This window comes from Gimesia fumaroli (assembly GCF_007754425.1).
GTDB lineage: Bacteria > Planctomycetota > Planctomycetia > Planctomycetales > Planctomycetaceae > Gimesia > Gimesia fumaroli.
In genome coordinates this window covers 7,381,607-7,439,277 of the sequence record NZ_CP037452.1, presented here as the reverse complement: position 1 = coordinate 7,439,277, position 57,671 = coordinate 7,381,607, and the positions used below count along the sequence as shown (strand labels likewise).

Annotated in this window: 49 protein-coding genes, 1 tRNA gene and 1 other RNA gene (1 of these 51 cut by a window edge); 29 read left to right on the top strand and 22 right to left on the bottom strand. The window is 50.3% G+C overall.

Going from position 1 to position 57,671, the window contains the following annotated elements; genetic code table 11:
- Positions 1-417: the beginning of a DNA-processing protein DprA gene (dprA, locus tag Enr17x_RS28225; RefSeq protein ID WP_232100887.1), read on the bottom strand. It extends 750 nt beyond the left edge of the window; 417 of the gene's 1,167 nt are visible here — the first part of the coding sequence; the start codon lies at positions 415-417; its stop codon lies off the left edge, out of view.
- Positions 418-564: 147 nt separating this feature from the next.
- On the opposite strand from dprA, the gene Enr17x_RS29810 reads away from it, so the two are divergent.
- The 13 genes from Enr17x_RS29810 to Enr17x_RS28165 all read left to right on the top strand — a co-directional run bounded on the left by Enr17x_RS29810 (position 565) and on the right by Enr17x_RS28165 (position 10,438).
- A complete protein-coding gene (locus tag Enr17x_RS29810) occupies positions 565-711 on the top strand; it encodes a hypothetical protein (RefSeq protein WP_198000203.1) in 147 nt (48 codons plus the stop codon).
- A 12-nt stretch (positions 712-723) separates the two neighbouring features.
- Positions 724-1,602, top strand: a complete 879-nt coding sequence (locus Enr17x_RS28220; RefSeq protein WP_145313574.1) for a sulfite exporter TauE/SafE family protein — start codon at positions 724-726, stop codon at positions 1,600-1,602.
- Between the two features lie 26 nt (positions 1,603-1,628).
- A complete protein-coding gene (locus Enr17x_RS28215; protein ID WP_145313573.1) occupies positions 1,629-2,210 on the top strand; it encodes a DJ-1/PfpI family protein in 582 nt (193 codons plus the stop codon).
- 47 nt (positions 2,211-2,257) lie between these two features.
- On the top strand, positions 2,258-2,743 hold the full coding sequence (locus Enr17x_RS28210; RefSeq protein WP_145313572.1) for a DUF423 domain-containing protein: 486 nt from the start codon (positions 2,258-2,260) through the stop codon (positions 2,741-2,743).
- A 79-nt stretch (positions 2,744-2,822) separates the two neighbouring features.
- Positions 2,823-3,911: a dipeptidase gene (locus Enr17x_RS28205; protein ID WP_145313571.1), complete on the top strand. Its 1,089-nt coding sequence runs from the start codon at positions 2,823-2,825 to the stop codon at positions 3,909-3,911.
- 201 nt (positions 3,912-4,112) lie between these two features.
- Entirely contained in the window at positions 4,113-4,919 is an 807-nt protein-coding gene (locus Enr17x_RS28200) for a hypothetical protein (RefSeq protein ID WP_145313570.1), read from the top strand.
- Between the two features lie 225 nt (positions 4,920-5,144).
- A complete protein-coding gene (locus Enr17x_RS28195; RefSeq protein ID WP_145313569.1) occupies positions 5,145-5,816 on the top strand; it encodes an FHA domain-containing protein in 672 nt (223 codons plus the stop codon).
- 56 nt (positions 5,817-5,872) lie between these two features.
- The gene (locus Enr17x_RS28190; RefSeq protein WP_145313567.1) at positions 5,873-6,097 is read left to right on the top strand and encodes a PLDc N-terminal domain-containing protein; all 225 of its coding nucleotides are present in this window, start codon (positions 5,873-5,875) and stop codon (positions 6,095-6,097) included.
- Positions 6,098-6,196: 99 nt separating this feature from the next.
- Positions 6,197-6,421, top strand: coding sequence for a PLDc N-terminal domain-containing protein (locus Enr17x_RS28185; protein WP_145313565.1), 225 nt, complete (start codon positions 6,197-6,199; stop codon positions 6,419-6,421).
- 39 nt (positions 6,422-6,460) lie between these two features.
- Entirely contained in the window at positions 6,461-6,685 is a 225-nt protein-coding gene (locus Enr17x_RS28180; protein ID WP_145313563.1) for a PLDc N-terminal domain-containing protein, read from the top strand.
- A 153-nt stretch (positions 6,686-6,838) separates the two neighbouring features.
- Complete coding sequence (locus Enr17x_RS28175) at positions 6,839-8,839, top strand: serine/threonine protein kinase (protein WP_145313562.1); 2,001 nt, start codon at positions 6,839-6,841, stop codon at positions 8,837-8,839.
- Positions 8,839-9,759, top strand: a complete 921-nt coding sequence (locus Enr17x_RS28170) for a hypothetical protein (RefSeq protein ID WP_145313560.1) — start codon at positions 8,839-8,841, stop codon at positions 9,757-9,759. The genes Enr17x_RS28175 and Enr17x_RS28170 overlap by 1 nt, the downstream gene beginning before the upstream one ends.
- 34 nt (positions 9,760-9,793) lie before the next feature.
- On the top strand, positions 9,794-10,438 hold the full coding sequence (locus tag Enr17x_RS28165; RefSeq protein ID WP_145313558.1) for an RNA polymerase sigma factor: 645 nt from the start codon (positions 9,794-9,796) through the stop codon (positions 10,436-10,438).
- A 64-nt stretch (positions 10,439-10,502) separates the two neighbouring features.
- Here Enr17x_RS28165 and Enr17x_RS28160 read toward each other — a convergent pair whose 3' ends face one another.
- Both Enr17x_RS28160 and Enr17x_RS30425 read right to left on the bottom strand, forming a co-directional pair.
- Complete coding sequence (locus tag Enr17x_RS28160) at positions 10,503-10,859, bottom strand: hypothetical protein (protein ID WP_145313557.1); 357 nt, start codon at positions 10,857-10,859, stop codon at positions 10,503-10,505.
- Between the two features lie 226 nt (positions 10,860-11,085).
- Positions 11,086-11,184: a 50S ribosomal protein bL37 gene (locus Enr17x_RS30425; RefSeq protein ID WP_002645378.1), complete on the bottom strand. Its 99-nt coding sequence runs from the start codon at positions 11,182-11,184 to the stop codon at positions 11,086-11,088.
- 303 nt (positions 11,185-11,487) lie between these two features.
- Between Enr17x_RS30425 and Enr17x_RS28155 the strand changes: the two genes are divergently transcribed.
- Positions 11,488-13,023 (top strand): YifB family Mg chelatase-like AAA ATPase, encoded by a 1,536-nt coding sequence (locus tag Enr17x_RS28155; protein ID WP_145314250.1) that lies wholly within the window; start codon positions 11,488-11,490, stop codon positions 13,021-13,023.
- Positions 13,024-13,032: 9 nt separating this feature from the next.
- Here Enr17x_RS28155 and amt read toward each other — a convergent pair whose 3' ends face one another.
- The 3 genes from amt to Enr17x_RS28140 all read right to left on the bottom strand — a co-directional run bounded on the left by amt (position 13,033) and on the right by Enr17x_RS28140 (position 18,985).
- A complete protein-coding gene (gene amt, locus Enr17x_RS28150) occupies positions 13,033-16,017 on the bottom strand; it encodes an ammonium transporter (RefSeq protein ID WP_145313555.1) in 2,985 nt (994 codons plus the stop codon).
- A gap of 301 nt (positions 16,018-16,318) precedes the next feature.
- Positions 16,319-17,386: a tRNA dihydrouridine synthase gene (locus Enr17x_RS28145; RefSeq protein ID WP_145313553.1), complete on the bottom strand. Its 1,068-nt coding sequence runs from the start codon at positions 17,384-17,386 to the stop codon at positions 16,319-16,321.
- 36 nt (positions 17,387-17,422) lie between these two features.
- Positions 17,423-18,985 (bottom strand): thiamine phosphate synthase, encoded by a 1,563-nt coding sequence (locus Enr17x_RS28140; RefSeq protein ID WP_145313551.1) that lies wholly within the window; start codon positions 18,983-18,985, stop codon positions 17,423-17,425.
- 605 nt (positions 18,986-19,590) lie between these two features.
- Here Enr17x_RS28140 and Enr17x_RS28135 point away from each other — a divergent pair.
- Both Enr17x_RS28135 and Enr17x_RS28130 read left to right on the top strand, forming a co-directional pair.
- Positions 19,591-22,134 carry an ATP-dependent Clp protease ATP-binding subunit gene (locus Enr17x_RS28135; RefSeq protein WP_145313549.1) on the top strand — a complete coding sequence of 848 codons (2,544 nt, stop codon included), beginning with the start codon at positions 19,591-19,593 and terminating at the stop codon, positions 22,132-22,134.
- Positions 22,135-22,237: 103 nt separating this feature from the next.
- A complete protein-coding gene (locus Enr17x_RS28130; RefSeq protein ID WP_145313547.1) occupies positions 22,238-22,939 on the top strand; it encodes a class I SAM-dependent methyltransferase in 702 nt (233 codons plus the stop codon).
- Between the two features lie 111 nt (positions 22,940-23,050).
- Here the strand turns inward: Enr17x_RS28130 and csrA are convergent, their stop codons facing one another.
- The gene (gene csrA / locus Enr17x_RS28125) at positions 23,051-23,281 is read right to left on the bottom strand and encodes a carbon storage regulator CsrA (protein WP_145222645.1); all 231 of its coding nucleotides are present in this window, start codon (positions 23,279-23,281) and stop codon (positions 23,051-23,053) included.
- Positions 23,282-23,936: 655 nt separating this feature from the next.
- Here csrA and Enr17x_RS28120 point away from each other — a divergent pair.
- Positions 23,937-25,832, top strand: a complete 1,896-nt coding sequence (locus tag Enr17x_RS28120) for a carbon starvation CstA family protein (protein WP_145313545.1) — start codon at positions 23,937-23,939, stop codon at positions 25,830-25,832.
- Positions 25,833-26,977: 1,145 nt separating this feature from the next.
- On the opposite strand, the gene Enr17x_RS28115 is transcribed toward Enr17x_RS28120, so the two are convergent.
- The 4 genes from Enr17x_RS28115 to Enr17x_RS28100 all read right to left on the bottom strand — a co-directional run bounded on the left by Enr17x_RS28115 (position 26,978) and on the right by Enr17x_RS28100 (position 30,193).
- Positions 26,978-28,138: a hypothetical protein gene (locus Enr17x_RS28115; protein ID WP_145313543.1), complete on the bottom strand. Its 1,161-nt coding sequence runs from the start codon at positions 28,136-28,138 to the stop codon at positions 26,978-26,980.
- A gap of 162 nt (positions 28,139-28,300) precedes the next feature.
- A complete protein-coding gene (locus tag Enr17x_RS28110; RefSeq protein WP_145313541.1) occupies positions 28,301-28,618 on the bottom strand; it encodes a type II toxin-antitoxin system RelE/ParE family toxin in 318 nt (105 codons plus the stop codon).
- Entirely contained in the window at positions 28,615-28,863 is a 249-nt protein-coding gene (locus Enr17x_RS28105) for a hypothetical protein (protein WP_145313539.1), read from the bottom strand. Before Enr17x_RS28105 ends, Enr17x_RS28110 begins: the two co-directional genes overlap by 4 nt.
- An 88-nt stretch (positions 28,864-28,951) precedes the next feature.
- Positions 28,952-30,193 (bottom strand): hypothetical protein, encoded by a 1,242-nt coding sequence (locus Enr17x_RS28100; protein ID WP_145313537.1) that lies wholly within the window; start codon positions 30,191-30,193, stop codon positions 28,952-28,954.
- 127 nt (positions 30,194-30,320) lie between these two features.
- Here Enr17x_RS28100 and Enr17x_RS28095 point away from each other — a divergent pair, with 127 nt between their 5' ends.
- From Enr17x_RS28095 to Enr17x_RS28075, 5 genes are all read left to right on the top strand, one after another.
- Positions 30,321-30,923 carry a hypothetical protein gene (locus tag Enr17x_RS28095; protein ID WP_145313535.1) on the top strand — a complete coding sequence of 201 codons (603 nt, stop codon included), beginning with the start codon at positions 30,321-30,323 and terminating at the stop codon, positions 30,921-30,923.
- A gap of 12 nt (positions 30,924-30,935) precedes the next feature.
- A complete protein-coding gene (locus Enr17x_RS28090) occupies positions 30,936-31,193 on the top strand; it encodes a hypothetical protein (RefSeq protein ID WP_145313533.1) in 258 nt (85 codons plus the stop codon).
- A 40-nt stretch (positions 31,194-31,233) separates the two neighbouring features.
- Positions 31,234-31,722, top strand: coding sequence for a barstar family protein (locus tag Enr17x_RS28085; RefSeq protein WP_198000845.1), 489 nt, complete (start codon positions 31,234-31,236; stop codon positions 31,720-31,722).
- A 68-nt stretch (positions 31,723-31,790) separates the two neighbouring features.
- Positions 31,791-32,306, top strand: coding sequence for a protein-tyrosine phosphatase family protein (locus Enr17x_RS28080; protein WP_198000844.1), 516 nt, complete (start codon positions 31,791-31,793; stop codon positions 32,304-32,306).
- Complete coding sequence (locus tag Enr17x_RS28075; protein ID WP_198000843.1) at positions 32,303-33,016, top strand: DUF6891 domain-containing protein; 714 nt, start codon at positions 32,303-32,305, stop codon at positions 33,014-33,016. Before Enr17x_RS28080 ends, Enr17x_RS28075 begins: the two co-directional genes overlap by 4 nt.
- 44 nt (positions 33,017-33,060) lie before the next feature.
- Here the strand turns inward: Enr17x_RS28075 and Enr17x_RS28070 are convergent, their stop codons facing one another.
- Positions 33,061-34,488 (bottom strand): DcaP family trimeric outer membrane transporter, encoded by a 1,428-nt coding sequence (locus Enr17x_RS28070; protein ID WP_145313529.1) that lies wholly within the window; start codon positions 34,486-34,488, stop codon positions 33,061-33,063.
- Positions 34,489-34,765: 277 nt separating this feature from the next.
- Between Enr17x_RS28070 and Enr17x_RS28065 the strand changes: the two genes are divergently transcribed.
- Positions 34,766-34,850: transfer RNA gene (locus tag Enr17x_RS28065), tRNA-Leu, on the top strand.
- A 121-nt stretch (positions 34,851-34,971) separates the two neighbouring features.
- On the opposite strand, the gene Enr17x_RS28060 is transcribed toward Enr17x_RS28065, so the two are convergent.
- Together Enr17x_RS28060 and rnpB are read right to left on the bottom strand one after the other, a co-directional pair.
- Positions 34,972-35,418, bottom strand: a complete 447-nt coding sequence (locus tag Enr17x_RS28060) for a hypothetical protein (RefSeq protein WP_198000842.1) — start codon at positions 35,416-35,418, stop codon at positions 34,972-34,974.
- Positions 35,419-35,688: 270 nt separating this feature from the next.
- Positions 35,689-36,066, bottom strand: an RNA gene (gene rnpB / locus Enr17x_RS28055) — RNase P RNA component class A.
- 175 nt (positions 36,067-36,241) lie between these two features.
- Here rnpB and Enr17x_RS28050 point away from each other — a divergent pair.
- From Enr17x_RS28050 to ltrA, 5 genes are all read left to right on the top strand, one after another.
- On the top strand, positions 36,242-36,751 hold the full coding sequence (locus Enr17x_RS28050; protein ID WP_145313525.1) for an FHA domain-containing protein: 510 nt from the start codon (positions 36,242-36,244) through the stop codon (positions 36,749-36,751).
- A 34-nt stretch (positions 36,752-36,785) separates the two neighbouring features.
- Positions 36,786-37,943, top strand: a complete 1,158-nt coding sequence (rsgA, locus tag Enr17x_RS28045; protein WP_145313523.1) for a ribosome small subunit-dependent GTPase A — start codon at positions 36,786-36,788, stop codon at positions 37,941-37,943.
- A gap of 171 nt (positions 37,944-38,114) precedes the next feature.
- Positions 38,115-39,563: a right-handed parallel beta-helix repeat-containing protein gene (locus tag Enr17x_RS28040; protein WP_145314244.1), complete on the top strand. Its 1,449-nt coding sequence runs from the start codon at positions 38,115-38,117 to the stop codon at positions 39,561-39,563.
- 335 nt (positions 39,564-39,898) lie between these two features.
- Entirely contained in the window at positions 39,899-40,072 is a 174-nt protein-coding gene (locus Enr17x_RS29805; RefSeq protein WP_198000726.1) for a hypothetical protein, read from the top strand.
- 171 nt (positions 40,073-40,243) lie between these two features.
- Entirely contained in the window at positions 40,244-41,575 is a 1,332-nt protein-coding gene (ltrA, locus tag Enr17x_RS28035; protein ID WP_198000841.1) for a group II intron reverse transcriptase/maturase, read from the top strand.
- Between the two features lie 108 nt (positions 41,576-41,683).
- Here ltrA and Enr17x_RS28030 read toward each other — a convergent pair whose 3' ends face one another.
- The 4 genes from Enr17x_RS28030 to Enr17x_RS28015 form a co-directional block, all read right to left on the bottom strand.
- The gene (locus tag Enr17x_RS28030) at positions 41,684-42,877 is read right to left on the bottom strand and encodes an AI-2E family transporter (protein ID WP_145313521.1); all 1,194 of its coding nucleotides are present in this window, start codon (positions 42,875-42,877) and stop codon (positions 41,684-41,686) included.
- Positions 42,878-43,025: 148 nt separating this feature from the next.
- A complete protein-coding gene (locus Enr17x_RS28025; RefSeq protein ID WP_198000840.1) occupies positions 43,026-44,237 on the bottom strand; it encodes a DUF1570 domain-containing protein in 1,212 nt (403 codons plus the stop codon).
- Positions 44,238-44,321: 84 nt separating this feature from the next.
- Positions 44,322-46,505, bottom strand: a complete 2,184-nt coding sequence (locus Enr17x_RS28020; RefSeq protein ID WP_145313518.1) for a hypothetical protein — start codon at positions 46,503-46,505, stop codon at positions 44,322-44,324.
- Positions 46,506-46,615: 110 nt separating this feature from the next.
- A complete protein-coding gene (locus Enr17x_RS28015) occupies positions 46,616-47,962 on the bottom strand; it encodes a DUF1501 domain-containing protein (RefSeq protein WP_145313516.1) in 1,347 nt (448 codons plus the stop codon).
- Between the two features lie 529 nt (positions 47,963-48,491).
- Between Enr17x_RS28015 and Enr17x_RS28010 the strand changes: the two genes are divergently transcribed.
- Entirely contained in the window at positions 48,492-50,993 is a 2,502-nt protein-coding gene (locus tag Enr17x_RS28010; RefSeq protein WP_145313514.1) for a DUF1549 domain-containing protein, read from the top strand.
- A 298-nt stretch (positions 50,994-51,291) separates the two neighbouring features.
- On the opposite strand, the gene Enr17x_RS28005 is transcribed toward Enr17x_RS28010, so the two are convergent.
- From Enr17x_RS28005 to Enr17x_RS27990, 4 genes are all read right to left on the bottom strand, one after another.
- The gene (locus Enr17x_RS28005; protein WP_145313512.1) at positions 51,292-52,797 is read right to left on the bottom strand and encodes a sulfatase-like hydrolase/transferase; all 1,506 of its coding nucleotides are present in this window, start codon (positions 52,795-52,797) and stop codon (positions 51,292-51,294) included.
- A 233-nt stretch (positions 52,798-53,030) separates the two neighbouring features.
- On the bottom strand, positions 53,031-53,552 hold the full coding sequence (locus Enr17x_RS28000) for a type II secretion system protein (protein WP_145313510.1): 522 nt from the start codon (positions 53,550-53,552) through the stop codon (positions 53,031-53,033).
- Between the two features lie 528 nt (positions 53,553-54,080).
- The gene (gene metG, locus Enr17x_RS27995; protein WP_145313508.1) at positions 54,081-56,126 is read right to left on the bottom strand and encodes a methionine--tRNA ligase; all 2,046 of its coding nucleotides are present in this window, start codon (positions 56,124-56,126) and stop codon (positions 54,081-54,083) included.
- A 216-nt stretch (positions 56,127-56,342) separates the two neighbouring features.
- Positions 56,343-57,350: a CNNM domain-containing protein gene (locus tag Enr17x_RS27990; RefSeq protein WP_198000839.1), complete on the bottom strand. Its 1,008-nt coding sequence runs from the start codon at positions 57,348-57,350 to the stop codon at positions 56,343-56,345.
- Positions 57,351-57,671 lie beyond the last annotated feature (321 nt).

Genomic DNA, 57,671 nt, shown 5'->3' with positions numbered 1-57,671 from the left:
GCCGACGATGGCGACCGCCAGTTCATCTTCGGGGAGCAGTGTACCTTTACAGTAGAGCAGGGAGGGCGGATCTGGCATTTCTTTCAGGAGAGAGGGATACGCGTCTGCTTCTTCAGACAGAATCTGATAGCCGAACTCACGACAGCGTCTGAGTTCGTCTTCGGCAGTCGACTTGGCAGAGCGATAACAGATCGCGTCGGCCAGTTTCTTACCGATCCCGGGTACGTTTAAAAGTTCCTGTCGAGGCGTCTTTAAGATCTGGGAAGCGGTACCGAAATGTTCTAACAGTGTATGACGGATGCGCGGACCTACTCCGTGGATCAGATTGAGTTGAATCTGATCGAGGAGTGGCTGTTCTGATTCAGGGGGGCACTCATCCATATTTGGGAAGACCTCAGCAAAAACAGGTTGATTCACGAACGTACATGCTCTCATAAAAGATATGAAAAAACAACTAAGATCGGAGCGCAATCTGGGGGAAGCTGATGCTGACGCTTGACAGAGACCGCAGTTTGCCTCTAAACACGAGACACACGAAAGTAAACTCAGTCAAAGGTCAAGCTTATGCTGGACAAGTTATTTTTCATTTTTGCCTGCATCATCATTCCGGTTTTATGGGGAGTGATTGTGAATTGGATCTTCAACCAGTGGCAGGATCGCTCAAATAACAATTCTGACGATGACTATATTTTCCCCGACTATCAAATCTAAGGCGGCATCAGGATGGGCTTTGGATTGATCGATTTTTTACTGATTTCATCAGCCGGGGGGCTGATTGGCTTCCTGGCGGGGATGTTTGGGGTCGGGGGCGGTTTTCTTCTGGTACCCATACTGAATATTGTGCTGGGAATACCGATGGAACTGGCAGTCGGAGCGAGTGCCTGTCAGGTCTTGGGGCCGGCGACGACATCCTTATTAGCGCGAAAAATTAAACTACGCGATCTGTTTTTTCCGTTGGTAATTACCGGCGGACTGTTGCTGGGCGTCATTGCCGGAACAAGTATTCTGGAGCATGCCAAAGATTTGGCCGAATTCAGTATCAATGGAAAAAAGATCATCGTTGCGGAATTCGTAGTGTTGGTGATCTATTTTATGATGCTGCTGGGATTGGGGATACTTTCCTTGAGGAGTGCCCGTCGATCTGATGCGGAACTCAGCGGCGCTCTTCTGAAAGATCGATTACAGATTCCGCCTTTGGCACGATTTCCAGATTTATTTGAAGGCTCTCTTTCGATTCCTGTGATTGCCTGGTTTGGACTGGGGCTGGGTTTGATCTCTGGTCTGTTGGGAATTAGCGGGGGAATCCTGTTATTACCGATGCTGATTTTTGGTTTAGGAATTCCCACTCATCGGGCCATCTCCTGCAGTTTGGTGATTGTCTGGATTGTGGCGTTTCAGTCGACGGTGGCGCATGCCTGGCATGGAAATGTGAGCATCATCATTGTGATTGCGTTGCTTTTGGGAGGGACGGTGGGAGCCCGCCTGGGTTCTGATCTGAATGCTCGACTCAAAGGCCTGCAGTTAAGACAACAGTTTGGCTGGTTATTACTGTCAGTGGCTCTTATGATTGGAGTGCGTCTGGTATTTTTGCTGGCCGGATAAAAAATAGCACAAGAGGAGAGAACCCAATGGCAAACAAATCCATCCTGTTTTTAACGGGCGATTATGTCGAGGACTATGAAATCATGGTTCCGTTTCAGGCACTGCAAATGGTCGGCTATCAGGTCGATGTGGTCTGTCCCGATAAGAAAGCGGGCGACATCATTCGGACGTCGATTCATGATTTCGAAGGAGATCAGACCTATTCTGAAAAGCGAGGCCACAATTTTACGCTGAATGCGACCTTTGCGGATGTCAAACCCGCTGATTATACCGGGCTGTTGATTCCCGGCGGACGAGCACCGGAATACATTCGCCTGAATGAACACGTCCTGGAGATAACACGTGAGTTTGCCGAAGCGAATAAACCGATTGCCGCGATCTGTCATGGTTTACAGTTGCTGGCAGCCGCTGATGTGCTCAAAGGAAAAAGCTGTACGGCGTATCCAGCCTGTGCTCCGGAAGTGAATCTAGCGGGAGGCACTTATGTCGAGACACCCATTGATGGCGTGCACGTGGATGGGAATCTGGTTTCCGCGCCCGCCTGGCCCGCACATCCACAGTGGCTGGCGGCTTTTCTGAAAGTACTGGGAACGAAAATCGAGTTATAATATTGATGAGTCTTGACTCTGACTCTTTCTGAATCTGGAGAAATCTGATGTCTTGTTGTTCTCTTAACTGGTCTACGATTGGTGCCTCTTTGGGGGGCCTGGCTGTGATTTTAGGGGCATTCGGCGCGCATGGAATCGACGGATATTTCACGGAGAAATATGCAGGGCAGGTCAAAACGGTCGCTGGCGTGAAAGTACCGGCGTCGCAGAAATATCTAAATGATTTCAAAACCGGCGCACAATATCAGATGTATCATTCGCTGGCATTACTGATGGTCGGTTTTGCCGGCCTGACTTCACAGAAGAAAAAATTGTTGAATATTGCGGGCTGGTGTTTTCTGCTGGGGATCATTTTTTTCTCCGGCAGTCTTTACGTTTTGACTTTGAGCGGTCAGACTTTTTGGGGAGCGATTGCGCCGATTGGGGGCACGTTGCTCATTGTGGGCTGGTTTTCTCTGGCTGCAGGAGTCTGTTGCTGTGGTGGTTCTGCTTCCGATGTCGTGACCGCTCCCGAAACTCCTTCCTCAACATGATGCCACCGGCGCGTGGCTGATATTTAAATCAATGATTGGAAACGATCATTCCCACCTTTCTTTCAGGATTGTAGAACTCATGCTGATTTTTGATGCCCACCTTGATATGGCCTGGAACGCCTGTGAATGGAACCGTGATCTGGAACTACCTGTTACCGAAATCAGGAAATTCGAAAGGCAGTTCGAAAATATTATCCCTGGCGAAGCGACCGTTTCCTGGCATGCTTTACGCAAAGGGGGCGTGGGGATGACGATTTCTACGTTGTTGCCACGATTGCATCGCAAAGATGCCGCGCTGACGCATTATCAGTCTCGCGAAGCCGCCTATGGCGTGGCGATGGGGCAGTTGGCTTATTACCGGGCAATGGTTGCCAAAGGAGTGTTGAGAGAGATTCCAGACAGCGCCACTTTACAGAGTCATGTGGCGGAGTGGGAGGCCAACGAAGACGCTGCACGAGCAGACGGGAGTTCTATTCCGATTGGTTTTATCCTGAGTATGGAGGGCGCACCGCCGATTCTGTCTCCAGAACAAATTGGTGACTGGTTTGATGCGGGTTTACGGATTTTAGGACCCGCACACTATGGGCCAGGACCCTACTGTTTTGGAACAGGCAGTACCGGAGGACTCAAAGAGGAAGGTCCTGCTTTACTGAAAGAGATGGATCGGGTAGGGATGCTGTTGGATGTGACTCATCTGGCAGATCAATCGTTCTGGGAAGCACTTGAGATTTATCAGGGACCTGTGCTTGCCAGCCATCATAACTGCCGTTCGTTGGTAGACGCAGACCGACAATTGACGGATGAGCAAATCAAGGCGTTGATTGAACGGGGGGCGGTGATCGGTTGTGCTTTCGATAACTGGATGATCAAACCAGGTTGGACGATTGGTGTTTCTGATCCGGCGACAACATCAATGGAAGACATTGCCAACCATACCGATCATATTTGTCAGCTGGCAGGAAATGCGAAGCATTGTGGTATGGGGACGGACCTGGATGGTGGTTTCGGCAAAGAGCAGACGCCACATGATCTGGATACCATTGCTGACTTGGAGATGTACGCCGGGATTCTGGAGAAGCGGGGTTACAGCACGGAAGATATTAAGGGCATAATGTCTCAGAACTTCATCGACTTCTTTCTGAAAGCGTTACCGCAAACGTCTGCTTGATACGAGTTGTTTTTCAGAACACATACGCTGTATCTTATTGAATTTCAATAGGATACGGCGTTTTTTTGTTTTTGTGGGAAATCTTTTTGAAAATGTTTCAAGATTGGAGTGCGGCCGGCGAATAACTGAGAGTGACGTGGCCGATCGGTTTGGCCTACGGTTCCGAATCGAAGTTTGTTGTTGTGAGAGGGAGTCTGGACAATGGTATTTTTCTGTAAGAAATTTGTGATAGGTGCTGCAGTGCTGGCCACGCTGGGTACCTTCGTCTTTGGCCGTGATGTGGTGAGCTATGTGAAAACGGCGGGCAATTCCGTCAGGGATGCGGTCAAAGCCGAAGTTCCCGTTGATTTTGAAGTGGAACGTGCTCGCAAGATGGTAGAGGATCTGGTTCCGGATATCCGGCGCTGCATGCATGTGATTGCCGAGCAACAGGTTGACGTTGAATCGCTGCAGAACGAAATTCACGATTCAGAGCTGGCAATGAAACAGCAGAAAGAGGCGATGTTTACGCTACGTTCTGATCTGGAGTCGAGTGACACCGAGTTTGTGTATGCGAGTCGAACCTATTCCAAAGATGAAATTCGCAACGATCTGGCACAGCGATTTGATCGTTTCAAGGTCGCTACGGACACATTAAAACGAAATCAGCAGATTTTAAGAGCACGCGAAAAAGCGTTGGACGCCAACCGTGAGAAGCTCGAAAACATGCTGTCTGCCAAGATGGATATGGAAGTGCAGATCGAACAACTGGAAGCACGTTTGAAATCGGTCCAGGCAGCCGAGACGGTCAGTAACCTGGAAATTGACAACTCGCAGCTCACACGAGCCAAGGGGCTGATCAAAGATTTGAACAAGCAGCTGGATGTGAAAGAAAAGCTGCTGGATGCCGAAGGAAAATTCACCGGCCTGATTCCCGTCGATACGAAAGTAGAAGAAAAGCGGGATGTGGTGAAACAAATGGATGAGTACTTCAAACTGAAATCTGGCGATAAAGTTGCTGTTCAGTAATTTTCTGACTGAGAGATAAAGCATTGGCGCGAGTGGTGGCAGGTAGTTTTCGTCCCTGGACGAGGCTGCCTGCCCCGTGCCAATTTTACATAAGTCAGGAATCAGCCTGATGATTAGCGAAAAAATCGATTCCAATAGACCAATTTGGGGAATCATACGTTAAGATAAAGAGTCATACTATCTGTCACTTCGTCTAAAATCAGATCTGTTTTCAGGAGAACAACCTTGGGCTTCTTCACTTCGTCATCAAAAGATTCGCAGCAAGCTCCCGCGACCAAAACCGCCGCTGGTTCGAGCTATCTGTTGTGGATTGACGGAGTCGGAACCTATCTGGTGTATTTACAGGAAACAATGCGCATTGGTGGCCCGGGGGATCCGGGAACCATTGGTGGCTTGGGATCGGCTTGGGCCGATTTGTCTTTGCTGGCGAACTTGTCCCGGCATCATGCTTCAATCGTGCGTTCTGGCGAGAGCTATTATCTGGAAGCGAAGGCCCCTGTTTTTTGTAATCAGCGTGCTGTGAATGACCGCGTCTTGCTGACCGATCAGGCAGAGCTTAGACTGAATACAGATGCTGTGCTCACATTTCGTCAGCCAACTGTGCTGAGTGCGACTGCTTGTCTGGATCTGACTAGCTATCATCAGCCTCAGCAGCGACTGGATGGCATCATCTTGATGGCGGATACATGTTTGATGGGGCCCTCCTGTGAGAATCATGTTGTCTGTCACAATTGGTCGGGAACCGTCATTTTGTATCGACAAGGTGACCAGATTTTGTGTCGCTCAAAGCTGGAAATATTTAACAATGCAGAGCCTGCTTCTGAGGGAGCCGTGTTAACCCCGGGTTCTCTGGTAAGTGGACCTGAATTGCGTTTTCGCTGGGAGGTCGTTAGTTAAACGAACTGGGGTTTTACTTGCGCTAATCAGTTTGTGTTGTTAAGAAAGTGAAGTTCATGGATTCAATAATAGTTGGACTGATTATAATGGGAGTTGCTGCTTTCATTATCTTACAGTTGGTGATGTGGATCTGGATGCTAGTCGATTGCCTAAAAAATGAACCATCGGAAGGAAATGATAAAGTGATCTGGGTACTCTTGATGGTGTTTCTCGGGATTATCGGATCTTTGCTCTATTACTTCATACGTCGGCCCCAGCGAATAGAACAACTGGGACAATAGCTAAAGAGTCCATTGTATTTCTTCCAGGAGGTTCTTGGATAATCGATTCAAGGTTTTACTCGCGCTGATATAAAAAATAATCTTATGGAAATTGGAATTATGTTCTCAATCCTTGGTTTGATATTTGGATTACTGTCTTTTGTTATTGGTATTTTGGCGACTATTTTCTGGATCTGGATGCTGATTGATTGTCTGAAAAATGAACCGTCTGTTGGCAACGATAAGATCATCTGGGCGTTAGTCATAATCTTTCTAAATGGGATTGGTGCTTTGATCTATTACCTGGTCCGGCGGCCTGAACGAATCAAGCAGACGGGTCAGTAAATTTGGAGACTCATGGATTTTATTATTGGAATTTGAATTATGGGCTTATTAGTCGGCCTGGTGCTTACAGTCATCGGATTTTTTCTTTCGGTATTAGCGTTTGTGCTCTGGATCTGGATGTTGATTGATTGTCTGAAAAATGAACCGTCTGTTGGCAACGATAAAATCATCTGGGCGTTAGTGATAATCTTTCTAAATGGGATTGGTGCTTTGATCTATTATCTGGTCCGTCGTCCCGAGCGTATTAAACAGACAGGGCAATAGATTCAGAGAAATAAAATGATCCACCATGCCTTTTTGAACGTTATTAAAACAGTCAGTAATTCTCATGCGAGTGTGTGGAAGTACACACATTAATTCACAGTCGTAAATAGTTTGCCGTACAACAAATACGTTGTTTAACGGATGGAATGAACCATGAAATTCACCTTTGCACCAGAATCGAAGCCTTTAGCAGGATTTACGATCAAGCGCGCCATCGATCGGGGTGGATTTGGAGAGGTGTATTATGCACTGAGTGATTCGGGCAAAGAAGTGGCGCTCAAACTGCTGCAGCAGAACATGGATGTTGAATTGCGCGGCGTGACGCAATGTCTGAATCTAAAACATCCGAATCTGGTCACGATCTTTGATGTCAAAACGGACCGCGACGGCGACCACTGGGTGGTGATGGAATATGTGTCCGGTCAAGGGCTGGATAAAGCTTTGCATCAGTGCCCCAACGGGATGCCGATGGAACAGGTGCGGTATTGGCTGTCGGGGATTTCCGAAGGCTTGTCTTATCTGCACAGTCGCGGTCTGGTACACCGGGATTTGAAACCTTCGAATGTATTCCGCGATGGCGAGACCATCAAAATTGGTGATGTGGGCTTGTCTAAATTCATCTCTCACAGTCGACGGAGTGCGAATACACAGAGCGTGGGCACCGTGTATTACATGGCACCCGAAGTGGCGCGGGGACGTTACGGAAAAGAAGTCGATATCTATGCGGTCGGCGTGATGGTCTACGAGATGATTACCGGCGTAGTCCCCTTCGACGGGGAATCGACGGCGGAGATTCTCATGAAACATCTTTCCGAAAAGCCGGACCTGAGCCGTTTGCCCGTTCATCTGCGGGCCGTCATGGGACGCGCATTGGAAAAAGACCCACACAAACGAATTGCCGACATCAAAGTCTTTAAGCAGGAATTTGAACGCGCTCTGTTTCAGCGCGAGACGGTAACGGAAATTCCTGAAGATTCATTTCAGACCTTTGCGGCTGTCGCTACGCCAAAGCATGGGGATGGGATGAAGCAGACCTCGCGCGTCTCGAACAATCAGAGTTCCTGGGAGTATACGAAGCTATTAGGACCTGCAATCATCCTGATGTTTCTTCTCATCGGGCTGATGGGAGCTACGATGGCCAGTCTGGGGGCTGGTTTTCCACATTTTATTCTTGGTCTCCCTCTCATGATGCTTTTCTGTGGAGCCGTTGTCATGACGGGTGCGTTCGGGCGACTGTTTTTTACCAAAGGAATTGCAGCGATTGTGAAGGGGCCGCCTCCTATCAGTGATCTTTGGGACAAAGAAAAACATCATCCCGCAGACACGACTGACAGAGAATATCGTGCGCAAGTATTGGAAGAGACACGGATTTTCCGAGAACAGGAACGGCAGAAAGCAGAAGCAGAGCAGCGTCGGGTACGGGAACAGCATCGAAATAAACGCAGTTATCGGCGCGCCTTGACGCCCCGTACGCCGCGATCGATTTCACCTCAATGCAGGTTATATGATTTATCAATCTCGATGGTCAAAGCCGTCATCTGCACACTGGTGATTATGGCAGGGATTCTGTGTTTTACAGATGGATCGATTTCCAGAGGATTCTGGAGTGGCAATGATTTCGCTCCCCTGGCTCTACTTACGTTTGGATCAATCGTCGCGGCCTGGAGTGTATTGGTTGTAGCAAAATTAACAGAAGGGAAATCGTTCGATAATAGCACGCGTCGTATTATCTGGATGGTGACAGGGGTTTTTGTTGGATCGCTGATCTATCTGATTCAAGCAGATGTCTTAATGGCCTCGATGCCTGCGTCACGCGAAATGCATTTGGGATTAAGGCCCTGGTTCAATGTGATCGGTCCGTATTCATTAATTTTAGGAGATGGGCAACCGAGTTTGATTGGCTACATGGTTTTCTTTGGAATGCTATTCTGTTTTCGTCGCTGGTGGTGGCACGCCGATTCATTTCGGCCGCGAAAGTTTAAAGTGACTTCAGTTTTGATAACCGTATTCGTGGCCTATGTGATTACCGCAATCTGGGCATTTCCCGTCGTTGTTGCTTTGAGCTGGGCAACCATCATTTCGTGTGTGGTTCAATTGGCGGCTTCCTGGATTCCGGAAGAGCAACGAGTTGTTGAGATCAAGGGGACGAAATAATGAACACCGCACCACTTGAGGTTACCCCGGATTATATCGGGATTTTTATTCTGTTAATGGTACTGATTCTGGTTCCAACCTTCCTGGTGATCGTTGCCAAAGTTGCTCGAGGTTTCTCGTTCGGGAGTTTTCTGGCGCTGATGGCTGCAGTGATTGCAGGGGGAGTACTTTTAGTTTTACTGGCAATTTTACTGCCGTATGTCTTTCTCTCGAGATCTTCAGAGCTTGTATCTGCTGAAGCAATGAGCAGTGAGTCATTTCACGGAAATGCACCAATGGCAACAAAAGTGATCAGTCCTGAATTAGTACAGAACTCTTCATCAGATGCGCCTGTCGTTGCCCGAAAACCACACGATCCTCCTCAAGCGGAGATCCCTGTTCCTGCGACGGCGAAAACAAAGGAACCGCTGAAACCGTTACCAGACTGGGTAGTTTCCGGATTGGATCATACGCATCAAAACAAGAAGAACCTGTTGGAATCAAGCCGGTTGGTTGTTGAATCTGGCTTGTTTGTGACGGTTGGTGAAGCACAGTACGATGCTTTGGCTAAGGCAGGCTTGAAATTGAAAGCGAATCTACAGTTACGCTATCCACATTACCCTCTGGCAAATTTGGAGGTCAGCCCGGATGAAGTTCGTCAGGTGGCATTGCGGCGAAGTTACTATCAGCTGGTCGAACATAATTTTGGAGACGTTCTGAAAAATGGTGAACCACTCAAGCAGAACATGTACCGAGGCTATCTGGAAATCGAAGATTCTCCTCGTGTGCGAGAAACACTGTTTGCAAAATGGAAGCGAAAGGTTGGCAATGAACGGACCGCCTGGCTAGGAGGCGGCTTGGGGCTGATCACGCTATTGTGTGCCAGCATCGCCGTGTATTTGAGAGCCTCCCACTCTCCGGCTACAATGAAATCACATTAGTCTTTTTCCCTTCAGTTCAGTTTGTGATTCACTCATGCCAATAGACGAAGCCGATCAACTTCTGGTATCTCAAATCAAAGCCGGCGACTCGGATGCCTGGGCGGAATTGATTGCACGATTTGAAGGACGCCTGCTGGCGTTTGTTAACAGCCGTCTACGGAATGCGGCGAGCAGTGAAGATGTGGTTCAGGAAACGTTTCTGGGGTTTCTGATCAGTCTGCCTAACTATGATCCCGCAACGCCTCTAGAGTCGTTTCTATTTGCGATTGCTTCCCATAAGCTGACAGATTTGCTCCGTAAGCAGGGCAGGCGACCGACCATTCCCCTGTTTCCCGATGAAAACGGCGAACGCGAAAATCACCGCGAACCGGCGGGTCGCTCGCGGGTTGCGTCCAGCCTGGCACGCAGTAAAGAGCGGAGATCCAAAGAGGAACAGGTCATTTGTGAAAGCCTGCAGGCTCTGATTCTGTCCTGGATTCAAAACGGGGAGTTCGAACGACTAGAGTGTATTGAGCAGTTGTTCGTTTCAGGCAAAGCCAATAAAGAGGTCGCCATGCAAATGCAGATTTCCGAACAGGCGGTCGCCAACCATAAGCACTTTGTGGTGGGAAAATTGAAAGATGCAATTAAAACCGCTCAGATACACGACCCAGATCTGGTCGGCCTCGGTTTGACCTGATCCGTATCTTCCCAGCCAGGCTGGACTCGCGATGCCTTCATTTCTCTCAGTGTTCCACCTCCGCTTACAGCTCGATGCCGACAAAAAAGTAAAGGATCAAAAAATAGACCAGCAATTGTCCGGCCAACTGCAACACAAATATGACAAGCGATAGCAGGACACTCAGCAGCCGATACTTACTGAGCCGAATGTGCAGCGAAGAAATGAATAAGATAAGAGTTCCTGCGACGACCAAACTCCCGGATATCAGGCCAAGTCCACCGGGGAGAATCTGACGTAATGGACTACCATGGTGGGTATAGTCAACGAGATATTGATCGATGATCGGCATCAGACATAGAAAAAACAGAATGCCGGCCCAAGTCAAAAGGTAGGCAATCGGAGTGTTATTTCGCAGTAGATATTCTTGCGGGCGTTTCATGTGCGTCTCTTCGCAATCGAGTGATCTCTTCCAGATGGCTCAATGCCGGCCGGGAGCAGCAGGCCTCTGGTATCTGAGGCGGGAAGAAACGAGATCATTCACGCGAAAACAGATGATCTTTCGTAGAGAAGCGGAAAAAATGTGACCGCGCAGCAAAAAACCTCGCCTGATCATCACAGGGCGAGGTTTTCATGTTTGGGAGTCGTACGCGACCAGCGACATCAAATTAGAATTTGATGTGCTTCCGTTTTGCCTTGCGTGCTTTGGCACTGGCAGGACGACGACCGTGATTCGCTTTTTTCAGTTTACGTTGTGTTTTTGCCATGACTTTATCCTTTATGGTCTTCGAAATTTTCAAATCAAGACCACATATTGAATGATGAGGCCTGCAGAATGTTATCGGTATTGGGCCGGGTATTTTAGTCGAAGACTACGATGAAAAAAAGTCAATCAGTCGAAAATCACTGGTTTGGCGCAGAATTCTTGCCAAATCTCTCAATATTTTGCTTCAAAATCAGGATTGTTCGACTTTGGGTATGTGGACTGTTGTTCTGATTCCGGTTAGCATGATGAGGATCAATTGAGTACTGGACAAAATAAACGCGATATTGAACTGAAGAAAATCCTTATGCTGGCCAAGCTCTATACCTATTCTTTATTTGGCATTGAAGCCAAGCCGGTTGAGGTCGAAGTCGATATCTCTCCTGGGGCGATGCCGAAAACGATTCTGGTGGGGCTGGCAGAAGCTGCTGTAAAAGAGAGTACGCATCGAATTGAGCGGGCTTTGGTCAATAGTGGGTACAATCGTCCCATTGATCGGATTGTGATCAATCTGTCGCCTGCGGACCTCCCCAAAGACGCGGCTTCGTTTGATTTGCCGATTGCTTTGGGACTGTTGACTGCCAGTGGACAGCTCGCCTCAGATCGGTTTCAGGATTATGCCGTTGTCGGAGAGTTGGCATTGGATGGCACGATTCGTCCGGTGCGCGGTGCATTATCAATGGCGATTGCGGCGCGCGAACAAGGCAAGCAGGGGTTGCTGGTTCCCGTTCAGAATGCAGAAGAAGCTGCCGTCGTCGAGGGTCTGGATGTGTTTGCTGTGGGCACTTTGGCAGAAGCCGTCGGTTTTTATACGGGGAACCTTCCCATCGAGGCAGTCGAATTTTCCTGGGAGAACGCGCTGGAAGAACACGGTCAGTACGAAATTGACTACAGCGATGTGAAGGGGCAGGAATATTCGAAGCGGGCGATCACGGTGGCCGCTGCCGGCATGCATCATTTATTAATGATTGGGTCACCAGGTACCGGCAAGACCCTGCTAGCTTCACGATTGAGTACAATCCTGCCTCGGCTTTCTCAGGAAGAGAGTTTAGAGACAACTCGAATTTACAGTGCGATGGGGCGTTTGTCTAACAAGCAATCTCTGGTCATGCTGCGTCAGTTTCGCACGCCCCATCATACTATTAGTGAAGCAGGGCTGGTGGGAGGCGGGTCTACGCCGGCACCTGGGGAAATCAGTCTGGCGCATAATGGCTTGTTATTTTTGGATGAGTTACCTGAGTTTAATCGGCGTACTCTGGAAGTACTCCGGCAACCACTCGAAGGTGGAGAAGTGACCATCTCTCGTGCGATCGGCAGCGTCACATTTCCTGCGAACGTGATGCTTATCGCGGCGATGAATCCCTGCCCCTGTGGATATCTTTCTGATCCGCGGCGAAAATGTTCTTGTAATCCAATGCAAATCGAGCGATATCTTTCCAAGATCAGCGGCCCGCTGCTTGACCGGATCGACATTCATATTGAAGTTCCCCCAGTCCCGTTCCGAGATCTCTCTGAAAAGACAGCGGGCACTGACAGTGCGATGATGTGGGAGCGGGTGTTGTATGCGCGGGAAATTCAGTCGCGCCGTTTCCAGCAGGATTCAACTTCACACAACGGCCGAATGACGCCACGCCAGTTGAGAAAATACTGTCAACTCGCTGCGGATGCCGAGGCGTTATTAAAATCGGCAATGGAAGAAATGGGCCTTTCAGCACGAGCCCATGACAAGATTTTACGCATCAGCCGAACCATAGCCGACTTGGATCGGAGCGATCAGATTACCGCATCGCACATTAGTGAAGCCATCAATTACCGTACGCTGGATCGGCAGTTTTGGTCTTGAATCGTGAGGTTATCCATTCGCCATTGGCTTAGATTCTTGTGTCTGATTCACTGGTTGCGCAAGGCGCTCGATGGTCTCCAGCAGCTTTTTCTTGTCGACTGGTTTGGTGGCATAAGCATTGCAGCCAGCCTCAATACATTTTTCCATGTCGTTTTTCATCGCGTGGGCGGTGAGTGCAATGATTGGTCCGGCATAGCCGGCATCGCGCAATTTTCGAGTGGCAGTATAACCATCCATCACAGGCATTTGCATATCCATCAGGATGAAGTCGAAGGGATGTTCATCTTCGAATGCCGCCATCGCCTGCTCATATCCCATTTTCCCGTTATCTGCCAGCTCTACTTGCATGCCTTCTTTTTTCAAGAGAAATGAGATGAGCCGCTGGTTATCAAGCCCGTCTTCCACGATGAGAATTCGGCTGGAATGAATGTCGCTGTTTGTCTTGAGTGAGTTTTCAGCTTTGGATTCAGTAGAGACCTTTTTGATGGCACTTTCATCCAGTTGTAACAGGCGGATGCCTTCCAGTGATCCGGTGTTGATCGAAATTGTAAAAGTGCTGCCTTCACCGATTATGCTGGTGACATGAATCTTTCCGCCAAGCATTTCTGCCAGTCGCTTAGAGATCGCCAGTCCCAGGCCTGTCCCACCATATTTCCGGGTCGTTGAACTGTCTGCCTGTGTGAAGGGCTGATAGATTTGTGCAAGGGCCGATTCCGAAATGCCGATGCCGGTATCAATGACTTGAAATTGAAGTTGCGGGAATCCATGTTCTGTATTGATTGTTTTGATTCGCAATTCGACGTGACCGGTTTCCGTAAATTTGATGGCATTACCCAGCAGGTTGATCAGAATTTGACGCAAGCGAGTAGGATCGGTGACGATAGTTTCCGGGATCGGATTTTCAAAAGAGAGAACAATCTTCAGCCCCTTGGAGTCGGCTTTGACCTGCATGAGTGAAGCGATGTCTGAAATGAGCTCCTGAGTATTGATGCGAACCTGTTCCAGTTCGATTTTACGTGCTTCTATTTTTGAAAGGTCGAGAATATCGTTGATCACGCCTATGAGATATTCACCGTTTCGTTTCACAATGTTGGCCGCTTCAATGTCTTCTTTATTTTGCAAGTTCCCCAGCAGGATATCGGTGAAGCCCAGAATGGCTGTCATCGGGGTCCGGATTTCGTGACTCATATTCGCCAGGAATTCACTTTTGGCTTCACTGGCAGCTTCAGCTCGTTTGCGTGCTTCGTTTAAAGACCGCTCATATTCTTTGCGTTCGCTGATGTCCTGAATAATACCAGTAAAGATTTCCCGATCGGCCAGGACCACCGAGCTGACCGCGAGCTCTGCCGGAAAAGTCGAGCCATCATTGCGCTGTGCCACAATCTCCTGCCGGGATCCGATGGCTCGTACCAGTTGTGGGTTGAGATCTCCTTCTGCATATTCGTGTTGAATTTTCTGATGTAGAGGAGGGATGAGTAAATTGATGTTTTGCCCAACGGCTTCGTGATTCAGGTATCCAAATAAATGTTCCGCACCCAGATTGAATTCTTCGATTTTTCCTTCCAGATTGATGGTGATGATCGCATCCATCACATTATCCATGATGGAACGATATCGTAGCTCGCGATCTTTCACATCGGATAGCAGAATTTCCTGTGCATCCAGCACTCGGTTATATTGATGGCCGACAATGCCTGCTTCAGTGAAATTATCCGTTTCTGCTCTTGAGGAATTGTCGCCATTTTCGTGGGCAATCATTGTTTCCAGCAGGCTGTGTAATTCGGTTGAAGCACCGTGTTCGGCTACATTGAGCCCGATTTTTTCATCTTCAACGGAGACGCGAATGGGCATCAGGCGATTCACGATCGACATGAAAATCCAGATGAATCCAAAGCTCCAGACAAAACAGACGACAACGCCGAGCGCTTGAATTCCCAACTGATGGGTACGAGAGACCCCATTGGGAAAAAAACTGGCGTCGGCAAATAAGGCGACCGCCAGTGTACCCCAGGCACCGGCAAAACCGTGTACGGGAATTGCGCCTACAACATCGTCGATCTTGAAGCGATTTTCCAGTAGAGACAAAGAGGCCAGCATTACCACGCCGGCAATAACGCCGATAAGCAGGGCGCTGGGAAACGTTACCGCATTACAGGATGCTGTAATGGCAACCAGTCCTGCCAGTGAACCGTTGAAGATCTTTTCGACCGAAATTTGTGTCGACGATACGAGCTCCCAGGCTAACGCACTGACTCCCCCTGCGATCCCGGCCAGAATGGTGTTCAGAATGATTGAGGGAACTTCACCGTTCAAACCAAGAGTGCTGCCCCCGTTAAATCCAAACCACCCAAACCAGAGAATTAAAAATCCCAAAGCCGCCAGGGGAAGATTACTGGACGAAAACCGTGACTGGTTGAAATTTTTAGAAAACCGTCCCGTTCGTGGACCAAGTATCAGAACGGCGGCCAGTGCAGACCAGGCACCAACAGAATGCACTACACTGGAGCCGGCAAAGTCAAGAAAACCCAGTTTTCCTAACCATCCCGCCGGTGCTCCGGCGACATCTTTTGCCCAGGCCCAGTGTCCAAACAAAGGGTAGACAACGGCACCAATGCCGCAGGCTAAAATAATATAAGATCGAAATCGCATTCGTTCGGCAACCGCGCCGGAAGAAATGGTCATTGCGGCACTACAAAAAACAAGTTGGAATAAGAAAATGACAGTAGGCCAGTGAGCAGGGCTGTTATCTTCAAACGCAAATTGCGAAGTTCCGATCAATCCGTAGTAGGAGTTCCCGAACATCAGACCGAAACCAAACAGCCAGAAAATCAATGCGCCGATGAAAAAATCAACCACATTCTTTGTGGCTACGTTGATACTGTTTTTGGATCGGGAAAGACCAGATTCGAGGCAACAAAAACCAGCCTGCATCAGGAATACAAGGCTGGTGCAAGTCAGCACCCAGATCGTATTGGTCGTTAACTCGTGTGACATTGAAAGGGGCCTTCAATTAACTGGTCAACTACGAAGCGCGAAAAAATTGTTGTTTAAAAAAAGAAACATAATTTACTCAACTCTACTTTGGGTTAATGGACTGTCAAAAAGAAATTGGAGTGTAAACACTCATTTAACATCAATAAAGCGGCGATTCCCCTACGTTCAGGGCCTTACAGGGTGAATCGTCGGAACAATCGGATCCTTCAACGAGTGACAGCTACAATGTGAGCATACCGCTTGAGAGGTCGGTTTTTAACGACTATGATGATCTGGCCAGGGCAGGTACCGTCTTACTGGCTCAGAGGGATGGCGCTTCCAGGGAGAGAGGATTGGGTTGTTCTACAGGCGGAAAAATACCAGACGCATTATTTTGATACCATTGTTCTAAAACCTGCAACCACTGTTCTGCCGTTTTCACGGCGATGAAAGCATTACGCACCTCGGTTCGCTGGGGATGGAGTTCGGAATAGAATATGCCGAACTTGCGCATCGTGTTGCAGACTTTTTTCTCACCATAAAATGTGCGTGCCAGTTCAAAGTGTTCTGTGATCACAGTCCGTTGTTCGTGGACGTCCGGTGGAGAAATCGGTTGATTGCGGAGCAGGTCAGCCGTCTGCTGAAAGATCCAGGGGTTCCCAATAGCGCCGCGGGCAATGGAAACACCATCGACGTGAGTTACCCGCAGCATATCGATGCAGGCTTGCGGCGAAAACAGGTCACCACTTCCAATGACGGTATTCGAGCCGGCATGTTCTTTGACTTGTTTGAGAAATTCCCAGTTACTGGGGCCGAGGTACTTCTGATGCACAGTTCGTCCATGCACGGTAATCGCGGCCAGTCCGCGTTCATAGGCACCATCAAAAATGCGAAAGAAGTTGTCTTCTGATTCTGCGGTATCGTCGATCCCTCGTCTCATTTTTAACGTGACGGGAATTTGATCGGGTACCACATCGCGTACGCGGGAAATAATATCGAGTGCTACTTCAGGCTGCCCCAGATGATAGCCGCCCCGGCAGCGGCTCATGACTTTTTTGACTGGGCAGCCGAAGTTGATGTCGATCACATGAAAGCCAGCTTCAACGAGCCTTTGTGCAGCAGGCCCAAATTCTTCTGGTTCTGAACCCATCAGTTGACCGCCAACGGGAAACTCATCCTGATGACAGTACATCATCGAGTGCTGCTTGCCCTGTTTGGACTGCACGATCATACGATCGATCATGACCTCACAGAGGGTATAGGCGGCACCCAGTCTGGCAGCGATCACGCGCATAGGGTAGTCACTATAACCGCTCAAGGCAGCCTGGAATAAAGGCGTCTGCAGTTGATAGGGCCCTAAGGAAACAGATGATATTTGATCGACGGACATACTTTTATATTAGCTTTCTTCGTATGAGACCAAGGCTCATCCTGGGAATTGAGATAGTAACTCGCTGGTGATCTGGCCGGGCTCAGGGGCACTGCAGATTGTACTGCTGACTGCCACGCGTTGCGCACCAGCTTGAACCGCCTGGCAAAGATTGTCGGCATTAATGCCTCCAATGGCAAACCAGGGGAGCGTTATTTCGGCGGCGACCTGCTTTATAAAGTTCAATCCCGCGTACTCGTGCTCTGCAAATGATTTCGTCGTAGTCGGAAATGTGGGGCCGACACCGATGTAATCAGCCCCATCCAGCACGGCCTGGCGGGCCTGTTCGATATTATGCGTAGAGACACCAATCATTCGTTGGGGGCCTATAATTTGACGGACCTCTCTCACCGGTAATTCATCCTGGCCAACGTGTACTCCATCGGCGTCGATCGCGACGGCAAGATCCGGGCGGTCATTCATAATGAGGATCGCTCCCGCGGCGCGAGTCCACTCGCGGACGTGTCTGCCATGCTCCAGAAGCTGGCGATCTGTCATTTCTTTTTCACGAATCTGAACGATGCCGACGCCGGCCGCCAGCGCTTCTCGAACAGCGGGACCTGATCCATGATGGCATAAGGATTCGGAAACCAGCAGGTACAGCCGGCAGTCTTCCAGTCGGCGTTGATTATGTAAACACGACAGAATACTTTTTTCCAAAGTATAAAGTGCATAGCGCATTTGCTTGAATAGTGCGGCTGCTTCTACTGAAATCAGCTTGCCGAACTCTTCCAGGGTGCGTGTGGCTTCCTGCACGCGTTTCAAATTTGCCTGCAGTAGATGTTCCATCGATTGCCGCTCGAATTCGGATGTGGTACTGATGCTGGTACCGACATCGTGAAGAGTGTCGCGACTGGCAATCAATGAATCTTGCCCGATAAATCTGAGCGCTTCTGCCAGCTGGTGTCGCGTATTTTTTAACAGTTGCATCAGATGTGCGTCATCGAGGGTAAAGCGGAGATAATCTTCAATCACGCGCAAGCCTTCCCGCAGACGGTTGGCAGCCGCGTCGATGGTTCTGAACGTATTGGTCTGATCGCTGGCTGTCGTGGGAACGACCCGAAACGCGAAGTCGACGTTGATTGGCTCTGCAGATTGACGTTGCTGGAGAATTAAGTTCTGCTCGAATGCAGCTGTTGTCAGTGTCCCTTGTGAGCGGAGCCATTCCGAGTGTGAGCCGGCAGTCGTCAATAAGCCCCATAAAAGGTGCTCACTTCCAATTTCGGTGGGAACATCTGACCGGCTGACCTGTTCCAGTGCCTGGTTCAGGATTTCGCGCAGTGCCGGAAAATGGTACAGCGCCTGAGAGAGTTCAAGTGGTTCATTTGTTGAATCTGAGTCTGAATTGGCTGGTTCCTCGGGCAGCTGAATCGGAAACTGCTCCAGGATCATTGCCAGTTCAATTTGATGGGCCAATAACAATTCGGCGGCCCGTGATTCTTCAAAGGCAAGTGCGGCCAGCAAATGGCAGGCATCCAGCTCGGGAGCTGCAGAACTTTGCGCAATTCGCTCGGCCTGCTTCAACGCACGCTGTGCTCCTGCAGTCAGTAAATGTTGCATAACGGTTCAGTTTTTTCTTGAAACGATCATTTGTAGTGGGACACATTCTTTGTCCGTTAAGGGACACCATGCAGTAAACAGGTTAACCGATTCAAGGCTAATCTTGCTACAATGGGGTGTGGGTACTAGAATTAGAATGACTGGTTTTGCGGATTGTGCTGATTTTGCAGTGTTGGCAGGGTGGTGATTCCTTATGTGATCATGTATGAATCGGAATGTGCTGCCCCGAACAACGAGTCGTTCTGAATTCAGAAGTGTTAAAATGGGTAGAATATTTTAGTAAGTTGTGGTTTTTCAGTGACTTCCTTTAATGATCTGGTAGTAGTTTTGGGAAATTCCTCGACGTTTTTTGGTGAGTAACGTATTATTCGTAGAAGCCTTTCCTAAAAGAAGCAATTTCCGTTTCAAATTGTAATGTTGTTTAAAGATGTACAGGTCTTTAGATCGCATTTTTGAAATAAATTAAGACAAATCAAACACGATTCCATTTTTAGAATAGTTTGGGAGAATTGATTCCTGCGTTTGAAGCAGTCGGTTTCAAAGCAGAATCGCAGTGTTCATCCAAAAGTGCCCGACATCATATAGGGCCACAGGAGAAACAAATTATGTACGAGCGGTTTACAGATCGAGCTCGAAAAGTGATGCAGTTGGCGAACCAGGAAGCCCAACGCTTCAATCACGAATATATCGGGACCGAACATATCCTTTTAGGATTAGTCAAAGAGGGTTCAGGAGTCGCAGCCAATGTGCTGAAAAATCTGGACGTGGATTTACGAAAAATCCGTCTGGAAGTTGAGAAGATTGTCCAATCCGGGCCGGACATGGTCACGATGGGCAAACTCCCTCAAACACCACGCGCCAAAAAGGTCATCGAATATGCGATGGAAGAAGCTCGGAATCTGAACCACAACTATGTGGGAACCGAGCATCTGCTCTTGGGCTTACTCCGCGAGCAGGATGGTGTTGCTGCTCAGGTTCTGATGAATCTGGGATTGAAACTGGAAGAAGTACGCGAAGAAGTACTGAATCTTCTGGGGCACGGTCTTGAAGGGGGCGAAGCTGGCGAACGGACACCTGGAACCGGTAGCCAGAAAGCCGGCAAAAGCAAGACTCCCGCATTGGACAGCTTTGGTCGCGATCTGACTGAACTGGCTAAGCAGAAAAAACTGGATCCGGTAATTGGTCGTTCTAAAGAAATCGAACGCGTCATTCAGATTCTCTGTCGCCGTCAAAAGAATAACCCGGTTCTGCTGGGTGAAGCCGGCGTTGGTAAAACCGCGATTGTCGAAGGGTTCGCCCAGATGGTCGTGAACGGCGAAGTTCCAGACTTGCTCCGTGATCGTAGAATCGTCGTGCTCGACCTGGCGATGATGGTTGCCGGCACGAAATACCGTGGTCAGTTCGAAGAACGCATTAAAGCGGTCATGAACGAAGTCCGTCGTGCGAAAAATACAATTCTGTTCATCGACGAATTGCACACCCTGGTAGGAGCCGGCGGTGCGGAAGGTGCCATCGATGCATCGAACGTATTGAAGCCTGCATTGAGCCGTGGCGAATTGCAGTGTATCGGTGCGACGACACTTGATGAGTACCGCAAATACATCGAAAAAGATAGTGCGTTGGAACGACGTTTCCAGAATGTGATGGTTGAACCGCCAACAGACGAGCAAACCGTCGAAATTCTCCGAGGTTTGCGGGAACGCTACGAAGAACACCACAAAGTTCAGATTACCGATGACGCTTTGGAAAAAGCCGTCGAATTGTCATCACGTTACATCACCGGTCGTTGTCTGCCTGACAAAGCCATTGATGTGATAGACGAAGCGGGTGCTCGTATCCGTCTGAAATCCATGGTGCGTCCTCCCGACTTGAAAGAGCTGGAAGAAGAAGCAGAACGACTGAACCAGTCGAAAGAAGAAGCTGTTGCCAACCAGGATTTTGAACTGGCGGCGAACCTGCGGGATCAGGCTGATAAACTGAAAAAACGCAAAGAGTCTCTGACTCAGGAATGGCGTGAAAAATCCAAAGAAGTGGATGGCGTTGTTGATGCAGAAGTTGTGGCTGAAGTGGTCGCCAAAATTACCGGCGTGCCTTTGACCCGACTCTCCAGCGAAGACACCGTGCGTCTGTTGAACATGGAAGATGAACTGCATCAGCGGGTCATTAGTCAGGACGAAGCCATTAAACAGGTTTCCAAAGCCGTACGTCGCAGCCGTAGTGGATTGAAAGATCCAAAACGACCGATGGGGGCTTTCTTATTCTCTGGTCCGACCGGGGTTGGAAAGACGTTGCTGGCGAAAACGCTGGCAGAATTCATGTTCGGTGATGAGACAGCTCTGATCCAAATCGATATGAGTGAATACATGGAGAAGCACAACGTCAGTCGTCTGATTGGTGCCCCTCCAGGATATGTTGGTTTCGAAGAAGGCGGACAGTTGACGGAAAAAATTCGTCGTCGGCCTTACGCGGTTGTGCTGCTCGATGAAATTGAAAAAGCACACCCTGATGTCTTCAATATGCTGTTACAGATTATGGAAGAAGGCCATTTGACCGACAGCTTCGGTCGCAAGGTTGACTTCAAAAACGTGGTTCTGATCATGACAACCAACGCCGGTGCTCAGGGCATGGCTCATGGGGACGCCTTTGGTTTCCGCAAAGCCGACGATGACACCAGCTACGACGCCATGAAACGTAACCTGATGCACGATCTTCAGAAAGAATTCAAACCAGAGTTTCTGGGGCGTCTTGACGAAGTCGTTGTGTTCCGCAAACTGACTCGTGAAGAACTGAAACAGATCGTGGATATCGAACTTGCCAAAGTCCGAAATCGTCTGAAAGAACAGGGTGTCACTCTGGATCTGACCGACGAAACACGCGAATTCATTATCGACAAAGGTTCCGAAGGCGGCGAGCTCGATTACGGTGCCCGTCCGTTGCGTCGTTCTGTAGAACGATACATCGAAGATCCACTGGCAGAAGAATTGTTGCGTGGTGCCTTTGAAGGTAAGAATAAAGTGCTGGTGAGAGTCACTGAAGTCGGCGATGAAAAACGGCTCGACTTTGACGCCTCTTACGAAGCAGAAACTGAAGAACTGGCAACCGTCGGTTCGGTTGAAGGCGACGGCGGTGCTCCGGAAGGAGAAGCTTGAACTTCGACTGATAAGTTCAAAATAAGATAAATGACAAAGAGCCCTCATCATTCAATGTGAGGGCTCTTTTTTTGATTCAAGTCTGTTGGAAAAGGAAGCAAGCATGATTCCGCGTCAACTGGAACCCGAAGTCATGGATACACGCGAAGAAGCGGTCGACTACAACTCCATGGATCATAGTGACGTCAACCGGCTGTTCGCAGACGATGTGCTGGAATTGATCGCCGCCCAGCAGGCAAACGGCGGTAGTGATCCTGATTCTAAAGACATGACCATTCTCGATCTGGGAACCGGCACCGCATTGATTCCGATTGAGCTATGTAAACGGAATGAACGACTCAAAATTGTAGCGACTGATCTGGCAACGGAAATGCTGCGTGTGGCCGAAGTGAACTTGCAGCAGGCGCAGCTCAGGCATCTCGTGACTTTGGAGCGGGCTGATGCAAAGCAGCTGCCGTGTGCCGATCATTGTTTTGACGGCGTAATCTCAAACAGTCTGATTCACCATGTGCCCGAACCGGAGAGCGCGTTTCACGAAATCGTGCGCGTGATTAAGCCGGGAGGCTTTCTCTTGGTGCGCGATCTTCTGAGGCCGGACTCCTCTGCCGAGTTGGAGCGGCTGGTTGAATTATACGCCGGCGAAGCAAACCCGCATCAACGGCAGATGTTCCATGATTCACTGCATGCAGCTTTGACTTTAGAAGAAGTGCAAGTGTTGTTAACAGCATCTGGCTTGCCGCCGAGTACCGCGCAAATCACTTCGGATCGCCACTGGACGATCGCGGCGATGCTGCCAGAAGAATAAAAACAGGGGGAAATCCGACATCGTATCAGACTTCCCCCTGCGACTCATTCAATTATTCGTTAATTGAAACCTGGCCTTGTCCTGTATATCGAACGACTTCGTGATTGAAGTTCACTCGCTGGCATTTTTGGACGGCGATTGAGACGAAGGACGACGCGCTTCTGATTCTTTCATCGCGTTTTCACGTTGAATCGCATCGTATACTTCTTGACGGTGTACTGGAATTTCTGTTGGTGCCTGAATTCCTAACCGTACTTTATCACCCCGGATATCGACAATAGTAATGACAATATTGTCACCGATGATGATGCTCTCGTCGCGTTGTCTCGACAATACAAGCATCGTAATAACTCCTTCCGTAGATCTTATGTTGGGCCAATGAGGTGATATCTGAAGAGGCGACAAACCTCTTATCGATTTGAATTAAAGTTTTGTCACCTGTTGTCTTTTCGTAAGTATGTAAAACAAATCAGTCCGGAGAAGAGAGACTTTGATCCGAGGCGGCTCTGGTATTCAGCCTTACCAGAGATCAGCTGCGACAGCTTCCAAAGATTCTCTTACCGGCAATGACCCACATCCCTGCATCGTTTTAATGAGTTCCTCGTGGGTACTACCTACATCGACCTTTTAACCTCCGAAATGAGCATTAAGATGGGTTAAATAACGACATTAAGAGAAGGTGTATGCTGCTTTGCCGGGTGTGTCGAGTGTGTCGATTATGCCGGCGGGAGGCGATCCCAGGCAATGGAATCTGTTTCAATGTATAGTTTTTCGTGTTGTGAGCAGTCAGATCGGGGCAACTTAATTGCCAATTGAGGGGGAGATGTATAATCTGTAAGTAGCGCTCTGGTTTTCAGCATTGTATCCTCGGATGGGGGATTTGTCGTATCCAAACCAGGTCAGTCGCGGTAAGACGAAGTGAAATCGATCCGATTCAGGATTATCAAAACTCAGCCAGTCAAACTGGTTCAAAGTAAAATGCTGGAGTAGAAAACGAATGGCCACACTGTTAATCGCTGCGGGAGCTTTTGTAGGTTACATCATTGCCTACCACACTTATGGAAAGTGGCTTTCAAATAAAATCTTTAATGTCGATGGTGACGCCGAAGTTCCCAGTAAACAACTCCGCGACGATGTTGACTTTGTGCCGACGAAAAAAAGTGTTATCTTCGGACACCACTTCACCAGTATCGCAGGCACCGGTCCCATCGTCGGACCGGCGATTGCCGTCTTCTGGGGTTGGCTGCCGGCACTGCTCTGGGTCTTGTTCGGCTCGATTTTTATCGGCGCTGTCCATGACTTCGGAGCCCTTGTTGTATCGCTCCGCAATCGCGGACAAACCGTCGGCGAAGTCGCCGGCAGACTCATCGCCCCCCGCACGCGTATCTTGTTCCTGCTCATTCTGTTACTCGCCCTGACCGTGGTGCTCGCCATCTTCGGCCTCGTGATTGCGATCATCTTCTCCCTTTATCCGGAAACGGTGATCCCCGTCTGGATCACCATGCCCATCGCACTGGTCATCGGGATCATGGTCTATAAAGAAAATGCTACACTGCTCGTTCCCTCTCTGGTCGCACTCGCGATTGTCTACGCTTCGATCTACCTGGGCGCCTATTATTGGCCCATCGATATCGCCACACTGTTCAACATCCCCAACACGGGACCGTTCCCTAACGCTGTGATTCTCTGGACCTTCGTCCTGCTGGCCTACTGCGCCGTCGCTTCTGTTATGCCGGTCTGGCTCCTGCTTCAGCCACGCGATTTTATCAACAGCCATCAGCTGGTACTCGCGTTGGGGCTCCTGCTCATCGGTGCCCTCTTTGCCGGCGCTACCGGTCAGGCCGACCTCGTCGGCGCTGCCCCCGCCATCGCCACCAACATTCCCGCCGACGCACCGCCGATCTGGCCGTTCCTGTTTATCACGATCGCCTGTGGAGCGTGCAGTGGGTTTCACTGTCTCGTCAGTAGCGGCACCAGCAGTAAACAGGTGGAATCCGAACTCGATGCCCAGTACGTGGGTTACGGCGCCATGCTTCTCGAAGGAGGCTTGGCCGTCATCGTGATTCTCGCCTGCTGTGCCGGCGTCGGCATGGGAGACTTCACCCGCGTCGGTGAAGGAGCCGCCTATAGTTATCAGCCAACAATGGAAGCAGGAACCGACACTCAACTCGCTGGCATGGCTGCCTGGGAAACCCGTTATGACGCCAGCAAAGGCTGGGGGGCATTTGGCCTGAAAGACAAGATCGGTGCCTTCATTCACGGCGGTGCCAACTTCCTGGGTTCTATCGGCATCCCCATGAAACTGGGCATCAGTATCATTGCCGTTCTGGTTGCCAGTTTTGCCGCCACCACCCTCGATACCGCAACCCGGCTTCAGAGATACGTCATCCAGGAACTGGCCGCGACGATTCATATCAAGCCGCTCACCAACAAGTACGCAGCCACAGGCCTCGCCGTTTTCCTGGGTGGCATGGTGGCGATGATGCCTGCGAATGCGACTGCAGGCCCCGGGAGTGGCGGCCTCATTCTCTGGCCTCTGTTTGGTGCCACCAACCAGTTGCTCGCCGGCCTGGCGTTTATGGTGATCGTATTCTATCTCCGCCGTCGTAACAAACCGATCATCTTCGCTCTGGTACCCATGATCGTCATGCTCATCATGCCCGCCTGGGCGATGCTCTGGAACATGTTCAACGGCGAAACCGGCTGGTACTTCAATCCGGAAAAACAGCATCTGTTCCTGTTTGGTATCGCCGTGATTGCACTCCAGGTCTGGATGATGGTCGAAGGGCTGCTCGTCTGGTCCAAATCCAAAGGGCACCTCGAAGAGCAACTGCCGGCTCTTTCGACAGTGCGACCTGCCGTCGCTCCCAGTGCTGCAGGTGGCTCGAACTAGGTTTTGAAGGATGGCCTTAAGTTTCAGCGGCTGCTGACGTTGTGGTTCGATACTGCGCACACTCACACCTGAAAAAACAGGACTGGACGACAACCCCGCCGATCGCGATGATGCGGAGATAACGTCGGGCGCGCGAGTGAGCACTGGAACAGCGCGAGCCACTTCCAGAATAGCACTATAAAACCCGCTGGTTTCAGCACGATTTTCCAAAAACCTGCTCACACACCCACCGGTTTTCATGACGCTTCGAGTGACATTCATAGACGTTCCCAGGTGTATGCAGGAGCATTTTAAGAGTTTCATAAGGCGATTACGCATCAAGCAAATTCTCATTTCGTGACTCTCTGAGACTCAAGAAAAGGATCAAAGCAAACCAGCACGGCCGGACAAGCCGGCCCGTGGCACATGGTGGGGCTTGTTTGTTATTGTGCTTACCTCACTTGATCACTCTGGCGTGTGCCACCGTCGGCTTGTCCGACGCTGCAAATCTATTCACACTGGCCCAACTGTCAAATACAGGTGCGAACGCTATACCTCCCGTGGGAGGCAAGGTCCAGAATCCCATCAACCGGTCCCATCGTACTGGATAGATACGTAAGCCCGGAGATGAACTGAAAGTAGTAATGGTTCACTTTGTGCAGCATCAGAAAATGAGCGATCCATGATTTCATTCGAAACACTCAGGTGAAATCAAGGCCCATTTATCAGGGGGTAGGCCCGGCTGCACATCCGGTCCGAGTGCAGCAAGCAGGAAATTGTCAGAAAAGTCGCACGAACTCTTACATAAAACCGACGACCCCAACATAGGGGCGGTGCCTATGTGCCCGCCCTCCTTGCGGCGCGTGATTGTTGATAACTCGACTGATGGGGCCAGTTCAATCACACACACATCGTGTGCCATGGCCCGGCTTGCCCGGCCGTGCAAAGCAGTTCACGCAAACCCAGCTATAAAAATGTCAGGGGCGACCTATGTGTCGCCCCGCCTGGAGAGATACAACCAGATATCGCCATACAAATGGGACACAAAAAACATTCGCACGTGAAAAAACAACCCGAAACAGCACCGCCGGGCGAGGCTCAAACCAGATCTGACTTAATCAGGACCACCACGAAAACAATGTGATCCATGCCAATCCCTCAGTCACCTACCTGTCTAATCCCCTGAGCCCCGACGCATCCCGCCGCTCCTGTTTCTTCGCCTCCAGGGTCGCGCGGGCGTGCTGAATTTTCTGCACTGTCTCTTCAGAGAGATCCCGCTTATTCGACACAAACAGTAGTCCTTTCAGGATGTGATACATTTCGGTCTCTCCCACATGCATGCCCGGACCGCTTCCATAAAACCAGACACGACGGCACTCTTTGGCTTTCTCCTCGGCCAGCACCTGAATCGGATCCAGAAACAGGTGCTGTAGATCTAGTTCTTTCAAATCCCTGAGGATCGATGTGCGCACATCATAAATCGGATCCGTGACCAGGCTGCGCCGCACCACGGTAAAGCAGTCTTCGTCCCCCAGCTTCAGCAGGGCCTCGTTCATGAAACAACGATCTAACACGTCAGGCGTCTGCTCAGTATGTTTGATCAGAAACTCCTTGTAGCCAGTGAGATATTTTTCCTGATCCCACTCATAGAGCAGCTTGTAAGCTTCAAAACGGTAGCCAGCTTGCAGCGTTCTGCCTGACGAGATCTGCTCCAGAAACAGGATGTAACCATCCTGCCCCTTCTCAGGCGGCGGCAGACAACGCAGTAGCAGAGGAACCTTTTGCCGTTCATACAAGTGGGTCACTTCTTGAGCAGTTAAACCTCGCCGTTTCAGGAGAACCAGAACCTGATGATCCAGTCCCATTTTCGCGTGATACACCTTGAGAAAGTCCTCAGGGTTTTTGATTTCGAGATCCCGGTACAGAAATTCTTCCAGTGTAAACTGAATGATGGCGAATAACAGCGGGTCTTTCGTCTTCTGGTAAGTCTCGACATCCATGAGTGAGACATATCGCTCATAGCTGAGCGGTTTTTTAGGCAGGTCATAGCGATCTGCGCGAGTCCAGAACGGGCGGATCCAACCAGCAACGTCTTCCCGTTTCCCTTTTTTGTAAAACTGTCCTGGATGTCCATTGTCCCAATACCCTTTCGCCAGCCGACTTACCGGAAACGCTCCCAGTTCATAGAGAATCGCTTCATAAGTTTGCGCGTTTGTTTTCTGGTCAACGGCAGGCTTCTGTTTTGTTTCTTCCGCAGAAACAGTCTCCAAGTGTAAACTGACACAACACAAAACCAGGCACAGATAACAGCAGGCACGTTTCGGCATTTGAATTCTCTTTTCACGCTCAAGGTGTCAAAAAAATACTTGGTAGGTGAGCGGAGTATATCAATCAGATGTCAGGCAGCGAACCCCGGATTGTTTGCTGGAGCTTTACGGTAAGAGATTCATTGATATGAATATAAAAGTGATTTGACGACGCTGCACAGGTTATTTGATTTTGTCAATTTCGTCGTTCTGCAGAAACCGACGGGCTGCATGGCGAATGCTGATGACAAAGACACTTTGCTCTCGAATGGTAAAAACGATCCGAAAGGAGCCATAAAGTGCCTGACGGATTTCCTGCTGTGTGTAGTCATTTTCGGGAGCAAGACTGCAGGCTTCGGGAAACCGCTCAAGATTGGAAAGTTTCTGCTCTAAACCGTCTTTCCAGGTATTTGGATCAGCAGGGCCACGTTTGCGGATATAATGATAGATACCTTTAATATCCGTTTCTGCCCGCCGTGACAGTTCGACTCGAAACGTCATGCGTCTTCGAGTTCTGCCAGTACATCACGGAAGGGACGTGTGCGGCCTGCATCAATATCCGCAAGACCTTCTTGTAATGCACTGAGAGAGGCTGCTAATTCCTCTTCTGTCCCGATTCCCATGATCTCACGATACACCTCCTGGGACATCAGGACGTACTTCCGCCCCTCTTCATCAACTTCCACTAGTCCATGGTGTTGATCAAGGGCTTGACGTTGTTCTTCAGTGAGTCGTGGTCTTATCATGGTTGGATTATACCAGCATTCTGATGGATTTGTCACGAAAAGAATCAGCAGGAATCGGGTTCTCTCTTGGAAGATCACCGAAAGTCGTTTATTGGTCTTGTATCGGCTTATTTGCTTCAAATCGATCTTCTCCTGGTTTGTATGAACGTGGTTCGAATGAATTTGAGGCATCATTCGAGATCGCCTGTAACGACGCCAGGATTTTTTGTTTCGTTTTTGGGTTTAAGGTTTGCTTCTGCTTTGCCCAGTTGAGATAGGTCTCCAAAGAATCTGCCAGGATATTCTCGTCACGATAATACCCTGGTCCATTGGGAACGAACTCTCTCACACATTTCTGGCCTCTTCCCAGACACAGGAGATGAATCGTGTCTATGTATTCGACGACTTGATCTTGTCGCTTAAGCTCACGTAAGAGAAACTCTCTGACCTGTGCAGTGGGATCATTCAGTAACGCATGATTGACTGCCTTGACGGATTCAGGGTCTCCGATGCCGATGAGTGCGGCGTACATATTATAGCGATCAAACCGATCGGGAAGTCGAGCAGCATTCTTGAAGATCAACGTTTTATAACCCGCCAGATGCGTGGGTTTGTCTGCCTGATACAGTTGGGTAAACACAGCAAAACGCTGCATGGTGTCGAGTTGCTTCTCAGCCAGAAGTTGCTCCAGAAATACTTTGTAATCATCCTGTCCCGGCTCTGGTGGAATCAGAAAACGAAACAACAGCGGGTCCTGGTATTGCCGATACAGGTTGGCGACCATGGGACCGTCAATTAATTCCCTTCTTTTGAGTAGCCAAAGAACCTTATTATCCAGCCCCATTTTGGCATGATAGACCTTGAGAAGGTCCTCGGGATTTTTAATTTTGATTTTTCGCCAGTGTAGTTCATCCAGCGTAAATTCAATGATGGCAAACAGCAGTGGATCTTTCGTTTGCTGGTACGTTTCTACCTCGAGAAAAGAGATATAGCGTTCATAGCTGAGCGGCGCTTTGGGGATGCCAAAACGCGTTTTTTCTGATTTGGTCAGATAACTATTTCCACGAACCCAAAAGGGAGGCAGCCAGCCATTCACGTCTTCCCGTTCCCCTTTACTGAAAACCTCCCCCGGATGTCCGTTATTCCAATAGCGTTTCGTCAGTTTGCTGACCGGAAAGGCCCCAAGCTCGTATAGGATCTCCTCGTACGATACGGAAGGGTTTTTCTGAGAAACAGCCGGAACAGCCGCTGTTTCAGCATGGTCCTGCTCCGTTCCCGTTGGCTGGGATTGAGAACTACATCCCAGTGTGCACAGGAGCGAAATAATCAAAACACGGTGCGACAGAATCATAGGAATTTTCGGAGTTGCGTCTGGAATGAAATGAACTAACAGTTAGTATAAGAGTGTTGTAGAAGTTTGTCACTCTTATTTTCATCTGCTCTTGTGCTCACGCTATTATGTGGAAATAAATTGTTTGATGCTGCAGGAGAATGAGGGCTTAATCAAGTCGCTGTTGGATCAAAGAGGCGAGGAGTCATTCGATTCCATGTATGGACTACGGGTAGAAGGCGATCGGGAATTATCAGAAATTCTCAAACCGATTCAACAAATGCTTGATGATTGCTGGTGGTATCTGGGCGGTGCCGGTGTGACACTTCCTTTGTATCTGGGAAATGCCTCTGCTGAGATGGTTGAAAAACAATCGCTTGATTACGCAAATTTCCTGGATGATGAGTCTGATTACCGAGTGGGGAAGCCGGGCTGGTTCGCTCGTTATATTGATCATGTCGATGCGTGTTGGGATTGCTATTTTGCCTGCGAAAGTCTGTCGTCAGAGAAGCCGCGTGAATTACTGGACAGGCTTGATGCGCTCGATTCGAAAGGGAGAGATGACTGGTGGTTCGGTGATGTCACAGACTGGTCACTCCCGGACGAGGTCGTTTTGGTCTGCCGGGACGTCGATGCCGCGTATTGGGATCTCTTCTTTCGTGACAAAAATGATTGCACCATCATTGAACAACACCTGCAGCAATTTGATAACATACAATGCACGCCCTTTGTGGAACCTCCTGTTGGATGATGAAGCACAGACATGGCCGATCTCAAAAGTAAACGATTGATTTACCTCAAAGGGTTTCTGTTTCTGGTCATCCTGTTGTTTGCGCTAGGGTTGATTATCAATGAGACGCGATCCTGGCTGGTCGTAGTGTTGCTCCTGCTGGTAGTCTGGTCTTCGGCCCGGCTGTATTATTTTCTATTTTATGTGATCGAAAAATATGTCGATCCCGGCTACCGCTTCGCCGGCATTGTTTCGTTTCTGCAATATCTGTTTTCAAAGAAACGAGAGTAGCAGCAAACACGGTATTGATCTCTCAGTCAGAGTTGATTCGATGAACGACAATAAACTTGATTTTCAGATACTGGCGCGTGGGCCGGTCACGAAATACTTTTCACTTGATTTACTGGAACAGCATCTACAGTGGTTTGGGCAACAGGAGTACAAAATCTATCGCTTTGATGCGAAGACCTGGTATTCGACGGATAATTTCTATAGTGACGTGCACGCCGGTTTTGAATTCCCGGACTACTTTGGCAGGAACTGGGATGCACTCCATGACTGTCTGTTTGATATGGTTTCGGAAAATGAGAACGTGTTAGTCGTCGTCAGGAACTTCGATGACTGGTATCAGGAAAATGCGAACAGTGCAAAGCGATTTCTCGATTACATGGCAATTCAGACGTATCAGTTTCTGCTTGCAGGCAAGCGATGGATCACGTTGATTCAAAGTAACCGACCCTCATTCGAAGTGGCTGATGTCGGAGCACAGTCGGTTTATTGGAATGAGAAAGAGTGGATGAATCGAGATCGAGGTTTGTAAGGTTCAATGCTGTTTGAAAAGAACACACCGTCCTCTCCGACGCATTCAGTACGAAAAAAGTAAAAAACATGATTCAACCAAATATATATCTGATCCAGCCCATCGGCGCCGGTTCTCTGTCAGTGATGCCGAAACCCGTTTCAGGCGAATGGATCGAAGACGAATTTGCCGGTATCGCCCGCTGGGGAATCTCGCACATTGTTTCGCTGCTGGAAGCTGAGGAAGCGGTCGAAGTCGGCCTGGGGGAAGAACGGGAAATGGCCGAACAGCATGGCATGCAATTTTCGTCATTGCCTCTTCCGGATCGCGGTTTGCCTTCATCAGTGAGCGAATTTTCTCAGTTTACGAAGTCGCTGTATTCAGGTATCCAAGCGGGCGCTTCCACCGTTGTGCATTGCCGGGCCGGCATTGGACGTGCGGGGATCGTCGCCGCGGGAGTGTTATTGCACCATGGATTAAATACAGAACAGGCATTCGAACTGGTTTCAAAGCAGAGGCGAATTGAAGTTCCCGATACCCCTGAGCAATATCATTGGATTTTGAAGCATGAAATCCAGATTCGCGGAAGTGAGCCGTTATCATGAAAACATTCTTGTCGTTAGTTGTGTTTTGCGTTTTGTTCTCCGGTTGCGATTCGCCGGAAGAGAAGCCTCCAGTGAAAGCAGAGCCGGAAAACAGGCGTCTGTTCAAACTTCCGGAATTAAAAGAAAAGGATTCCACTAGTATGGACAGTAAACTGGATGCGGAAATACTGAAGGAAATCGACTGGCTTGTCCGCGCGGGTTTTTATGACAAGTCAGACCTGATGCGGATTATTTGTGAAGAAATCTATGCACAGGAAGACATTGATGAGTCATTGGTCTCAAAGACGATTGACTCTCAACTGGCGGCCTGGGAAGAACAAAAGAAAACCTGGCCTGCCGTCACCGACTGTGACCGTCTCGATTCGGTGTTTGACGCTTTAAACAAACGGGGCATTAATGCACAACAAAACTCAGGTAATACACAGAGTGACGGGTACGAAAATTTCCGCTATGACTATGAAGAACACCCCGCTCCTGCATCGATCGTAGGATACTGCTTCTATCACAATCAGGATCTGGAGCGTGTTGTGGGTGGGGATGGTTTGTATCTGGCCTTCGGGCCCGTCGATCCGAAAGAAGAAGAGGCGAAGGGTATGGAAGTGGGGAATATCATTCGTGAAGAGTTACAGAAAGCCGGCTTGAAGGTTGAATGGGATGGTACCTTTAACGAACGACTCATCGTGCGAGATTTTGTCTGGCAGCGTCGCTAATCAGCAAGCTTTGGGATTTTTGATAAATAAGCGTGGTCAGAGCCTCACGGCAGATCGAAGATAAAAGAGGCTTGGAGCCGGTGTGCGTCTCCCATCGCCCCGTTGACGTTCTCCCGTGTTCCATAGAGATACTCGACCCCCACCTTAACCCGTTCCAGCGGGCTCCAGATCAAATTAGCAGCCAGGTAAGTCGTCGCTTCGACGTCATTGGGGTTTTGAAAGGCGGTGGTGCCGAGTGAGTTCTCGGCGTAGGTAAAGTTCGAACTGAGAGAATCATTCCAGTCATGAGTCACGCCGACCATCCAGCCGAAGAGCGGCATGAGACCGCTCTGGTTGGCTGCGGTTGGAGCGGCATCGGGAAGATCGCGATAGCTGCCGATCCCTTCACCAAAGACGATTTGAGAATAGACCTTGGTCTTATCTGTGGCGAGGATGACTCCTGTAAAATTGAGCCCCCAGGCCGATTTGGTGATCACACTTTTTCCCGTAGGCTGAAAACCGACCACGCGAAACAGACTGGCGACCTGAAACTGGGCACGTTCCCGATCGAGCCGCAGGTGTCCCACAAAGTCGGGTGAAGGTTTGCGCGGCTCTCCGGTGACGCCAAAAGGTGTTTCAATAATAAAATCGGTGTCTTCCACGGCGAGTGCCAGTTTCAAGTCGTCATGGAAAACGGTTTGCGTCCAGCGGGCCTGTGCCGTCCGGCGATTGACGTTCGAGACCGAGCCTTCGAAGTCGAGTGTCGCGGGCGCTGCTGCCACATCGGTGAAAGTCGTCCAGGTTCGGCCCACCAGCAGGTGTCCGCTTTCACCGAAGGCGTGCCGGAGACGAAAGCGATCTCCTTCGCTGAAAAAATCGCCTTCGACATAGATGCGGATAATTCGATCGTCGGATAACCAGCGCGTATCAAAGCTTAACCGCGATTGCCGGGCATGAAACCGCGCATTGGTGCGGGGCGGTGCATCGACGGGGATGCTCGTGGTGACAAACGAATCCGTCGAATTAATGGGATTAAAATCATAAATGAAATCCGCTTTCACAAAGCCGCCAAACTTCATGGCGACATTGGGGCCGAAGACAATCAACCCTCCTTCGAAGGGGGGCGCCGAGTAGAGGTTCAGTCCGATATCAAATTGACTGGAGTCAGTGGAAAACTGGCTGGCAAAACGTGCTTCATCTCCACTGGTCAATTCAGTGTATTCCGGGAGTGGTTGGACTGTTGAGTCAAAGGGTTCCGTTCCCGGTGCAGGAGGAACAAAGGGAAGGCCGTTTTCATCGTATGCGACAGGCTCGATCTGGGCAGCCGGCTGGTCGGGCATCGTGAGAAAGGGATCAACTGGTTCACCAGGATCGCTGACTCTGACGCGCGCAGCAGTCGACTCTGAGGTTGGCAACAGATTGCCCTGTGCCCACCCCGTAGCGGGTGTCAGCATGAGGAAAAGGACCAGTAACAGTCCCGGGATCGACCGCATGGGATTGTTCGATGATGTGAATATTGAGAGGTAAGCGAGGAATGCACAGTTTATCAGGTATCGCAGATAGGGAAAACCGCAATTTTAAACCGAACCAGCTCGGGAATTCCTCAGCTGTGATATGGGAAAAATCGCGTATGTGTGACTGGAAAAAGGGGCGCAAAGTCTTTACTATACCTGCTTCCCCGTCACGCCTCTCAGTGTGACAACCCGCAAGTTTCATTAAATGGAATTGTTGTAAGGGTTTATCTAAAAAGGGGATACGATAAATGCCCAGGCCCAAGTGGCGGAATTGGCAGACGCGCTAGATTCAGGTTCTAGTGGGGGTAAACCCCGTGGAGGTTCGAATCCTCTCTTGGGCATTGTAAAAAAAGGACTCAGAGCAAATCCGCTCTGAGTCCTTTTTTCATGCGCGTACCAAAAATAACCCCTGGCCGAGTGGGACTCGACCAGGGGTTGGCTGGTTTACCTTTTGGTTACGTCCTAGCGATCGTAACGCCAGTTATTGTTGTGGTGATGGTGGTCATGATCATGGCGATCGTGGCGGTCATAGTTGTACCGATTTGAATTGGCCGAGAACGAGTTGTAGTTTGTTCTCGCTCGGTATGTGTAGTCCGTAAACAGCGGCTTTGACCAGGGGCTACTGTAGAGACTATTGAGCCGATTCGTCAGCGAGTTGTAAGGTCGCGTGGTTCGATAGCTGTTATTTAAATAGCTGTTATTCAGATAGTTCCGGCTGTTGTAAACCGAGTCGTTGTACTTCCGGTTGTAGTTGCTGGCTGTGTGGTCGTTGTATCGTGACTTATAACGTGACTCGTATCGTGAGTTGTTATAGTCACTGGTGCCGCAGAACGGGGTAGCAGCAAATGAAGTGCTGCTGACCAAAGTGACGGCTGCCAAAGCTGCGATGGCGAGTGTGAAATTTTTCATCATTATCTCCCTTAATGTTATGTTGTTTAAAAGTGGCTTACTTGTCGTTGATGAAAGAGGTTTAAAGCACGTGCCGTGCCATAAAATGGACGAATGTTTGTAAGTGATTGATTTATAAGTGGATACGAAATATCTAATGTTGCGAAAATGATTTGAAGTGTTGTCGAATATGCAATAGAATGGAATGATTTACAATCAAAATGACAACTGTTTCCTGGTTGTAGTGCAGTCGAAATGACATTAAAAGGGGCTGGAGAGGGAGAAACAATAAGCGGGAGTAAGCCGATAAGCCGGGTTATGTCGAGAGTGGCCATTTATCTGGGACAGCAGTTGCCTGCTGCCTCGCGCGACCTACCCGAGAGTCGTACCGGATCGGGCCGATCCGTGTCCTGGCGAACCAGGACTGCTCTCTGCTTGGTCTTGCACCCGGTGGGGTTTACCTAGCCAGACCGGTCACCCGGCCTGCTGGTGCGCTCTTACCGCACCGTTTCACCCTTACCTGACTGGCGAACCAGTCAGGCGGTTTGCTTTCTGTTGCACTTTCCCTATCCTTGCGGACGGTGGGAGTTACCCACCACCGTGCCCTGTGGAGCCCGGACTTTCCTCCACGAATTCCGAAGAATTCGCAGCGACCACTTAGCCGACTCCCGCTATTGAACAGACCAGTATAGGGTAAGGGGATTGTTTGAACTATCCCCAAATTCTGACTTTTCTTTATATATAGAGGGTTTATAATGTCTGACCAGCAGTATAGATTAATAAGGTGCGGGCGAAATAAGCAATTGCGCTCAAGATTACACAATAGAGAGACCAGGAATTCAGAATGTTAGGTGAATTAAACCCTTGTGGAGGTGGCGACCCGATCCCGTTGCTTTCTGAGGTATTGCTGATCGGCCGCCGTAGTCGATGTGACATTACATTGAAATTCCCCAATATTTCGTCACATCACTGTCAGCTGGAGTTTTTGAACGGCTACTGGCGCGTACGCGATATGAACAGCCGTAATGGTATCAAGGTCAACGGCGAACGCTGTGATATGAAGTGGCTCCTCCCCGGCGACAAGCTTTCGATTGCCAAGCACGAATTTGAAATTAACTATACTCCTCAATCCGATGAACCGCCGCCGGAAGACGAAAATCCATTTGAGATGAGTCTGATGGAGAAAGCGGGGCTGACTCGACCGGAAAAACGTCCGAGCCGTCCTATGGCACCGCCTGCCAAGAAACCCAACGAAATTGTTCTGCCCAAAGATGAATCGACAATGACCGATGAAGAACTGGGTATGAAATTTCTGATTGATATGGACGATGACGAGGAGGAGACTTCCGCATGAATTTTGATCTGACGGTGATGGAACCGGAATTGTAGTGGCAAAGAAAAAAGGAAAAAAAATCCGGGTTGCATTTAAGAAAAACCGCCAGAGAAAGGTCCGGAAGAATAAGCTCTCCAGCCATCAGATGGACGAGCAACTCGATTCGCAATACATGGATGCTAGCGAGCGTTTGACGGGCAAAGGAGATCTGACGCGGCACCGCACCGTAATGGGGGTAGAGCAGGAGACCAAAGACGGAACCGCAATCGTCATCGACATTGACGAGAGTACCTGTCTCAAAGGCCGTGTGATTCGATCTCAGGGATTAAACTCGGTCGTGCAGGCCGAAGACGGGCATCGGTTTGATTGCACGGTGCGTCGGCTGGTTCGCACAATGGCCCGCGATGACCGCAACGCCGTTGTTGCCGGCGATCATGTTCTGATCAGACCGGATGGGGATGAAAATCAGGCCGTCATCGAACGCGTGGAGCCGCGGCGCTCTTATCTTTCACGAGGCAGTAAGCGTCGCGAACATATTCTGGTGAGTAATATCGACCAGGCCGTGATTGTCGTCTCCGCAGATGATCCGCCGCTCAAGCCTTCGCTCATCGATCGGTTTTTGATCAGTTCGGAAAAGGGAAATATCCATTCCATTATCTGCATCAATAAAATCGACCTGGTGGATCCGGTTGAGTTTCAACCGTTGATCGGTGTATATGCCCAGATGGGTTATGACATTGTATTAACAAGCGTCGTTGATGGCACAGGCATCGGACGACTGCGATCCCTGCTCAAAGAAAAGCAGACCGTTTTTTCCGGTCAGAGTGGCGTGGGCAAGTCGTCATTACTGAATCAGATTGACAGTCGGTTGTCTCTCGAGACGGCCGAGATCAGTCAGGAGAATCGCAAGGGGCGGCATACAACGCGTTCGGCGGTCCTCTTGGAAATCGCCAGTGGGGGCTGGGTGGTCGATACGCCGGGCATTCGCCAGCTGGAATTATGGGATGTCATTCCGGAAGAGGTTGAAGGTTTCTTCCGCGAATTTCATGCGTTCGTTCCGCAGTGTCGTTTCCCCGATTGTTCTCATACGCACGAAGCCGATTGCGGCGTCAAACGGGCCGTCGCCAACGATTTCATTTCCCGCCAGCGTTATCAGAGCTATCTCAAAATCATCGCCGGTGACGAGCCGCGGCCCGTTTATCATCAGACCTGAAGTATCTGTCCGCGGAATGACGGCGGCATTTTCTCACGCACCACGGTTGATCCTCTCTCGCGACTTGCGTAGACTCAGGGAGCCCTTTTTAAAGTTCGTTAATTATTGAACTTGCCAATGGGGCCTTCAATTTCCTGCCTGAAACAACTCCAGCATTGTAAGGTCATCCCCATGAAAGCGAGAATCCTGTCCACCGTTTGTTTTGTCACTCTGGCAACGGTCGTTCTTTATCTGTTTTCTCCCGCCGATTCTCATCGCCTGTTGAGTCAGGAACAAACGCAACCAGGCGGTCGTTCCACTGGGGGCAAGACGGTGCTGGATTATGGAGCCACCGGGGATGGCAAAACCGATGACACGGCGGCGATTCAAAAAATGGTCGATGCATCCGTTGGTTCGCTGCGGTTTCCGCGAGGCCGCTATCGCTTCACTAAACCGATTGTGATTGACTTAACGAAGGTCGGCCCGACTTCCGTTTCCGGAGATGGAACCGCGACGATTCTAATGGAAGGCGCGGGACCGGCGTTTCATTTTATCGGTACGCATAACGGAACCGCCAGTCCCAAAACGGTTCAGCCGGTTGTCTGGGAAAAAGAACGGACGCCGATGGTCGACGGCATCGAAATCGTCGGCAAACATCCCGAAGCCATTGGGATCACCGCCACCAAAACGATGCAGATGACAATTACGCGGCTGGTGGTGCGTAACGCCCTGCATGGGATTCACCTCTTTGAACGCAACCGGAATGTGGCCATTGATGACTGTCATCTGTATCAGAATGAAGGGGTCGGCATTTATCTGGATCGGTTGAACCTGCATCAGGTCAATATTTCCGATTCGCACATCAGCTACAACAAGCAGGGGGGCATCGTCGTTCGTGAAAGTGAAATCCGCAATATTCAGATCGGCAACTGCGACATTGAAGGCAACATGGGCGAAGAGACTCTCCCGACCGCGAATATTCTGTTTGATATTTCCAAAGGCTCGCTACGCGAAGGGGCGATCTTTGGTTGCACCATTCAACATACCAATAACGCGCCCGATGCGGCCAACGTACGGTTTATCGGTAACGGCCCCCAGGACCCACGGAAGGTCGGGAACTTTGCGATCGCCGACAATTCGATGAGTGATGTTGCCGTCAATATTCATCTCAAGCACGCCCGCGGGATCACCATCACCGGCAATACCCTGTGGCAGGCATACGAACATAATCTGCTCGTCGAAGATTCTTCATACATCGTGCTGGGGGCGAATCTGCTGGATCGCAACCCTGACTATCGGGCCCCCACGAAAAACGCGAACGTCTTTAAAGACTGCCAGGACTGCACGCTTAACGCGTTGAATATCAAGTCCACGCTGGAAGTTCCTGCCGGCCTGATTGTGGAGAATTGCGAGCGGATGAATATTACGAACTGCTCCATTCGCGAGTGCGAGCACGGCGGTATCCTGCTGAAGAACGTCAGACAGTCCCGCATTTCCGATTGCCTGATCACCGAAGCGGTCGGAGACTTTGCTATTCGCGTCACCGGCGGGCAGCAGAATCAGGTGACCGATAATCTCGTTTCCGGGGCAGTGGAAATCGATCCGGGAACAGCGGCGACGAATAATTTGATGCTGGAGTGATGCACTCGTTCTCAGCGTTGCTTGAGGTCGTGTAGGGGTAGACCCATGTGTCTACCCGCGGAGTCGACGTGGTTTGAGTGTTGCTGTTCGGAACTTTTCTCCGGTTCCATTCGAAGTCTGAATTGAGATTGCACATCACCAGGCGGGCGGACACATGGGTTCCGCCCCTAGTGCGCCTGCAAGCGCATTGAATCAGCGAAGTGAAAGTCCTTGCCGAAGTTTGACCTGAACTTCGTAACAGAAGGTAACTGCGTTCTCGTGAGAGGAGGTGGAGAGCAACCGGATGTGAACGACTAGTCCGTAGGATAACGAACTCGATTCGGCTTTTCGTTGTGGTGAGCCAGCTAGGGAATGGCGAAGCCCAAGTGACGTCGTGCGAAACTCTGCCGAGTGGGTGCGGGACCGCTGCCAGCGGTTCCGCGACGGTCAGCCCCGTGGTTCAAAACCAGGTCGGTCCCGGGGGCAACGAGGGGTGGTTGGAGACGGAATGGTCTGAAGGTTTGATGTGATGAAGCAGGGAGACCTGCCCGATCTTAAGGATGGCGTTCATGTGCCGGATTCCGGATTCTCTGGAGCCGACCGGTACGAAGAGCCAGTTGGGTAGGAGTCAGAGCATCCATATTAGCGAAGAAGCGGGGTAACGCCCGTGGAGCAAAGGGATGCAGGAAGGTAGATGTGGAATGAACCGAAACAGGGAACAAAAACCGACGCGAGTGCCGTTTGCGGCTAAACAAGTCGGAGAAGCTTCGTCCCGCTGGGACTGGGTAGAACCATGTGTCTGGACAGACCGCATGTTGACGGCCCTCGAAACGGGGGTGAAAGGAGGCCAATGGTTCAGTCTGATCGATAAAGTCGATCGTGATCGAAATTTGTATCAGGCGTTTCGTAGAGTAGCCGCCAACGGCGGTGCAGCTGGTGTGGATCACGTCAGCTGCGAACGCTTCGCCGAGCGATTGATCCCGAACCTGAGAAAGCTGTCGCAACAACTGCGGGAAGGAAACTACCAACCGCAGGCAATCCGGCGACAGTGGATTCCCAAGCCGGGGAGCAGGGAACTGCGTCCTCTGGAGATTCCCACAGCTCGGGATCGGGTGGTGCAGACCGCATTACGCCAAGTGCTGGAACCAATCTTCGAACGGGATTTCGCCGAGCAAAGCTATGGTTTCCGTCCCGGGCGCGGCTGTAAGGATGCGCTACAGCGTGTCGATACGCTGCTCGAAAGCGGTTACACATATGTGGTGGATGCAGATTTGAAGAGCTATTTCGACACAATTCCCCACGATAAGTTGATGAATCGGGTCCGGGAGAAAATCAGCGACGGCCAGGTGCTGACGCTGATCGAGATGTTTCTGCGTCAACAGATTCTAGATGACCTTGCCGAATGGACTCCCGATCGTGGGAGCCCCCAGGGAGCGGTGATCAGCCCGTTGCTCAGCAACATCTATCTCGATCCCCTCGACCATTTGATGGCGGGAGCCGGAATTGAGATGGTCCGTTACGCAGACGACTTCGTGATTTTGTGTCGAACTCGGGAAGACGCCGAGCGAGCTTTGGAGATGGTGCGGCAGTGGACGGCGGAAGCCGGCCTGACGCTGCATCCGGACAAGACTCACATCGTCGACATGGCCGAGGGGAGCTTCGATTTTCTGGGTTACACTTTCCAGGGGCGTTATCGCTTCCCTCGAAAGAAAAGTCTCCAGAAATTCAAAGACTCCATTCGGCAGAAGACGAGGCGGACGAACGGGCATAGCCTTCAATGCATCATTGCACAGCTCAACCCGACGCTACGTGGCTGGTTCAATTATTTTCAACACTGCCAGCCTTCCACGTATACCATCCTGGATCAGTGGGTTCGCATGCGTCTGCGAAGTATACTTCGGAAACGTCGTAAAGGCAAAGGTCGCGGACGAGGACACGATCATTTACGCTGGCCCAATGCTTATTTTGCCGAACAGGGACTGTTCTCCTTGAAACAATCCCATGTTCTGGCCAGTCAATCCTCGCAGAGGTAAAACTACCAACCGGAGAGCCGGATGCGGGAGAACCGCACGTCCGGTTCGGAGGGAGGGGGGACCGGAAGCAACCGGTCCTTCCTACCCCTATCTTTGGTTTTTTATTGATTATGCGACCGACGTCGATTCCCCGGGCAGGATGCCTGCCAGCAAATTCCCGGCGGTTTGTCCCGATTCAAATCGCATGAGCACAATCCGGATCGCGGCGGTAATGGGAACAGCCAGGATCGCGCCAATCGGTCCCCAGAGCAGCGTCCAGAACGAAAGTGCCAAGAGCACGGTCACCGGATGCAGCTGCAGACCTTCACCCATGATTTTGGGTTCGATGGCGTTTCCGATAATCATCTGAATGCCGCCCGGAATCAGGATGACGGCGGCGATCGTCCAGGGGCTGTCCGAGAATTGAGCGAAGGCGACGGGAATCGGCAGCAGGGTGGCGATGATCGAACCGATCGAAGGAATGAAATTCAGCAGAAAGGTCAGGATCGCGAAGACCAGTGCGAGTTCCAGGCCGAACAGCGAGAGCGTGACTCCCACCAGGACACTGGTGATCAGCGAGATGATCAGTTTGGTGGAAATGTAGCTGCGGATTTTCTGTTCGATTTCCCGGTAAATCACATTCTGGACGACCGCCTCGGGATTTCGTCCTGCGAGGAGAAAAATCACAAAGATCGCGACGAAAAAAGAAGTCGTGGTAAAGTTCAAGGCAGTCTGCATCGTACCGATGGCGATGATTCGGAGTGCGTTTTTCATGTAGTCCGTGATCTGGTCCTGCAGGACATTCAGGTTAATTCCCATTTTTCCAAACCAGCCTGTTTCCGGTTTTTGGGCTTCTACAGGTTGTGTGTCAGGAGCGGGAGCTGTTTGAGTTTGGGGCGTGCTAATTTCCGGCGCGGCGGATTCGATGGCTTCGGTGTCTGTTTTCTGCTGCGGACTCTCAACTTCTTTGACCGTTTCGAACATCGACTGAATAAAAATTCCCAGCTTTTCGCTGTATTGGGTTTCCGCTTTAGCGATCACTTGTTGGGTCGAATAAATCAAGGTCAGGCAAATGAGAAAGCCGATGGAGAGAACCAGCAACAGCGTGGCAGAAATCGCGATGATGTGCGGCAGCTTCCATTTCAAGACAAGTAAGTCGACCAAAGGGGTAAAAATGGTGACGATAAAAATGGCAATGATAAACGGTATCAGCACCGCTTTCGTGATATAAAACACAAATGCGAGCGCGATGATGGAGAGCAGCATTAAGCAGCCAGTGATCACCTTGGCTTGTTCATCGGAAGGTTGCAGGGGAGTCGACATGGAGGGAGCCCTTATATGCTGAGTGCGATGACGCGCGAACCGGTTTGAAATTGCCGCAGAAAATGTGCCAAAAATACGCCGCTCCGTTCAAGCCGCGTATGCGCAACGATACTGGGAAACGGGAATGATGCAAAGAGAAAAAGCGTGATTAGCGGCTGATTTGTCGCATGTATTTGAGAAATTGCTGATCGAGGCGTCGGAGATCAGCGCCGAACACCGATCGAAATTCTTTGAGGCGTTCTTCAGGAGTGGACCAGATGAGCGGTTTTCTGGCGGCGATCCGATGCAGATACTCTTCGTACAGCCTGCGTTTGGTTTTGATCAGGAAGTAGGAAAACGCCCACGCTTCTGCGTAGGTGTCGAGAACCGTTTCTGCATTCTGAAATCGTTCATCGGAGGCAATCAGCGTTTGCAGAGAATCGGCGGGCCTGCGGGAGCGGGCGTAGTTTTGGAACTGAGTGAGTCGCCAGGGATTCGGTTTGCCCACGGTACGCCAGCCCGTTTTACTGCGCAGATCGGGTGTTTCAAAATAGGTGGCCATGCCTTCGGTGAGCCAGAGTGGATTATCGGCGAAGCGGGTATGCAGGCCGATATTGAAGGCAATCTGATGCGTGCATTCATGAATGATGGTCGCCATGTTGAACGGCGACTTCCGTAGTTTTCTCAAGATGTCGGCGTCGGTAAAGGCGGGGCGTTCATTGGGGGCAGCTGTTAAATCGTAAAGCACCATTCGGTTTGACTGAATCGAATAGAAGCCGTGCGTGGCGGATGTACCTGCACCGAGAATCTGGCTGGCGTATTGTTCGAAGTTGGCGCGGTCTTTAAAGATGACGGCGATGAGAGGGACTTCGGGATCGTGCAGCGGTTGTTCTTTGCTGTTCCAGTAATTGTGGAGCACGTTATATAAGCGTTCGAACAGATAACTGCACCATTTCGAATAACGTTTCCCGGCCTGGCTGCAGATGGTGAAATGCTTGGTATGCGTGATTGTGAAATCAGGGCCGAATTCCGACTTCAGTTGCTGTTCGAGTTCCTCATGCGTGAGCGGGGTAAACGGTTGACCGAGCTGTTTTTTGTGTTTGAGCTGTTCCGGTGTCGCCGTCAGTAAGCGACCGTCGCGGGTCAGCATCACCACGCCCCCATCCTGGGCTTCAAGCACTTGAGTGGCCTGAATCGTCTGCGTCTGTTGTTGTGCGTCGATGAAAGTGAATTCGTAGAGCTGCTGTTCTGGTTTTGCGGTTGAGTCTAATTTTGTGGAATCTTGCGCGTATGTCAGGCAACTTACTTGTGGGAAACAAAGGCAGAGGAGAGAAACAGTCAGCGCACGCCAAATGCAGGACAGTACTGACTTTGTTTTCAACTCTCTCCACACCATGTTAAACTTTCTGCGCAGAAGTGAACCGGATACTTCCAGAATAGGGGGGAGAGGAGCAGAAGTCGATCCCTATTTTTTAGCCAGTTTGTCTTTTCCTTCAGAATCGGTGATCGTCAGATAAAGCACGTTCGATGCATAGTTGGTCGTAATCGAGAATGTGATTCCGACGCGTGCCATGGCAGCGAACGGGAAGCGTTTGATGGGCTTTGCTTTTTCCGATGCTTCAATGATCAGTGTGCCTTCCAGCGTATCGCCGGCCAGACGGGTTTTGCTTTTCTTAGAGAGTGTCACACCGGGGGGCAGCTGTTCTCCAAATTTCGAATTGAAGTACATAAAGGAAGTCGCGAGTGTGACCGGATCTTTATAAACTTCGCTGCGTTTGATTTTGACTTTGATCTCCGCCGATTCGCCGGGTTTCAAAACGATTTCACTGGGAGTCGCGGTGACTTCCAGCAGGTCGAGTGGCTTGGTGACGCCCACAATCGATGTGTGAATCGGCCAGCGTGCCTGCCCGCCGCCCCGGGATTGGATTTCACAGGTGATATTGCCTTCCCGCACGATTTCACGTTCTTTACCGTCAGGGCCGGGGACTTTTGCTTTCCCCGTAATTTTGACGAGTGAGGCGTTGATCGGCGCATCTTTGGCGGCTTTCAAAATCAGGCCGCAATCATTCACGCCGGGAGGCAGTGTGACTGGTTCTAAGGTGACCCCTTTGGGAAGTCCTTCGATGTTCATTTCAATCGGGCCATCGAAGCCATTCAAACGTTTCACTTTGGCAAACCAGAGCATGTTGGTTCCCGGAGCGATCTGTGCATAGTAGTATTCCCCGTGGACTTCAAATTCCGGTCCACTGAGCTGTGCGGAGAGGTGGTAAGTAAACCGCGGGCCACCACGATCGTGCAAGTCGCGAACTGTGACGAAATACTCGGCGTCGGCAGGTGCTTTAAAATAGAACTCCGCGTCTTTTGTCTTCAGTCCGTCGTCGGCTTCGGTATTTGCCCCGCCGTTGACATAGATCCGCTGTGCTTTACCTTTGTCGTCGTAAATTTGCATGACACAGTCGAGTGGGAGTTCAATACGGTTAGACATCAATTGGAAGAAGTAGTATTGATCTTTTTTGGTTTTGAACGAGTAGTAATGAGTCTGTTCGGGTTCACCGAGCTGGGCACTGACGCCAACGGGCAGAGTCAGCGGGAAGGCGGTCTTGGTTGAGATGTTCGTGCCGGGTGCTGTCACCTGGGGATTGTCGCTGACCAGGGTCCAGACAGCGTTGGTCTGACCGGCAGAGGTTTTCAAGGTGCGCTGAGCCCAACCGGTTTCTTTAGCGTTGGCAGCAGACAGCGTGGCTTTGGTCTGACCTTTCAAGGCGTGTCCCTGTAAAGCGACTTCAGCGGTTTTACCTTTCTGAACCGCCAGAGGCATGGTGTGATAGACAAAAGGAGTATCGCTGACTTCGATGCAGTAGGCATACTTTCCGGTACCGACATAACGGGCATCCCGGATTTCAAATACGTATTCACCATCGGCGGGTAATTTGAACGTGATCAGTGAGTCGGATTTGACGAAGTTATCGTTCTGCGCGATGATCTGTTTCTGTGGTCCATACAGAGTCAGAATGGAATCCATCAGATAGACATTGGAGGTCTGCATGGTATGAATGGCTTCAGTGACGCGTTGGGCATAAACCTGCAGTGTGATTTCCTGCCCTTTTTTGCCGGTGAATTTAAAGCAGTCCAGGTCTTCTGATTTTTCACAGATGCCGCAGACCGTGGATGGAACAGTGACCGGCTGAGCGGTGTCGAAGCTGTTGTTGTCTTTCTTTTCGACTTCTTCGATCACAGGGTAGGGAGTGACCAGTAAATGGGAGACACTGGAGACGGCCTGATCTGTGGCGACGCGGCACTCATAAATGCGTGTGGGTTGATCTTTAGGTACGTCGATTTCAAAGGCAAACGGAGTCCCTACCGATCCACGGCCGCGTCGGGGCGCTGCTTTCGGCTTAGGCTCCGTGAACTTCATATTGATGCCGGGCTGATCAAAGAAGACCGAATGCGTTCCATCCAGAGTGTAGCTGCTGTGGAGTTGGATGGTTCGCTTATCCCCCTGTTGAACGGCAGCCGGTTTAAACGTGACCAGTTGCCGAAAACCGATTTTTGACGGCGGCGGTGTTTTCTTTGCATCGGCGGCATTCGACCGGGAAGATGTTGCGAAGAACAGGCTGAGGGTCAGTAATGAATAAGCTAAGCAGCGCATCGGTTTGTCCTGAATGTGATCAAGTTGAGTGCCTGATAAAGCGATGCCCCTTTGGGCATGACGTCCAGAGGGGCACCGCGGTGTATGAATAAGGAGTTTGTGTATGAACCCTAACCCATCAGTTCCGGAATGGGTTGTCCTTCATTGACAATCAGAGGACGTCCATCTTCGGGAGAGATGAAGTAATGGTCCAGGTTCACTCCCAGTTTGGTATAAATGGAAGCCGCTACATCGGCAGGGTAATACTCTTTTCCAACCGGACGTGAACCGATGTCATCGGTGGCGCCGACAATCTGTCCTGCAGGAGTACCAGCACCGATCATCATCATGGTAGAAGCGGTAGCCCAGTGGTCGCGACCGGCAGCCGAGTTGATGACAGGAGTCCGGCCGAAGTCGGTCAGCCAGACGACCAGTGTGTTATCCAGCATGCCTCGCTGTTTCAAATCGAGGACCAGTGAAGTCAGAGCCCTGTCGAAGGGGGGCAATGATTTTTTCAATGATTTGAAGTTATTGGTGTGGGTATCCCAGCCACCACTGCTGACAGTGACAAAGCGTGAGCCGGATTCAATCAGCCGGCGGGCCAGCAGACAGCTTTGTCCCAGGTAGTGACGTCCGTAATCGTCGCGGGTTTTGTTGGATTCTTCGGACAGATCGAAGGCCTTTTGAGTATCAGCCGAAGTGATCATGCTGAAGGCGTTTTTATAATGGGCATCGGATGCTTCAAAGGCATTTTGATTTTGGTCGGCCTGTCGTTGCAGTGTATCGATGGCCTGAAGTGCCTGTTGGCGTCGTTTCATGCGATCGATAGAAATCCCCGATGGTGGAGAGATATCACGCACGGTGAAGTTTTTCGCATTTGGATCGCCGGGAATTTCGAATGGGTTGTATTGCAGTCCCAGGTAACCGCCCAGCCCGCCATTAAAGCGTCGGTCTACGTTGGTACCGATTTGAATGTGCGGCGGAATGTTGGTTTTGAAACCTTTGGTCTTCGCGATCACAGCACCATAGCATGGGTAAGTGACCGACGGATTGAATTTGTGACCCGAGAGCATGAATGCATCAGCGGTGGAGTGTGAACCGTTTTGCGGGTTCAGGTTCCGCATGATGGTAAACTCGTTGGCATGTTTTGCAAACAGCGGCAGTTGGTCAGAAAACTGATAACCGGGCAGCGCGGTACTGATGGCTGAAAAATCGCCACGTACATCAGCCGAAGCATTTGGTTTGGGATCGAAGGTGTCGTGATGGCTCGTTCCACCACGTGTCCAGATCAGAATGCAGTTCGTATCGTTGGATGGATCTGCCAGCGCACCAGACTCGCTGTTGGAAGCATGAGCCTGACCTCGCATCATCGAATCGAGGGTGATTCCAAATGCGCTGAGTGCACCAACTTCTAAAAGAAATTGGCGTCGGCTACCGGTCTCACAATTGGAAACTTTTTGTGGGAACAGCTTCAGCATCAGAAACTCCTTAATGTGGCAGGACCCGTGTCTTGGCGGGAATATATTTGGAGGGACTATTGTTATGTCGTTAACATTTTGGAAAGATAACTAACATAATTGTAACCGTTTATGTAAGGTAGGCAAATATAAAATCGGTCTCAATGCAGGAAATTAATAAGAAGGAATCTGGCTTTCAAAAAAATCATTCCTTGATCGCATTAAAATATAGCGGTAAAATAAGAGGAGCAGACGAGTTCTGCGTCCGATTAGTGTATAAGTGCTATCTGATCGTCTTGCCCTGCCCCATTAAAAAAGATTACTAAAAAACAGAGGTTTTTTTTGCTTTTGTTTTGTTTTTTAGTATATTTAAGTATAAATGGTCCTTTATGTTAGGCCATTGAATTCCCACCTGATCCTGCACCCGACCTGCCAACCTCGCCTCTTGCATGGCGCTGACTTTGAGATGTCATACATGTTCCTGTTAGAAGCATTCCCTGTATGCGATGTTTTCTAATAGTAAACTGCAAATATAAAGAGAGTTAATCTCATGAAGAACTGGAAGACTCACTTGAAGAGAAATCACTTGTTGAATCGGATGCTGGTTGTTGTTGCGTTTGCAGCCTGTTCGTTCCTGCTTAACGTCGGTCAGGCAGCTGAGCCCGCGTTTCAGATCTCGCCGGAAAAAACGACGTTGACCGGCCTGTTGGATTATTTCCAGGTTCAAGTGCCCGTGTTGCAGGACGGAAAAATTGTCGGCGATCTGACGCATGAAGTCCGCTATACCAGTTTGTCTCCAAAAATTCTGGAAGTGAATTCCGAAGGTCTGGTGCGTCCACTTGGTTTTGGCGACGGAAAAATTCAGGTGGAACATGCCGGTAAGCAGCGAGAAATTTCTGTAACGGTGAAACCAACTCCAAATGGAAAGAATGCCAGCTTTATCAAAGACGTGGTTCCTGTTTTGAATAAAGGGGGCTGCAGTCTGGGAGGCTGTCATGCGTCTCAGTTCGGAAAAGGGGGCTTCAAGTTATCGCTCTTTGGTTATGCTCCCGAACAGGATTATCCCGAGATTGCCCGCGATGACCGGCAGCGCCGAATTTCCATTTTGCAGCCTGAGAAGAGTCTGATTCTACAGAAAGCGTCGATGGCAGTCGCCCATGGTGGCGGAAGACGATTTGCGAAAGATTCGTATGAGTATCGGATCATGCAGACCTGGATTTCTGAAGCGGTGACAGAAATTGACAGCAAAGAGCCGACGGTGGTTGGTATGGAACTGACTCCCATGTCGCGACGCTACAAAAAAGGAGACATCCAGCAGCTGCGGGTGATTGCCGAGTATAGTGATGGCTCCAAACAGGATGTGACCGCGCGGGCGCAGTATGACAGCCTGATTGAAAACATTGCGACTGTTACGCCGCGGGGGAAAGTCGAAATTCAGGGGCCGGGACAAACCGCGATCATGGTGCGGTATATGGGTCAGGCGAAAATTTCGACCGTGGTTTCACCTTACAAATCAAAAGTCAATCTGGCTGAATTCAAGCCGAATAATTTTATTGATGAGCATATTAAAAGACGATTCGAAGAACTTGGCGTTGAGCCGTCTTCGCTCTGTTCAGACGAAGTCTTTATCCGCCGCGTTTTTCTGGACACGATTGGCACCTTGCCGACACCCGAAAAGGTTAAAGACTTTCTGGCCTCTAAAGCGCCCGATAAACGGCGTCAGTTGGTTGACGAACTATTGGGCCTGACCGGTGATCCGGCGCGTGATGTGTATGTTGAATCGTGGAGTGCTTACTGGGGAATGAAGTGGGGCGATTTGCTGCGAATTAACCGGAACAAAGTTGGTGATGGCGGCATGTGGGCGTTTTCAAACTGGATTCGCCAGTCCCTGCGTGAGAACAAGCCGGTGAATGATTTCGTGACCGAGATCATTACGGCACAAGGTTCGATATATGAGAACGGACCTGCCAACTATTTCAAAATTGCGACCAAGCCGGAAGATCTCGCGGAAGCAACATCGCAGATTTTCCTGGGAGTGCGCCTGCAATGTGCGAAGTGTCACCATCATCCGTTTGAGGTTTACAGCCAGAAAGACTATTACAGTCTGGCTGCGTTCTTCACGCGCGTGGGCAATAAAGCCAGTGTCGATTTCGGTGCATTGGGGGCAGACACGGTGATCAAAGTGAAAGGCAGCGGTTCGATTCGTCATCCGCGGACGCGGAAAACGATGGAGCCAACTCCGTTAATGGGTGAGCCAATCGACGTGACATCTTATCGTGATTTCAGGCGTCCCCTGGCACGCTGGATTACAGCGCCCGACAATCGTCTGTTTTCAAAAAACATGGTGAACCGCTTCTGGTCTTACTATATGGGTTCCGGATTTATTGAGCCCATTGATGACATGCGGGAAACGAACCCGGCTTCGAATCCGGAACTACTGGAAGCGCTCGCCGATCACTTTGTAGAATCGGGGTATAACCTGAAAGAATTGATGCGGGTGATTATGAACTCGCGAGCCTATCAGTTGTCTTCGGAGCCAATACCGGAAAATGTCGCGAAAACCCGTTTCTATACGCACTACAACGTGAAGCGGCTGCCGGCAGAAGTGATGCTGGATGCGATCGACGATATCACGGGTGCCCAGGAACGGTTCCGTGGTGTGCCTCAGGGAACGCGGGCGATTGAACTGCCTGACCCTAACTATACTTCGTATTTCCTGGATACACTGGGACGGCCGAAACGCGTCATTACCTGTGAGTGTGAGCGCACCAGTCAGCCGAATCTGGCACAGGTGCTGCAGGTGGCGAACGGAAAACTGATCAACACGAAGTTATCCACCAAAAACGGGCGGATTGAAGAGTTACTGAAAGCAAAAACGCCCGATCATGACGTCTTTACCGAAATGTATCTGGCGGCTTTCAGCAGGTATCCCACGAAAGAGGAACTGGCAAACTGCGACCAGATCGTCAAGAGTTCGAAAGATAAGCGGGAAGGCTACCAGGATGTGATGTGGGCGATCAGCAACAGCCGCGAGTTCCTGTTTAATCACTAAGTCGCTCTGATTGGATCATAGTTTCAGGTGGCACTGTTGGCTTGTCCAAAGGTGAATGGGAGGTCTTGGAACTGTTATCAATCAAACCATTCAGGGGGTAGGCCCTGTCATAGTCGGGTAGGAGGCGACCCATACGTCGCCCCGCCTGGCGATGTTCGGACTGTTAAAAACCGATCGAATGAAACCGGCCTGATCGTGCGCATGCGGGCGATGTCTTCAATGCGAACCCTGCGGGCTGACACATGGGTCAGCCCCTACGCTGGGGTTGGTTCGTCTGTTCTAAAACCGACACGCGGCTTCACGGTTGTTGTTTCTGTCTCTTTTGGGCCGCCTGCATGCGGTAATATTCGGAGATGATTTTCCCCTCGTAGTTGGACCGTTCCCAGGCAGGCCAGAGCGGTGCTTCCGCTTGGACTTCTTCGTAAATGTCCTGCATCTGTTGTTTCATTTTTTCGAAGATCTCTCGTTCACTCTCCGAGCGATCGGTGGTTTCGGCGATATCATTCTGAATGTGATATAGTTCAAAGCCGGTGAGTTTGGCTCGTTTCAGATCGATGAGTTCCTGTGCGGTAATGCTGCCTGAAGGCTTGGGAGAAGGGATATCAAGGCGTGCCAGCAATTTCCATTCTCCATCGCGGATAGCGACTTTGGGTTCGTTGCGTGCCCGATTGAATTGCCAGTACAGGGGTTTTGTGCGTTTGAGCGGCTCCCCTTTCAGGAGCGGTAGAATGTTCGTGCCATCCAGGACGCGGTCTGTGGGAACGGGAATGTTTGCGGCTGCACACAGCGTCGGCAGGATATCAACGCCCGAGACGGGGACATCGCTGGTAGTGCCCGGTTTGACATGCTCAGGCCACTGCACAATTCCGGGGACACGAATGCCGCCTTCATAGGTGGCCCCTTTTTTGTTGCGGAGCGGGCCGGACGAACCGTGTGGATGGCGTCTGGTAATCGCCGGGCCGTTATCGCTGGTGAAGATGATCAGAGTGTTGTTACGAAGTTTTTGCTCTTCGAGTGTTTTCAGGATGCGGCCAAACGCGTCATCCATCTGAGTCACATTGCCGTGATGTGCGGGCAGGGTGGAGCCTTCGGGCGCGGTATATCGTTTGCGGAATCGTTCTGCACTGGCGATCGGTTCGTGTGGTTCGTGAAAACAGACAAACATGAAGAACGGTTTTTCTTTATCACGCAGATTGGCGAGCCAGTTTTCGGCTTCATCAGCGACAAGTTGGGCCGCGTAGCCTTCCTGCGGACCAACGGGTTTTCCGTTTCTGACAAAATTGAACGGGTTTTCGTGAGTCGGCAGGGCATTGTTCTGAGTGGAAAACCAGTGGTCAAATCCGTGATCGGAAGGTTGAGGTTGACCGACCATATTAAACTTGCCGTTGAGATGCCATTTGCCGGCGTGACAGGTGGAATAGCCGGCTTGTCGCAATAATGTCGCGATGGTGATTTCCCGTTTGCGAACGTGCATTGGGGAATGCATGGGAATCCAGTTGAAGACGCCGACGCGGAACGGAGTGCGGCCCGTCATCAGGCCAGTGCGCGAAGGCGAACAGTTCGGATGGGCGGCATAACAGCTGGTCAGCTTCAGCCCTTCTTGTGCAAAGCGGTCGATTTGAGGGCTTTTGATAATCGGGTGACCATAACAGGCAAGATCGCCATAACCCAGATCATCGCAGAGGACTACCAGGATGTTGGGGCGTTCTGGAGACGGTTTCTGATCTGTCTTTTCTGCAGAGCACAAGGCAGTCGTGAATAACAGAGTCAGAACGAACGCGGCGGGGGTCTTAATGAATTGCATATCAAATTGCCTTTCTGGATCCACAGTCAGTCTCGCTGACTGAGCGTGATACTGCAGGATCTGTTTGTCAGGTGCTTCTATTATACTTAAAAGCAAATGGCGCGGAAAAGCAACTCTATTTCACAGTTCAAAAAAAGAACCCCTGATACGAAGGTTCGTATCAGGGGGCTTTTCAGTTCACTCTTTTTATTGAGAACCGTCCGCAGTTATTTCAGAGCGGGCGTTTCTGCTCTCTAGAAGCTGTCCAGGTCTGTGCCATCAGCGGCAGTACCTTCATTATTTCCTTTGATTTCGCCGGTTGCAGGATTGTAAATCCAGCCGACAATTTCATCACCATCTTTGGCAGTTTCGTCGGCATCTGTACCTGGTACATCAGCGACGATCATAATTCCACGACCACCCGTGTAAGGGTTTGGAGGAATGTTACCAATCAGGTAAGGACCAAATGCTTTTGTTCCCACGGCACCAGTTGTGCCATCTTTGTCGCTGGAAAGCAACAACGCATCACGGAAATCGTCGGTTTTCGTTGAACCGTCGGCAGGGTATTTTCCGTTGTGCTGGAACTTATACAGTTGAATCTGACTACGCAGTGTCTGCAGGTCTTGTACGAGCACAGACTCTTTGGCGTCGTCATTGGTGGATGTAAATTGTGGTAATACTGTTGCAGCCAGAATCCCCAGAATCACGACTACAATCAGGACTTCGACGAGTGTGAAACCCGCACGTCTTCCTCTTTGTTGTGTTGTTTTAATCATTGCCCTTCTCCGAGTTTTTTTACAAATGTGCCTATCACATTATTGTTGTTTGAAAGTGATGCCAGAAGTTCCCCCGTTATTCTTCCCCTCGGGAAAGCATGAGAACTCGAAGCGCTTCTGGATAAAAACATGTGATGTTGGTTATTTTAAATCACTGCTCAAGTTCCAGATTGCATTAGCCTGTATCAGAAGGGATGCCGACTGACTGGCCATCGAAAATCTATGTTTTTTAAAAGGGGAGTCAATTTAATTTTAGTAGAATTCAGAGTTCAGGCGCTGTTCTGTAATGAATAGGATGATTGGAGTGATTACGCTTGAGGAGCTTTGAAGAAATTAAGTGAAATCCCTTATTTGAGGTGGATCGGGCTGCGTTTGTTGTTAAGGGGATCGGGGTCAGTGAAGGTTTGCGGCCTGTGCTGGTGGGGCGGGTTAGGCAGAGCTCGCTTGTCGTCGAACATACCTCTAATGCCGCAAGCCACCAGAGAAAACCCTGATGGCTTGCAATATGATCTGACTTCAGACACGTCTTTAATGCACACGTTGACCGGGTACGGCACCCTCATCGGGTGAGAGCAGAAAGACGTCCTTTCCACCCGGTCCTGAAGCGAGAACCATACCTTCGCTGGTGCCGAAGCGCATTTTGCGTGGCTTGAGGTTCGCACAGCAGATGACCAAGCGGCCGACCAGCTCTTCCGGGTTGTAGGCACTTTTAATACCGGCGAACACGTTGCGACGTTCATCGCCCCCCAGACTGAGCGTCAGTTGCAGCAGCTTGTTGGCTTCGGGAACGGAATTCGCTTCGACAATCCGGGCGACACGCAGGTCGACTTTGACAAAATCGTCGATCGTGCATTCGTCCGACATCGGCTCCTGTTCGAGGGCATCGCTGCTGTCGTTCCATTGGGAGGCTGCTGCTTCACTCTCGGCTGCTGCGACGTCTTCTTTTGCTTCATCGGTCATGGCTTGTACCTGTTTCTCTTCGATACGTTTAAATAAATGTTGGAATTTATTGACGGCTGTGCCAGTCAATGGGCTTTGCACCTGATCCCAGTTTGTAATGGGATCATTCAACAGATCGCCCGTCTGTTCGGACAACTTGGGAAGGACGGGAGTTAAGTAAATCACAATCTGCCGAAACAGATTCAGTGAGATCGTGCAGATATCCTGCAGGTCCTGCTGACGGCTTTCGTCTTTCCGCAGTTCCCACGGTTTCTGATCTTCGACATATTTATTGGCACGGTCGGCCAGCGCGAGAATTTCTCTCATGGCGCCATTATAATCACAGTTCTCGTAAGCGGCGGCAATGGTTTCACTGCGGCTGGCCGCGTATTCGAACAGGCCTCCGTCCTCGGGATACGAATCGGAAAGACCGGTCTTGGCCACAAACTTAGCAGAGCGGCTGGCCAGGTTGACCACTTTGCCGACCAGATCCGAATTCACTTTCTGAATGAACTCATCCAGATTCAGATCGAGGTCATCCAGTCTCGGTCCCAGTTTGGACGCGTAGTAGTATCGCAGGCAAGCGGGATCAAGGTGATTCAGGTACGTCGCTGCTTTGACGAAGGTCCCTTTGGTTTTGGCCATCTTTTCACCATCCACCGTCAGGAAGCCGTGAATGTGGACCTTCTCGGGCAGATTAAAGCCGGCCGTTTTGAGCATCGCAGGCCAGAATAGTGTGTGGAAGTAGGTGATGTCTTTGCCGATGAAGTGATGGACTTCGGTATCTGCATTCTTCCACCACTGATCGAAGTCTTCGCCGTTCTTTTCACACCATTCGAGTGTCGATGCGATATACCCGATCGGTGCGTCGAACCAGACATACCAGTAATTGCCGGGACTGTCGGGAATTTCAAAACCGAAGTAGGGGGCGGGACGCGAGATATCCCAGTCGCGGAGCGGGTCTCCCAGGAAGTGCCCCTTGAGGTAATTGGCGACTTCCGATTGCAGATGTTTGCCCGACTGCGTCCATTCATCCAGAAATTCATGCAGGTCTTCGATGCGCACAAACAGATGATCGGCGGTACGAATTTCCGGCGTGGAATTAGAGAGCGTGCTGACCGGATCAATCAGGTCGGCGGGTGTGTAAGTGCTGCCGCATTTGTCGCAGTTATCGCCGTATTGATCGGTGGCTTTACATTTCGGGCAGGTCCCTTTGACAAAGCGATCGGCGAGGAATGTGTTTTCCTGCACGTCGAATAATTGGGTCACTTCTTTTTCATGTACCAGACCCGCTTCGCGGAGTGCCGCCCAGATCTCGTGGCAGATTTTACGGTTCTGATCGCTGTTGGTGCTGCCGTAATTATCGAATTCGATATTAAAGCCAGTGAAGTCGGCAATATGTTTTTCACGCACATCCGCGATCAAAGCTTCTTCAGAGCGGCCTTCCTGTTTGGCACGGATCATAATCGCGGTGCCATGCGTATCGTCGGCACAGAAGAAACGGCAATTGTGTCCGCGCAGTTTCTGGAACCGCACCCAGATATCGGTCTGGATGTATTCCACGAGATGGCCAATATGAATATCACCGTTGGCATAAGGCAAAGCTGCGGTGACTAAAATGCGACGTTGGGTCATGATAATTCCGGCTCAACAAAAATTGACTTAGACGACTATACTAACGTTATTGAAAACAGACACTGGAAACGCAGAGGGGTTCAGAAGAAAGGCCTTTTTTGAGGCACGCGGCATACGATTTCGGTGTCTGTGAGAATCTCAAGCTTCTTCAGGGCGTTGATTGTACGTCGGTCGGTCTGATCCCGCAATCCAGCCGAAAATCGGGCAAAGATGAGGTTAAATCGTGCGAGGGTTGAGCATCAACGGGGCTTGTGAAGCGCAAAGGGCGTTCACCAGATCCAGCTGGCTGACAATGCCGACCTGTGTGCCATTCTGATAGACGGCTCCATAAGCGGACGAGGAGTTTCTCAACAGGTAGAGTGATTCAAGCATACTGAAATCAGTTTGCAGTTGCGGCATATTATAGACAGCCGGGATGATGGGGGAAGGAGAGGTAATCAGATCGACCAGTTTGATATAGGCCGTCCATTCACTCTGATTCTCCCGGTTGCGAATCGGGATAAAAGACAGCTGGTTCTGCTTCGCCAACTCGATGATTTCAGCGGCTTCCGTCGTGCGCGTGACGCCCGTGATTCTGTCTTTGGGAATCATGACTTTGAGGACGGACTGCGCAGCCGTGCTGAACATTCCGCGTACGAGTTGTTTTTGTGAATTGCTGAGCAGTCCTTCAAGGTGGCCTTCTTCCAGGACTTTGGCCAGTCTCTGGCGTCCCAGCACCAACTGCGCGGGTTTGGAACGATCGGGAGAGAAACGTTCCAGCAAGCGTGTGATCGAGACCAGGGGGACGCTGATGATCCAGAAAGCACGGTAAAACAGATCAAACCAGAAACAGTAACGTTTCAGTAGCATTGATGGCGCCCGATAATAGAGATTTTTGGGAACGAGTTCGCCGAAAATAAAAATGATCGGAGTGAATAAGATCGTCGTGATGATTTCCGCAGAACCACCCGACTGATGAAACAACTCGGCGACGCCAATCGAAATGGCAATCGTAGTCAGGTCATTCGCCAGGTTGTTTCCGATGAGTGTGGTGGCGACAAAATAGCTGGGATTCTGTGCAAACCAGCAAAGCCGTTTGGCAACCTGGTCACCATGATTCGCGTCGATATTCAATCGTAAAAAACTGACGCGGTAGAAGCCTGTTTCGGAACCACTGAAAAGGGCCGAGAGGCGCAGGCCAATAGCAAACAGAGCCACTGCACCAATAAGGGGGAGCCAGTTCAACGTTGAGTTCAACCTTTCTCGCAGAAACAAACAGGACGCTTTCCCGGCGGATACGTCATCAATCGGTGATGGATTCTCTTGAAACAGGCAGGAACTTGCAAGTGGTGTCTCGATTTCCAAGAGGAAAATCAGTCACTATTTTCAGGCACTCTTAATCTGAGGGCTACCATTTTCCTGATCTATGACCTATGTTTTAAGGGCAGTCTGGTTACCCAGATTTCTCATTTTGACAATTTCTGATCTGTGCATGCTGCCAGTGCTATTTTCAGACTGGTGCGTGATATGAATAACCAGTCTAAGTCGCTTCAAAATAAGAGTTTA

Bases quoted from the DNA above. Each gene is read 5' to 3' on its own strand.
- amt (WP_145313555.1), bottom strand. From the start codon at position 16,017: ATGTCACACGAGTTAACGACCAATACGATCTGGGTGCTGACTTGCACC.
- Enr17x_RS30425 (WP_002645378.1), bottom strand. From the start codon at position 11,184: ATGGCAAAAACACAACGTAAACTGAAAAAAGCGAATCACGGTCGTCGT.
- Enr17x_RS28115 (WP_145313543.1), bottom strand. From the start codon at position 28,138: ATGCCGAAACGTGCCTGCTGTTATCTGTGCCTGGTTTTGTGTTGTGTC.
- Enr17x_RS29810 (WP_198000203.1), top strand. From the start codon at position 565: ATGCTGGACAAGTTATTTTTCATTTTTGCCTGCATCATCATTCCGGTT.
- Enr17x_RS28070 (WP_145313529.1), bottom strand. From the start codon at position 34,488: ATGCGGTCGATCCCGGGACTGTTACTGGTCCTTTTCCTCATGCTGACA.
- Enr17x_RS28085 (WP_198000845.1), top strand. From the start codon at position 31,234: ATGAACGACAATAAACTTGATTTTCAGATACTGGCGCGTGGGCCGGTC.
- Enr17x_RS28175 (WP_145313562.1), top strand. From the start codon at position 6,839: ATGAAATTCACCTTTGCACCAGAATCGAAGCCTTTAGCAGGATTTACG.
- Enr17x_RS28145 (WP_145313553.1), bottom strand. From the start codon at position 17,386: ATGTCCGTCGATCAAATATCATCTGTTTCCTTAGGGCCCTATCAACTG.
- Enr17x_RS28120 (WP_145313545.1), top strand. From the start codon at position 23,937: ATGGCCACACTGTTAATCGCTGCGGGAGCTTTTGTAGGTTACATCATT.
- Enr17x_RS28105 (WP_145313539.1), bottom strand. From the start codon at position 28,863: ATGATAAGACCACGACTCACTGAAGAACAACGTCAAGCCCTTGATCAA.
- Enr17x_RS28030 (WP_145313521.1), bottom strand. From the start codon at position 42,877: ATGTCGACTCCCCTGCAACCTTCCGATGAACAAGCCAAGGTGATCACT.
- Enr17x_RS28165 (WP_145313558.1), top strand. From the start codon at position 9,794: ATGCCAATAGACGAAGCCGATCAACTTCTGGTATCTCAAATCAAAGCC.
- Enr17x_RS28005 (WP_145313512.1), bottom strand. From the start codon at position 52,797: ATGCAATTCATTAAGACCCCCGCCGCGTTCGTTCTGACTCTGTTATTC.
- Enr17x_RS28010 (WP_145313514.1), top strand. From the start codon at position 48,492: ATGAAGAACTGGAAGACTCACTTGAAGAGAAATCACTTGTTGAATCGG.
- Enr17x_RS28130 (WP_145313547.1), top strand. From the start codon at position 22,238: ATGATTCCGCGTCAACTGGAACCCGAAGTCATGGATACACGCGAAGAA.
- Enr17x_RS28020 (WP_145313518.1), bottom strand. From the start codon at position 46,505: ATGCGCTGCTTAGCTTATTCATTACTGACCCTCAGCCTGTTCTTCGCA.
- Enr17x_RS28050 (WP_145313525.1), top strand. From the start codon at position 36,242: ATGTTAGGTGAATTAAACCCTTGTGGAGGTGGCGACCCGATCCCGTTG.
- csrA (WP_145222645.1), bottom strand. From the start codon at position 23,281: ATGCTTGTATTGTCGAGACAACGCGACGAGAGCATCATCATCGGTGAC.
- Enr17x_RS28215 (WP_145313573.1), top strand. From the start codon at position 1,629: ATGGCAAACAAATCCATCCTGTTTTTAACGGGCGATTATGTCGAGGAC.
- Enr17x_RS28075 (WP_198000843.1), top strand. From the start codon at position 32,303: ATGAAAACATTCTTGTCGTTAGTTGTGTTTTGCGTTTTGTTCTCCGGT.
- Enr17x_RS28210 (WP_145313572.1), top strand. From the start codon at position 2,258: ATGTCTTGTTGTTCTCTTAACTGGTCTACGATTGGTGCCTCTTTGGGG.
- Enr17x_RS28090 (WP_145313533.1), top strand. From the start codon at position 30,936: ATGGCCGATCTCAAAAGTAAACGATTGATTTACCTCAAAGGGTTTCTG.
- Enr17x_RS28080 (WP_198000844.1), top strand. From the start codon at position 31,791: ATGATTCAACCAAATATATATCTGATCCAGCCCATCGGCGCCGGTTCT.
- Enr17x_RS28155 (WP_145314250.1), top strand. From the start codon at position 11,488: ATGCTGGCCAAGCTCTATACCTATTCTTTATTTGGCATTGAAGCCAAG.
- Enr17x_RS28220 (WP_145313574.1), top strand. From the start codon at position 724: ATGGGCTTTGGATTGATCGATTTTTTACTGATTTCATCAGCCGGGGGG.
- Enr17x_RS28180 (WP_145313563.1), top strand. From the start codon at position 6,461: ATGGGCTTATTAGTCGGCCTGGTGCTTACAGTCATCGGATTTTTTCTT.
- metG (WP_145313508.1), bottom strand. From the start codon at position 56,126: ATGACCCAACGTCGCATTTTAGTCACCGCAGCTTTGCCTTATGCCAAC.
- Enr17x_RS28170 (WP_145313560.1), top strand. From the start codon at position 8,839: ATGAACACCGCACCACTTGAGGTTACCCCGGATTATATCGGGATTTTT.
- Enr17x_RS28185 (WP_145313565.1), top strand. From the start codon at position 6,197: ATGTTCTCAATCCTTGGTTTGATATTTGGATTACTGTCTTTTGTTATT.
- Enr17x_RS28060 (WP_198000842.1), bottom strand. From the start codon at position 35,418: ATGAAAAATTTCACACTCGCCATCGCAGCTTTGGCAGCCGTCACTTTG.
- Enr17x_RS28135 (WP_145313549.1), top strand. From the start codon at position 19,591: ATGTACGAGCGGTTTACAGATCGAGCTCGAAAAGTGATGCAGTTGGCG.
- Enr17x_RS28160 (WP_145313557.1), bottom strand. From the start codon at position 10,859: ATGAAACGCCCGCAAGAATATCTACTGCGAAATAACACTCCGATTGCC.
- Enr17x_RS28040 (WP_145314244.1), top strand. From the start codon at position 38,115: ATGAAAGCGAGAATCCTGTCCACCGTTTGTTTTGTCACTCTGGCAACG.
- Enr17x_RS28000 (WP_145313510.1), bottom strand. From the start codon at position 53,552: ATGATTAAAACAACACAACAAAGAGGAAGACGTGCGGGTTTCACACTC.
- Enr17x_RS28100 (WP_145313537.1), bottom strand. From the start codon at position 30,193: ATGATTCTGTCGCACCGTGTTTTGATTATTTCGCTCCTGTGCACACTG.
- Enr17x_RS28110 (WP_145313541.1), bottom strand. From the start codon at position 28,618: ATGACGTTTCGAGTCGAACTGTCACGGCGGGCAGAAACGGATATTAAA.
- Enr17x_RS28095 (WP_145313535.1), top strand. From the start codon at position 30,321: ATGCTGCAGGAGAATGAGGGCTTAATCAAGTCGCTGTTGGATCAAAGA.
- Enr17x_RS28190 (WP_145313567.1), top strand. From the start codon at position 5,873: ATGGATTCAATAATAGTTGGACTGATTATAATGGGAGTTGCTGCTTTC.
- Enr17x_RS28015 (WP_145313516.1), bottom strand. From the start codon at position 47,962: ATGCTGAAGCTGTTCCCACAAAAAGTTTCCAATTGTGAGACCGGTAGC.
- Enr17x_RS28200 (WP_145313570.1), top strand. From the start codon at position 4,113: ATGGTATTTTTCTGTAAGAAATTTGTGATAGGTGCTGCAGTGCTGGCC.
- Enr17x_RS28140 (WP_145313551.1), bottom strand. From the start codon at position 18,985: ATGCAACATTTACTGACTGCAGGAGCACAGCGTGCGTTGAAGCAGGCC.
- Enr17x_RS28205 (WP_145313571.1), top strand. From the start codon at position 2,823: ATGCTGATTTTTGATGCCCACCTTGATATGGCCTGGAACGCCTGTGAA.
- ltrA (WP_198000841.1), top strand. From the start codon at position 40,244: ATGAACCGAAACAGGGAACAAAAACCGACGCGAGTGCCGTTTGCGGCT.